Genomic DNA, 40,635 nt, shown 5'->3' on the forward strand with positions numbered 1-40,635 from the left:
AACGCTTGATGCATTGCCTACCATGCCAAACGGGAAGCTGAATAAGCCCGCACTTGCAAAGATCCCGCACAAGGAAGAGACTAGGCAAACATTTACGGCTCCGACTACAGATATTGAAAAAGAATTGGCTGCCATCTGGTGCGGGGTGCTCGGTGTGGACAAGATCGGAATTGATGAATCATTTTTTGAGCTTGGCGGAGATTCCATTAAGGCATTGCAAGTATCGGCGAGATTGCATCAATCAGGAAAACAACTGGCCGTAAAAGATATCTTCAGCCATCCGACCATTCAAGAACTGGCGCCCTATGTTCGTTTATCTCAACAACCGATCAGCCAAGCATCTGTAGAAGGCGAGGTCATGTGGTCACCGGTGCAAAAATGGTTCCTGTCTCAAGATATGAAAGATGCGCACCATTTTAATCAATCGGTTATGCTGCATCGGACAAATCCGTTAGATGAAGAAGCATTGAGAAAAACGTTAAAAGCGATAACCGTCCATCACGATGCACTGCGGCTGATATGCGCCAAAGATGAACAAGGGAACTTGCGCCTGTACAATCGTCCGGCGAACATCGGGGAGGACCAGCTTTACAACCTGCGAATCTTCAATCTGACCGGCGCATCAAAAGACAATGAACACATCATCAAACACCAGGTTCGTGAGCTGCAAAAAGCAATGGACTTGGAAAACGGACCGCTGGTGCAAGCTGGGCTTTTCCGCTCAAGCGAAGGGGATGACTTATTTCTTTCTATCCATCACCTGGCTGTCGACGGCATATCATGGAGGATTATCCTGGAAGACTTGGCATCCGGCTATGAGCAGGCGATTCGCGGAGATGACATAGTACTCCCGCCAAAAACCGCATCATTCCAAACATATACCGAACAATTAGCCAAATATGCTGAAAGCCGGCGACTATTACAGCAAGCAGACTATTGGCGCGCCATCGAACAACACGAAACAGTTGAACTGCCAAAAGAGCAGACACATATCGACAAATCCGTTTTGAAAAAACGGGACACCCTATCATTTACTTTAGCTCAACAAGAAACAGACGCTCTCCTAAAAGATGTGCACAAAGCTTATAATACGGATACCCAAGACCTGCTTTTGGCGTCAGCCGTACTCGCTATTCAGCAATGGGCGCCGCAGCCGGCGCTAAAAATCGCGCTCGAAGGGCACGGCCGTCAATCTGAGGCGGCACATCACGATATCAGCCGAACCGTAGGGTGGTTTACCGCCATATATCCAGTCTTGCTTCAACTTGAACCGAATACATGGGCTGAAAATCATGAAGAATATATGATCCGCACATTAAAAATAACAAAAGACACGTTAAGACGGATACCTGACAAAGGATTTGGATACGGCGTTCTTAAATATATGACATCTCCCGAAAAAGCAAAGATCGAATTCGGCAAAGCACCCGATATCTGCTTTAACTATCTTGGGCAATTTGACATCGCAGATCGGGCGCAAACCGAAACAGAACAGCTTGATGCGTTTACATTTTCGCCTTTGGGGGGCGGTGAGGATATCTCCAGCACCTGGAAGCGTGAACAGTCGCTGGACATCAGCGCACTCATAGCTGAAGGCAGGTTGACCGTAAACATGACATATGAAACAGATCGTTTTCAGAAAGAAACAATTGAACGGCTTTCCCAAGATTGCCAGTACTATCTCAGAAAGCTGATAAACCATTGCCTCAGCAAGACTGAATCAGAAAAAACCGTCAGCGACTTTGATGATCGCGAGCTGACCGAGGAAGCATTTAAAAGTATAACCGACTTACTCGGATTCCATTAAAAAAGCGGGGGGAAACAATGGATCATACACAAAAAATCCAAAACATCTATCCTTTAAGCCACATGCAGGAAGGAATGCTTTTTCATTCTTTCCTGCAAGACGAAGGGGCCGCATATATTGAGCAGTCCGTTTTCACAATAAGGGGTCAGCTCCATTTAGACTGGTTCCAACAAAGCGTCCAATCGATCATCGACCGCCACGACATTTTCAGAACCGTTTTTTTGCCTCATGTTGCTCAGCTGAAAGAGCCGCGCCAAGTCGTTTTACAAGAGCGAACCTTTCATTTGCATGCTGAAGATCTGACCGATATGCCGGAAGCTGATCAAACCGAATATATCAGCCAATTTAAAGCAAGCGACAGACGGAAAGGCTTTGATCTGCAAAAAGATATGCTGATGCGGGTTTCTCTGTTCAAAACGGCGCCGGAAAAACACGTGTGTGTGTGGAGCCATCATCATATCTTAATGGACGGCTGGTGTCTCGGGATCGTGTTGCAAGAATTTATGCAATTTTACGAGTCTATCTATTCAGGAGAATCCGTTTCTTTAGAACCTGTTCAGCCGTACAGCACATATATTTCCTGGTTGTCCGACCAGGACAAAGACGAAGCCAAGGAATACTGGGAGAACTACTTGACAGATTGCAATGCGCCCACCGGGCTTCCCAGAGTGTCTACAAAATCTGTGGAAAAGGGATATCGGCAGAAAGAGCTGATGTTTTCGCTAGACCGGGAGCTGACGGCGCGGCTCAACACAATCGCCAAACAGCACGGAGCCACTCTCGCCACTCTCATGCAAACCGTTTGGGGCTTGATGCTTCAGCGCTACAACCGGACAGATGATGTCGTCTTCGGCTCTGTCGTTTCAGGCCGTCCTTCTGTGATTCCGGGAGTCGAGAAGATCATCGGTTTATTTATCAATACTGTGCCGGTGCGAATCAAGACCGAGAGCGAAAGTGAAACCTTTTCAGAGCTGCTTCGCCGCTCCCAAAAAGAAAGGCTGGCTCAAGACATGTTCAGCTATTATCCATTGGCTGACATTCAGTCACATACCGCTTTCAAACAGAGTGTCATCGATCATATTTTCGTTTTTGAAAACTACCCTTTACAGCAACAAATGCAGGACTCGGCAGACCGCACCGAATCACCGCTTCAGATCGAAAATGTAAATGTGTCGGAGCAATCTGGCTACAACTTCAACATTGTGATGGCACCGGGTGATGAACTCGTCATCAAGTTCAGCTACAATGCAAACGTGTATGACGAATCATGGATCGACTGTGTGAAGGGCCATCTGTTAGAAGCCTTGCGAAGAACGGCGGAGGACACCGATATCCCCGCCTCCAGGCTGCCGATGCTCGCGCCTGACGAAAAAGTCCGGATCATCGAGGAATTCAACGATACAAAAACAGAATACGACACAAACAAAACAATCGTTGACTTGTTTTCCAGTCAAGTTGAGAAAACGCCGGAGCACATCGCGCTTCATGCCGGAGGCTTGACGATGACATACCGGGAGCTGGATCAAACATCAACTGCATGGGCCCGCATCTTCCAAGAACAAGGCTTAAAGAAAAACGGAATTGCCGGAATTTTAGCAGAGCATTCCCCTGAATTTATCATCGGTGTTCTCGCCGTTTTAAAAGCGGGCGGCGTCTATTTCCCGCTTGATGCCGAACTGCCGCCCGAGCGGATCAGCTATATGCTGAAAGAAAGCGGAGCAGCCGTTTTGGCCGTTCAGAAAGGACTCAAGACGGACATTGATTTTCCTAACAAAGTAGTGATGTCCAAGAAAGCCCTATTGGCATCCGTCCGGGATATAAACATAGATACCCGCCCGGATGATTTGGCCTATATCATGTATACATCAGGTTCGACAGGCAAGCCAAAGGGCGTGATGATCTCGCACCGCAATGTCGTATCTCTGATCTCGAACAGCAATTACACATCAGCCGATACAAATGACCGATTGATCCTAACCGGTTCACTCGGCTTTGACGCCATCACTTTTGAAATATTTGGAGCGCTGCTGAACGGAGCGTGCCTCCATGTGATTGACCGCTCGACGATGTTGACACCTGCCCGTTTTGGAGGCTATTTGCTTAAACATGATATCACAGTGCTGTTTTTAACAACGGCGCTCTTTCATCAGCTGGCACAGGTTCAGCCGGAGATGTTTTCAGGACTGTCCACTTTATATGTCGGAGGGGAAGCTTTAACGCCTGCATTGATGAATACGGTCAGACACCGGTGCCCGAACCTGAAGCTTTATAACATATATGGTCCGACAGAAAATACAACTTTCTCTACATTTTATGAAATCAAACAAGATTTTTTTCAATCGATTCCCATCGGGAAACCGATCAGCAATTCAACAGCCTTTATTGTTGACGAATGCGGACAGCTCGCGCCGATCGGTGTTCCCGGGGAACTTTGCGTGGGCGGCGATGGTATTGCAATAGGATATTTGGACAGACCTGAATTGACGAGTGAAGCATTTGTACAACATCCGTTTCAACCAGGGGAAAAAATGTACAAAACCGGCGATTTGGCACGCTGGCTGCCAGACGGTAACTTAGAATATCTCAGCCGGATGGACCGGCAAATCAAAATTCGCGGCAAACGAACAGAACCGGCTGAGATAGAAGCGCGGCTCATCGAGATTGAAGGCGTTCGAGAAGCAGCTGTCACCATTGAAGAAAAAAACGAAGAAGCGCTCCTTATCGCATATTATGTAAGCGATGACCAAACAGAGGAAAAAACGATCCGTTCATTACTATCAAGGGTGCTTCCCGATTATATGATACCCCATGATTGGGTTAAACTGGACCGCATGCCTCTCACGGCAAACGGCAAAATCGACCGCCGCGCGCTGCCCGCACCTGATCAAAAACCGGTTTTGAAACAGATTGTTCCGCCAAGAAACTGGGTCGAAAGGGAGTTGATTGACATCTGGAAGCCTATTCTCGGCGTGAAGGAGCTCGGTATTGAAGATGACTTTTTCGAACTTGGCGGTCATTCGCTGAAGGCTCTGAAACTCATTCACCAGCTGAAAAACAGCCAGGGGATAGATATTCCGATTGAATTATTATTCGAGAATCCGACAATTGAACAATTAGCTGAAAAGCTGTTTTCACATGAGCTAAGCGCATCGGCCTTGCAGCATGTCAGCAGGCTGAATCCGCCGGCCGGATTGAACCTTTTCTGTTTTCCCCCCATTTCAGGTTTCGGCATATTTTATAAAGATCTCGCTGTAAAGCTACACGGCAAAGCGACCGTGTACGGATTTAACTTTATTGAAGAAGACAGCCGAATGGAACAGTACGTGAACAACATCATTGAAATCCAGCCTCAAGGTCCTTATATCCTGCTGGGATATTCAGCAGGAGGCAACACAGCATTTGAGATTGTAAAAGAAATGGAAAAACGCGATTTAGAGGTCAGTGATCTTATTATTGTCGATTCGTATCAAAAGAAGCAAGCATTGCCGCCTCAGCCGAGCAGCGTCTCAGCAGAAAACGTTCCTGCTCACCTCAGGGAAGCAATCATCAAAAAAATGACAAACTATCAAAAATATTGGGCAAAATTAATCAATGACGGTCGTGTCGATGCAAACATTCACTTTATCGAAGCCGGCATTCAAACAGAACAAAGCGGAACCACCGCATTGCAAAAATGGTCTGATGCCACAACACGAAGCTATCAAGAGTATAAGGGAGCCGGGCCGCATAAGGATATGTTCGAAACTCCCTATCTATCAAAAAATGCCGGGATTATTCAAAAGATCGTCGCAATCAGCGGCAAACGGTTAGAGCTTCATTAACAGTGCTTTTGTAAAACGGCACTTGCAACCCTGTGAGTGCAACCTTTGTTCAGTTTTGCAGGCGGCCGGAATGAAATTGTCCGGCCGCTTTAAAATCGGCTCAACATTTTTAAAATCTGTCCGATATCATACATAGATTAAATATTGTACGGCACAGGGGGAATTCACATGCTTATCGTGACAACGGATACGATCGCGGGTCATAACATACAAGAGGTTAAGGGGATCGTCACAGCGAGCGTTGTTCAATCGAGAAACATCGGAAAAGATATTTTGTCAGGTTTGAAGTCCGTGATTGGCGGAGAACTGAAAAATTATACAGAAATGCTTGAAGAATCGAAGAGAATGGTGAAAGAACGCATGGTGAAGCAGGCGGAGGAATCGGGAGCAAATGCGATCGTCGGGTTAAGGTTTGAACTCTCTGCAGGACAGGGTACTTCTGAATTAATCGGGTATGGAACGGCTGTCATCATTGATTAACTTTCGGAATGTCAAGAGCAGGCAGCCCTTAAAACGCCTTATATCAAGGCGCTTTCTCCGACTGTTCCGATCTTTTATGGCCTGTGAAAAGCTGGGGATACTTTCGATATATGATGATCATGATGATCATCATATATACGCCGTAGATGCCGAAGGAAAGCAGCTTATGTTTGCCGAAATTGGCGCCGGCAATCGATACGATGAGAGCGTTTGGGATTTTTCCCAGCGTTGAAGCGGCAAAAAAGACCGCCCATTTGATGTTGCTCAATCCGCAGACCGCATTCATGACAATCGCAGGGATGACAGGGATCAGCCTGCCCGTAAGCACGGCTGTAAAGGCATTTTCGTTAAAATAGCCTTCATACTCACCGATTTTCGGAAATTTTAACGCCTTTTTCCTTGCCCAATCCCTGAATCCGTAACGGGCCAGAAAGAAAAGCAGCATCGTGCCGAGCATCGATCCTGATAACGTGATCATGAGGCCGTTTCCGATTCCGAAAACCGCACCGTTCATGCCGGCGATAATGGCAAACGGAACGACAGGGAAAAAGGCGCAGGCCGCCATAAGCAGGATGCTGAATGCGACCGAATAGATTCCGCCTGCTTTGATCATTTCAAGCCAGGCTTCTTTATGTAAAAAACCGATTATGATGACGGCAATCATCATAATGATGCTGAGTTGTTTTTTTATCATACCGATTGTTTCGCTGCCTCTCTTCACAATTTACGTTACATCTTTAACAAAGCGCTTTCCAGATAAGCCAAGATGTCATCGGCTTTTGACAGATTGCAATTGCTGAGCATGATGAGAACCTTCTTTTGATCCATGTAACGGTTGATCGAGCTGATAAAACCGTGGACTTCACCATCATGCCATATTTTATACTTATTTTGTTTATTAATGAACCACCCGTATCCGATCCAATTGTTTTGAGCGAGTGCGTGTAGGGGACCGTCGCTTACAAAAGCCGGTTTGTTGATACAGCTGTACAAGGCTTCTTTCAGCGCTTTTTTCGTCACCAACTTTTCAGTATACAGCGCCCGGTCCCACAAATACAAGTCTTCGACAGTTGAGTAAAGCCCGCTTTCCCCATGACCGTATATGATGGGGGCTTGTACCGTTCCCCGGTTGAGGGCTAAATAACCGACTGTCGGGAAAATATCTTCCGGAGACGTAAAAAACCCTGAGTTTTCCATGCCTAACGGATCAAATATCAATTGTTGAATGTTGTTTGCATAAGAATCGCCTGTGGCGGTTTCGATGATTTTAGCGAGCAGGATATAGCCGGAATTGCTGTAATTAAACCTTTGGCCCGGATTAAATTCGAGCGGTTCTTCTATAAAGCGGGATATGTATCGGTCGAGTGGCGAAAGCTCTAATTCGATATCGAGCAGTTCTTCCCCCAAAAAGTCAGGAATACCTGATGTATGGCTTAATAAATGTTTGATGGTGATCCTGTCGCCGTTCGGATAGTCGGGTAAATAGAATCGAATGGGGTCTGTTGTGTTCAGCAGCCCTTTTTCTTGCAGCTGCATGACTGCAAGAGCGGTAAACTGTTTTGTCAAAGAAGCGATTTGATAGCGTGATGCCGGCCCGTTTTTTATTTTATCCTTGTAATTGGAGTATCCGTAGCCTTTGGACAAAATCACGCCATTGCGGTCGGCCAGCAGGATGCTGCCATGGAAATGATTTTTGGATGCTTGTTCCATTAAATAGGCATCAAGATAATCTGCTGTATATTCCAATAAAACCAATCCTCTCATATTCTATAATTTATAAAGTAGAAAACGGTATGTTGAAAAGGAATGTAAATAGTTGGGCGCGCCAAACATAACATTATAAAAATTTTTGAGGATTTTCCATCTTTTACGGTATAATTTAAGCTAAATTTAAGTAAAATGAAACAAAATTATGACAAAATAGTGTCTGCACCGGGGAGACGGTTTGGCTGTTTCCCCGGTGCCTTTTTTTATCTAAAATGAAACAAATATAAGGCGGCAGTAACGGAATGAGGAAGAAAGTCGAAGTTGTGCCCGGAGATGAGTCTAAAGATCCTCCTTTTGTTTCTTAAGAAAAGGACTATATTAGTATTTTTTAATTTTACTTTAATTTTGAAGGGTTTTTCCTTTATTATCTATAATATCTTCATTACTATGTATTGGAAGAAGTTTTTCGATGCGGCGCTTCAGCTGCAGGCTTAAAACATTGCGGGAGGTAATAAAATGGAACAAAAACATATCGCCATCTTCAATATTCCGGCTCATGGACATATTAATCCGACACTGGCTTTGACGAAAAAACTTGTCGAGCGGGGATACCGGGTGACGTATCCAGTCACGGAAGAATTCACAACAGCTATTGAAGAAACGGGGGCAAAACCGCTTCAATACCGTTCAACCTTAAATATCGATCCGCGGCAAATTCGGGAAGTGATGAAAAATAAAGAAACGGCACAACAGATGCCGGAAATGTTTAAAAAAGAGGTTGACGAAGTTCTTCCTCAGCTTGAAGCGTTTTATGAAAATGACCGGCCGGACCTTGTCATTTTTGACTTTATGGCGATGACAGGGAAGATCATGGCGGAAAAATTCGGGGTGAAAGCAGTTCGGCTTTGCTCGACATACGCCCAGAACGACCATTTTCATTTCAGGGCGATGGCGGAAACGATTCAAATGGGAAAGGCAGAAGAGCAGCTTCCCGACTTGAATAATGACAATATTCCGTATTTTGAAGAAATATTTCAGCCGGCAAACCTTAACATTGTCTTTATGCCGCGCGCTTTTCAGCCATACGGCGATACGTTTGACGAACGCTTCCGATTTGTCGGTCCGTCTCTTGCCGAGCGTAAATTCCAGGAAAAAAACATACCGCTTGTCAAGGATGATGGCCGCCCTGTCATGCTGATTTCACTGGGGACAGCCTTCAATGCCTGGCCTGAGTTCTACGAGATGTGTATCGAAGCGTTCAGGGATACGAAGTGGCAGGTCATCATGTCAGTTGGAAGGACGATTGATCCCGAAAGCTTCAAAGACGTACCTGAAAACATATCGATTCATCAGCACGTACCGCAGCTTGAAATCCTTAAAAATGCAAAGCTGTTCATCAGCCACGGGGGAATGAACAGCACGATGGAAGCATTGAATGCAGGTGTTCCGCTCGTCGTCATTCCGCAAATGCCGGAACAGGAAATCACAGCCCGCCGCGTCGAAGAGCTCGGGCTTGGAAAGCACCTGCAGCCGGAAGAAACAACTGTCCGCTCCTTGCAGGAAGCCGTTTCCAAAGTTGACGATGACGCAGAATTGCTGAATCGGGTAAAGGACATGCAAAAGAACATCAGGGAAGCAGGAGGAGCGGAAAAAGCCGCCGATGAAATCGAAGCGTTTTTCAAACTGTTGACTGTAAAATAATTATGTAAACAATCATATTTCTGGGGGGACCTTTTGGGTTCCCCCTTGATTTTTTCTAATGCCTTCAGGTGGCTTTCATGGTCTTGAAAAAATGCTGATCAAAGCAGCAACCGCCGGATGGTTCAATAATTCGTAGAAACCGCTTTCGTCTCTTCCCGCCTGAGTGACCCGGCTGGTATCGATCAAAAGATACTTGACCGGTTTAAATAAATGAATCGTTTTGTCTTATGGTGCAGCAAATCCCTTTTAGCAAAACCTCCTTTTAGATCTCACTATCCGTCTTGGCCTCCCGGCAAACCCAGGGCTTTTGTCATCGCAAGAAGCATCTTAAAGACCGCCTGTTGTTTAACGATGTCAGAAAGAGGCTAAGAAGTATACAGTGCCACATTTTGAACATACTACATCTATTCATGTGTCACTTTTTAGAACGTACTGACTAGGAGGAAGCATTATGTCAAAACAGGGAAAATTCAAAAAAACGATGACATTGCTTGATCTTATATTGATCGGTATGGGAGCGATATTCGGTTCAGCCTGGCTGTTTGCCGTCAGCAATGTCGCGTCAAAAGCGGGTCCGGCAGGAAGCTTTTCCTGGATTATCGGCGGGGTGATCATCCTGTTGATCGGCCTCGTGTATGCTGAGCTAGGCGCCGCTTTGCCGCGTACGGGAGGGATTATCCGCTACCCGGTTTATACGCACGGCCACCTTGTCGGCTATTTAATTTCCTTCATTACGATCGTTGCGTATACGAGCCTGATTTCGATTGAAGTAACGGCTGTCCGCCAGTATGTGGCCTATTGGTTTCCCGGCTTGACGATAGAAGGATCTGAATCACCGACCATCATCGGCTGGCTTTTGCAATTTGCTTTATTATGCCTGTTCTTTTTGCTCAATTATTGGAGTGTAAAAGCATTTGCCAAATCCAATTTGATCATTTCTATTTTTAAATATATTGTTCCATTGACGATCATTGTCGTTCTTATGTTTCATTTTAAAGCGGCCAATTTTGCAACAGGGGATTTTTCCCCGTTTGGTTTTGCCGGCGTTCAGGCATCTATTTCGACAGGCGGCGTCATGTTTGCGTATCTCGGCCTTCATCCGATCGTTTCGGTTGCAAGCGAAGTGAAAAACCCGCAGCGGAATATTCCGGTCGCCTTGATCATATGCATTATCGTTTCAGCTTGTGTTTATACGATTTTGCAAGTGGTGTTTATCGGCGCCATTCCGACCGACATGCTTGATCATGGCTGGAAGGCGATTGGTAAGGAATTTTCTCTGCCGTTTAAAGATATCGCCGTTTTGCTTGGGCTGGGGTGGCTTGCGACCCTGGTCGTGCTTGACGCCATTTTGTCTCCTGGCGGAAACGGAAATATTTTTATGAATACGACTTCCCGTTTAGTGTATGCATGGGCGCGAAACGGCACGCTGTTTCGCGTGTTTAAGAAGGTGAATAAACCTACCGGAATTCCAAGGCCGTCTTTATGGCTGTCTTTTGGACTGGCCGTTTTCTGGACGCTGCCGTTTCCGTCTTGGGATGCGCTCGTCAACGTTTGTTCGGTTGCATTGATCCTTTCCTATGCGATTGCTCCCGTATCAGCGGCGGCTTTGACCGTCAATGCAAAGCATGTCGAAAAGCCCCTGAAAATTAAAGGAATGGCAGTCATTGCGCCGATTTCCTTCATCTTTGCTTCATACATCGTCTACTGGTCCGGATGGAATACGGTTTCGTGGCTGCTCGGTTCCCAGCTTGTGATGTTTGTCATTTATTGGGCGTGTAAAAAATTTGTACCGACAGATAAGGTGCCGTTCGCACAGCAGCTTGCCTCTGCGTGGTGGCTCGTCGGCTACTATATGATGCTCCTGATCTTTTCCTATTTGGGCAATTTCGGCCACGGCCTCGGCGTATTGAGGACACCGTATGATTTGATTCTGATTGCCGTCGGTTCAATCGCGGTATTTTACTGGGCAAAATATACGGCATTGCCTGAGGCTGTCATCGATTATGATGAGAAAAAAGAAGAACAGGTATAAGTTTCATGGACTAAAAAAGGAACCTGCCGGAAACTGCAGGTTCCTTTTATGCTACATTTGAGGCAAATCTTTTGCCGTTTCAGAAGATTTCATATCCATGTTAATTTGTGCCGATAAGTCGGCCGGATGGTAGTACCCTTTGGATATCATATAATTTGTGATTTGCTCGTGCGTATCAATCGCGTCGTTTAAATATTGCTGCAGCGTCGCTCTTACTTCAGGGGAGGTTGTTTCTGTAAGGGCGGTTGCAATGTTTCTAACCCCCGTTTTAGCCGTAAATAAAAAATCGGTTGCAATCACCTGTTCAGTCATTGCTCCCATCCCGGTCATGTTTTGGATGAATTCGTTCATAGGTTTTCCCCCCTTATTGACAGCAACCCTTGCAAATGCTCGATTTGATGTTTTGTTTGAGAAGCGTCCCGTTCGAGAATGTCTCGAAGTTCCTGATCTTTTACAAGTCCGGTCATCGTTGACGACTTTGTCAGGCAAAGGTTTTTGAACATCAGAAGTTCGTGGAGTTCCAGCGTTTCGTGAATCGCGTTGTTCAAAGAAAGCATTCCTTTCGTATTAAATTTGGTATTCGCAGTATATTTTGGGGCTATAACGTTAATTTATTCGGTTTTCCTGCTTGCAATTTTTTACTTATCGATAATGGTTAGACATATCGTGTTAAACCTTGCGAACGCGGAAAAATTTCGTTAATAGCCATGTCCCTTGCGGAAAATGAAGCGTCAGCTGCCATACGCCTCCTCCGTCAAGGTCATACTCCCGCATCAGGAGCATTTTTTTGCCGATGCTCCGCGAGTCTTCAAACCAAACAACATGTCTTTTGCCTTGTTCATCGGTATATTCGAAAAACGGGGATTCATATTCTTTCGCATATTGAATTGGAGCTTGATGCCGCATGGCAAGCTGAATCGCATCAAGATTTGAAATTCCCGGATAGGTGACGCCGGGCTGGTACGGAAGCGTCCAGTTATAGCCGTAAAGCGGAAACCCGAGAATGATTTTATGTTTTGGCACCCGGCTGAGAGAAAATTGGATGGTTTGCCTTACTTCATTGATCGGTGCAACAGGGCCGGGCTCACTTGCCCCGTGGTGCCAGTCGTAAGCCATGATAAACATCAGATCGGCCACCGAGCCGATTCCGCCGTAGTCATAGCCTCTTAACCAGGGGATATCCTCGCTTGTTTTCGGCGGCACGGCAATCGTCAATACGTATCCAGACGGCTGAAGCCGCTCTTTCAGCTCGCGCAAAAAACCTGTAAATGAATCCCTGTCTTCCGCTGCTACATTTTCAAAATCAATATTAACGCCCGCATACCCTTTTCTAGAAATGGTGCCTGCAATGTTTTCGATCAGGTTTCTTCTGGCTGCGGGGCGATTCAGCACTTGATGAACCAGCGCCGAGCTGAAGCCTGTTTCAGTTAAGTTGGTTACTGTTATGAGAGGGGGGACGCGGCGCCTCCAGGCCGTTTGAACAGCAGGCAAATCATTGATGTCATTTAAAGAACCGTCATTCGAAAAATGATATTCAAAAAACGCCAGGTATGTGGCATAAGGAGCGAAATCATTGATCAGCTGCTGATCTAATTGAGGGCTCCTCAGCTCGTAATATCCTAAAGCTGTGATCGGTTTTTTCGGCATCTCGGGGATTGTGATTCTCATGCCTGGGCGCATGGCGGCAGGCGCGATGTGCGGGTTTGTTCGCTGCAGGAGTGCCGCGGTGACAAATGCCCGGTCGGCAATTGAATAAAAATTGTCTCCATATTGAACGGTATATGTATAAAGCGGGATTAAAAGGGCCTGTCCCGGAACGATATTCGTTTCAGTCAGGCCGTTGGTCAATCGGATTTGATCAATCGGAATGCCGAATGCTGAACCGATGGAAAACAAAGAATCTCCAGGCCGAACGGTATAAATAAACAACTGCCACACTTCCCTTGATTTGATATATGCTATTTCTATGATGGCGGCGAACGGATCATGCCCGCCTCTCAGAATGGAAAAATTCTTGTTTGGTCTATAAAGATTATTTGTATATGATAGGGAGGTGATATCGGGTTGGGAAGGAGTAAAGAATTCGATACGGCCCTCGTCCTTCATAAAACAATGGAGGTATTTGGACAATACGGTTTTGAAGGAGCATCGCTTCAGGATTTACTCGGCCATTTGGGCATTGCGAGGCAAAGCCTTTACAATACGTTCGGCACGAAGCGCGGCCTTTTTTTGGCGGCCTTGAAGCGCTATCTCGAGGACAAAAATGCGCAAATCATCGACATGCTCGAAAGACCCGGATCAGTAAAACGCTCGATTCGGCAGATCTTTCAGGAAAGCTTGAACGTCCTGAAGGATCCTGAACGTTCAAAAGCCTGCTATATCATCAACAGTGCGATGGAACAGATGCCTCACGATGCGGAAGTTTCCGAGTACTTTCAAAAGCAGACAAAAGAGCTTGAGGCCGCATTTTACAAAGCGCTTGTCCGGGCGGAAGCGCAAGGTGAATTAAAGGATGGCCGCCATGATCTTCTCGCTGTGGCCCGCTTTTTAAATCAAACGCGGCTGTCGCTCACCTTTAATGCCAAATTAACGTCCGATTTTGACGTTCTTCAGGACATGATCGATGTCTGCTTATCCGTTCTCGATTGATAGCCGAACACGAGTGACCGCGGGTAAAGGGATGCTCCGCTTTACCCATGTTACCGTCATTTTTTTTATTTATTTTAGACTGATCAGTCTAAAAAACGAGAGGTGAATGACATGAGTGTTAAGGATATTATGGAACATTTTGTACAATCGATGCTTGAAAAGGATATGGATCGATGGATTGAGCTTTGGGATGACGAGGCTGTATTTGAATTTCCGTACGCACCGGCAGGCTTTCCTGCAAAAATTGAAGGGAAGTCCGCAATTTATGACTATATCAAGGATTTTCCCGAAAAAATCAACATTTCACATTTTACGCCGCCTGCCGTTTATCAAACGCCTGATCCGACGATCGCACTTGCGGAGTTTGCATGCGAGGGAACCGTCATCGCAACCGGCCTGCCGTACAACCAGACATACATCAGCTTCATTAAAATAAAGGATGGAAAAATTGTCCGCTACAAAGATTACTGGAATCCGCTGACTGTGATCGAAGCCTTTGGAGGACAGCCCGAGTCCTTTCTTCGCACAAATGATGACAAGGAGTGATGAAAATGGACGGAAAGCGTATTTTGATAACCGGGGGAACAGGCACGACGGGCGGCCGCATTGCGAAGCGCCTGATCGCTTCAGACACCGGAAACGTGCGGATCGCAAGCCGGAGAGAACCCCGGATCGCCGGAGCAGAGCATGTGTACTTTGACTGGAACGATGAAACGACTTACAGGGAAGCGCTGAAAAACGTTAATAAACTGTATCTTGTAGCGCCGGTCGGCGTCTATGATCCTTCCGGAGTGGTGCTGCCGTTTATCGAACTTGCCCTGGCAGCCGGCGTCAGGCGTATCGTCATGCTCAGCGCCTCCATCGTCGCCGATGATGGCCCCGTCTTCGGGAAGCTGCACCAGGCGGTCAAAGAGCATGCTCCAGAATGGGCGGTGCTCAAGCCTTCTTATTTCATGCAAAATTTTATCAATGTCCAGCATAGAGACTCCATTGTAAAAAGCGATGAGATCGTCACTGCTTCAGGCGGGGGAAAGGTGGGCTTCGTTGATGCAGATGACATTGCTGAAGTCGGTGTGCGCGCATTAATGGACGACATTCCGCATAATACAGACCATGTCATTACAGGCCCTGAAGCATTAAGCTATTCCGAAGCGGCAGAGGTAATCGGTAAAGCCGTCGGCCGTACGATTCGGCATGTCAATATTTCAGGCCAGACGCTCAGAGACCGATTGATGAAAGCCGGATTAACGCCGGATTATGCCGGATTTATGGCAGGCTTGGATGAGAACATTAAGAATGGCGCTGAGGACCGCATCACCGACACAGTCGAGCGCGTGACGGGAAGAAAGCCGCGTTCTCTTGCTGCGTTTGCCGAGAGCCACGCGAGCTTCTGGAAGACGATATGACAAGAGCTTCCTAAGAATGGAGGACTGAACGGTTTTTTGACCGTTCGGTCTTGAATTCGAAAAGGCGCTGCTCGTGTCAAGCAAATAAAAGGACATGACGGCAAAAGATCAGTAGACTGAAAGTATGATCAAAAAAGGAGGATGTTTCATATGGCAAAACATCATTTTTATTTGCAGGCAGACTGGCCGGGAAAAAGAAACGACGTGGGGAGGATTGAAAGCGGTAATTTAAAAACCGACATATCCATACCGAAGGAAATGGACGGTCCCGGAGCGGGAACGAATCCTGATGAGATGCTGCTTGGCGCGGCAGCGACGTGCTACATCATCACGCTCAGTGCCATGATGGAAAGAAGCGGCCTTGACAAAGAGGATTTGACGATGGAGTCAGAAGCTGTCGTCGATGTGACGGGAGGCGTTTTTACATATGAAAAGATCATTCACAGACCTGTGATTCGTTTGAAAAAAGGCGCTTCAGAAAAGGATGCGGAACTTGCCGGAACATTGGCCAAAAAAGCGGAAACGTCATGCATGATCTCCCGGGCCGTTCAAGGGAATGTAGAAATTGAACTTGAGCCGGAAATCATCGTACCGTAAAAGTTCAAGGCTTGATTAGCGGTCATCTGTCCGGCTGTTTGATCAAGCCTATTCTTCTATGGTAAGCCGGGCTCTTGTCTCCGCGTTGTCTTCCTTTTTTGAATGGTTTAACAAAAAGACGCCATATATGACGAGGACGAGTCCGATGACCGTTTTGGTGTTGAACGGTTCATTGAATAAGAAATATCCGATCCCGGCCGTCAGCGCTGTTCCTGTGCCTGCCCATGTGGCATATGCCGATGACAGGGCGAGCGTTTTTAGAGAAAAGCTGAGAAATGTAAAAGAAGAAGCGAACCCGATCACGACGCCGATTACAGGAACGGGGACGGTGAAACCTTCCGAAAGCTTCAGCATCGTGCTTCCGAATACTTCTGAAAGAATGGCCGCCGCTAAAAATAGAATGCCTTTCATCTAATCCCTCCTTACGACAAATTGATCAGCACAACACCCGCGACAAGGCAGAGGATGCCGAGCATCGCCCGGCGGTTTAATTTTTCTTGAAACCACAGGACGCCGATGATGGTCGTAAGCACTGTGCCCGCGCCGCTCCATGTCGCATATGAAAGGCTGAGCGGAATGGATGTTAATGTCAGCGACATCATGTAGAAGGCCAGCGCATATCCGATCACAACAAGCACCCCCGGCTGCCATCGCTTAAATCCGTCAGAGACTTTCAGCATTGCGGCGGCTGCCGTTTCGGACAATATTGCGACCAGAAGAAAAAGATAGCCTGTGATCATAAAAAATCCCCCCTTCACGAGATTCAACAGATGTGCTCACCTGAGAGTTTTTTTGAAAGCGTCAAACAATTTTAACAGCTTTCCCTCACCCGTCGAGCGAAAACGCTTGTCCATTGCGGTGGAAGGATTTTTAGACATAAAAAAATCCCCCCGCAATGATGTACGGTAGGCAAAGTTCATCATAAATGATCCGAAAGTTCTAAGTCAAGATAAAAAGGCCCCGTCCAGGGACCTTTTTTGATTACCAGTAGTAAGGGTACGGTCCGTAAGGATATCCATATCCGAAACCGGGACCGATGAGCGCTCCTGCTGTCAGGCCGCCTAAAAACCCTCCGAAAAACGGTCCCGGTCCGAAAAACGGCCTGCCGAAGAACGGTCTCCCAAAAAAGGGTCCTCCGAAAAATGGTCTGCCAAAAAACGGTCTCCCAAAAAACGGTCTGCCGATGATTCGCTCATCCTCCAAATGATCAAATCCGAATTGATTCATAAAAAAATCCCTCCAATAATAAAATGATATCTGACTACCATCAATGTATTCCGCCCGTTTGTTTTTGCTTGGGCAGGCGTTTATGCAATGTCCGATTGTTAATGAATAAGCCCGAAAAGGGGAGAAAGAAATGGGATTATATCAGTCAGACTGGTCGAAGGCCCCTGCGCATGCCCATGCATACAGGGCGAGAACGTCTGAAGCTGAAGGCCATATTCATTTGATTGAGGGGTTTTCACAGCCGGCAAACGGAAGCAATACAGATTGTCATGTCCATTTTTATTCAGGGATCACGTCCTTTGAGAGAGGACACTATCATAGATACTATGCGATTACGGGGCCCGCCATACCGAGAGCGGACGGGACGCACTACCATGAGATCGAAGGTACCACTTATTTAGCTTACACGTCCGCTCTCCCGATCAGATACGGAGGCGTCGTTTATGTCGGAGAAGGACGCCGCAGGGAGACGCACAGGCATACATATAAAGGGATGACGCGAGAAGTGGTCGGAAATGAGCCGCTCGGCTGGTAAGGAAATGTTTGCCAGGGGGCAAAAACGGGTAAAATGAAATAGGTGTTTTTGTGTGTTAAATGGTATAATGGGAGCAGCTTGCTTAAAGAGAGTGATCATTAGTGAATAATAGGAAATCGCCGGTCATCGTTTTGATCGGACCGACCGCTGTTGGCAAGACGCAATTAAGCGTCATGCTGGCCGCAAGTTTAAACGCGGAAATTATCAGCGGTGATTCGATGCAGATTTATAAAAGAATGGACATCGGCACAGCAAAAATCAAAGAAGCGGAAATGAATGGAATCCCGCACCATCTTCTTGATATCAAGGAACCGACCGAACCTTTTTCCGTCGCCGAATATCAGGAGTTGGTCAGGGAGAAAATGGCTGAAATCGAAAGCCGCGGGAAGCTGCCGATGATCGTAGGCGGAACCGGGCTGTACATTCAGTCTGTGCTTTATGACTATTCATTTACGGATGAAGCAAGCGATCCCGCATTCCGGGCGGAAATGGAGAATACCGCGTCACAAAAAGGATCAGATTATGTGCACGGCCTGCTGGAAGAGCGCGATCCGGAATCGGCGAAAGCGATTCACCCAAACAACACGCGAAGGGTCATCAGAGCGCTCGAAATTCTACATACCTCCGGAAAAACGATGACTGAACATATGGAAGGACAGAAAAGAGAACCTTTGTACAATGCGGCCCTCATCGGGTTAACGATGGACCGTGAAGCGCTTTACGACAGAATTAACAGGCGGGTCGACCAGATGATGGCCGAGGGACTTTTGGAAGAAGTGAGGCAGCTCTATGATGAAAAGGTCAGAGACTGTCAGTCTGTTCAGGCTATCGGCTACAAAGAGCTTTATGCGTATCTTGAGGGCAGGGAGCCGCTTGAGGCTGCAGTTGAGACTTTAAAGCGAAACTCAAGACGCTATGCCAAACGGCAGCTGACGTGGTTCAGGAACAAAATGGACGTCTCCTGGTTTGATATGACGCCCCCTGTCAAAATTGAGCAGAAAAAACAGGAAATTTTCGCTTATATAGCAGGAAAGCTCGAACTTTAATCGAAACAATATGTTATAGAGAAACAAGGAGGACCAGAATATGAAATCGATAAATATTCAAGATCAGTTTTTGAATCAGATCCGTAAAGAAAATACATTTGTCACGGTCTTTTTACTCAATGGATTTCAGTTGCGCGGACAAGTAAAAGGATTTGACAATTTCACAGTATTGCTTGAGACAGAAGGAAAGCAGCAGCTCATATACAAGCATGCCATTTCAACATTTGCACCGCAAAAAAACGTCCAGCTTGAACTTGAATAAGGATTCGCGGCTTCGAAAGACCATGCCCCCGGCATGGTCTTTTTTATGTCCGGGCGGCACGATGCATACAAATTTACAAAGCGGCCGCGAATCGATAAACTAAGTATTGTTTAACACATCAGTTTTTAAATGCAAAGGAATGAGCGTACAATGAAACCTAAAATTGTCATCAACCATTGGGAAGAAACGTGTGAAGACGAGTCCTGCTACGAATACGGCACAAGCATTCTTGTAAACGGAAAAGAGCTGATCCGCGAGGCATCCATCCTGACGGCCGTTAAATCCGTGCTTGAAGAACTCGGAATCGAAGCCGATATTAAAGAAGTATGCGAGAACAAGTGTTGCGACGCTTACAAAAAATAAGTGAAAAAGTCTAGTCTACTAACTCAATTTTTTTCGTGTTATGATAGATTTCGGTTTGATGAGTAGGGTGAGCGTCAGCTCTCATTCTACTCATATTTCTTTGGCCTGCGGCTCCTAAGCTTGGAGCAAATTGTGAACTTTCTCAACTTGCGTATCAATATATTGTGTTTTTCTGAATGATAGTATACTATATATTGTGTAAGGCGAGTTGAGAGACTCGGGAACAATTTTAATAGGTCGTGATAATGATGATTCAAATCGTATTTGATTCAAAGACGGGGAATGTTCAGCGCTTTGTAGATAAAACGCCGTTTCGGAATAAACGGAAAGTCAGCGCAGACGAGTATTTAGACGAGCCGTTTATTTTGATCACGTACACGACAGGGTTTGGAGAAGTTCCGAAAACAACTGAGATGTTTCTTGAAAAAAACGCCCATCTCTTACTCGGAGTTGCGGCGAGCGGAAACAGAAATTGGGGAGAGAACTTTGCGAGGAGCGCAGAAAAAATATCGAGACAGTATCAAGTTCCGATTCTCCACAAATTTGAACTCAGCGGGACGGCCAAAGACGTTGAACTGTTTACTCAGGAGGTAGAAAGAGTTGTCAGAAAATCAAGTGCCAAAATGGATCCAGTTAAACAATGAGATCATGATTCAAAAAGACGGGAAATTCCAGTTTGATAAAGATAAAGAAGCGGTACATAGCTATTTTGTTGATTATATCAACCAAAATACGGTGTTTTTCCACGATCTGAAAGAAAAAATCGACTACTTAATCAAAAATGATTATTATGAAGAAGAATTTTTAAGCCGGTACACGTTCGAAGAAATCAAAGAAGTGTTTAAAGAGGCATACGCAAAAAAATTCAGATTCCCGTCATTTATGAGCGCTTTTAAGTTTTACAACGATTATGCGCTGAAAACGAACGATAAGAAAAAAATTCTGGAGCGCTATGAAGACCGGATTTCCATCGTCGCCTTATTCTTCGCAAACGGCGATAAGGAGAAAGCGAAAGAGTTCGTCAGAATGATGATCAATCAGGAATATCAGCCAAGCACGCCGACGTTCTTAAATGCCGGCCGCAAACGCCGCGGCGAGCTTGTCAGCTGTTTTCTCCTTGAAGTCAACGATTCGTTAAACGACATTTCCAGAGCCGTGGATATTTCGATGCAGCTTTCCAAGCTTGGCGGAGGCGTGTCCCTCAACCTTTCAAAATTGCGCGCGAAAGGCGAAGCCATCAAAGACGTTGAAAATGCGACAAAAGGGGTTGTCGGCGTGATGAAGCTGCTCGACAACGCGTTCCGCTATGCCGATCAAATGGGACAGAGACAAGGTTCAGGAGCGGCATACTTAAACATTTTCCACCGCGACATCAACGATTTCCTTGATACGAAGAAAATTTCGGCAGACGAGGATGTCAGGGTGAAAACATTGTCTATCGGCGTCGTCATTCCCGATAAATTTATCGAGCTGGCGAGAGAGGATAAAGCAGCTTACGTCTTCTATCCACACACCGTCTATAAAGCATACGGCGAGCATTTGGACGAAATGGACATGAACGAGATGTACGAACGTTTAGTGGAAGACCCAAGGGTCAAAAAGGAAAAAATAAACCCGCGCAAAATGCTGGAGAAGCTGGCGATTTTAAGGTCGGAATCCGGGTATCCGTACATCATGTTCCAAGATAACGTCAACAAAGTTCACGCGAATAACCATCTGTCAAAGGTTAAATTTTCCAACCTTTGCTCAGAAGTGCTCCAGGCTTCCCAAGTATCGTCTTACACCGACTACGACCAAGAAGACGAAATCGGTCTGGATATCTCCTGCAACCTGGGATCGTTAAACATCCTGAATGTCATGAAAAACAAATCGCTTGAACAAACGGTCAAGCTTGCGACCGATTCATTGACGCACGTCTCAGAAACGACGCATATCACGAACGCGCCGGCTGTCCGCAAAGCGAACAAAGCGATGAAATCCATCGGCCTCGGTGCGATGAACCTTCACGGATATTTGGCACAGAACGGCATCGCCTATGAGAGCGAAGAAGCGAGAGATTTTGCGAACACCTTCTTTATGATGATGAACTTCTACTCTATTGAACGTTCGGCAGAGATCGCCAAACAAAAAAGGGAGACGTTCTATCAATATGAAGGTTCCGCATACGCGACAGGAGAATACTTCGAGAAGTATATCACGCAGGACTTCACGCCTAAATTCGAGAAAATTGCCAAGCTGTTTGAAGGCATGCACATCCCGACGAAAGAAGACTGGAAACGGCTGAAGGAGTTTGTTGCAGAGCACGGCTTGTACCACAGCTACAGACTGTGCATCGCGCCGACCGGCTCCATTTCATACGTGCAGTCAAGCACAGCGTCCGTGATGCCGATTATGGAGCGGATTGAAGAAAGGACGTACGGCAATTCGAAAACATACTATCCAATGCCTGGACTTGCGCCAAACAACTGGTTCTTCTACAAAGAAGCGTACGATATGGATATGTTTAAGGTTGTGGACATGATTGCGACGATCCAGCAGCACGTGGACCAAGGCATAAGCTTTACATTGTTCCTGAAAGATACGATGACGACACGCGATCTGAACCGGATCGATCTTTATGCCCATCACAAAGGAATCAAAACACTTTACTATGCAAGAACGAAGGATACAGGGCAAGAAAGCTGCCTTTCTTGTGTCGTTTGATTAAAGGAGAGTATGAGAAAGTGACGAAAATATATGACGCAGCAAACTGGTCGAAGCATGAAGACGATTTTACCCAGATGTTTTACAACCAAAATGTAAAACAGTTCTGGCTTCCGGAGGAAATCGCCCTAAACGGCGATCTCCTCACATGGAAGTACTTGGGCCAAAACGAGCAGGATACATACATGAAAGTGCTCGCGGGTCTGACGCTTCTGGATACGGAGCAGGGAAACACGGGAATGCCGCTTGTCGCAGAGCATATCGAAGGACACCAGCGCAAAGCGGTGCTGAACTTCATGGCTATGATGGAAAACGCAGTTCACGCCAAATCCTATTCGAACATTTTCATGACCCTTGCACCGACGGAGACAATCAATGAAGTTTTCGAATGGGTCAAACAAAATAAATACTTGCAGAAAAAAGCGCAGATCATCGTCGGGCTGTACGAAAAAATCAGACAAGGCGACAAAATATCGCTGTTTAAAGCGATGGTTGCCTCCGTCTACCTGGAAAGCTTCCTGTTTTACAGCGGCTTTTACTACCCGCTTTATTTTTACGGACAAGGCAAGCTTATGCAAAGCGGCGAAATCATCAACCTGATCCTGCGCGATGAAGCGATCCACGGCGTCTATGTCGGTTTGCTCGCCCAGGAAATTTACAATCAGCAGACGCCTGAAAAACAAAAAGAATTATATCAGTTTGCGATCGACCTATTAAACGAGCTTTATGAAAACGAGCTTGAGTATACCGAAGATTTGTACGATCAAGTCGGCCTTTCGCACGACGTGAAAAAATTCATCCGCTACAATGCAAACAAAGCGCTGATGAACCTCGGTTTTGACGCTTATTTTGAAGAGGAAGAGATCAACCCGATCGTATTGAACGGATTAAATACGAAAACAAAATCACACGACTTCTTCTCAATGAAAGGAAACGGCTACAAAAAAGCAACCGTTGAACCTTTGAAGGACGACGACTTTTATTTTGACGAAAAGTAAACTTAGTCTGGGCTGCAAGCGCCTAAGACGCCGGCTCCCCGCAGGAAGGGCCGGTGCGTAAATGAAGAGCAGAACAAGTTCTGCTCTTTTATCTTGATTGGAGGAACACGGTTACGATGGGAAAAATGGATGAAATGATTCTCGTGGCACCGCGGGAAGACGTATTTGCAAATGAAACGCTGACCTTCCAAGGCGTGAATAGCGACAAGGAATCAATCCGGCAAATCATGGCGCATATCGAACGGAATTTCAGCGAAATGAGAAGGGGAGACGCAGAAGAAAACCCTTCTTATAAACAGCCGATTCCGTATGTCGTTATTAAAAGGAAAGATGAAATTTTCGTATATGAACGGCTTGAAGGAGGCGGCGAAGCCCGGCTTCACAACAGGCTTTCGCTCGGTTTCGGCGGCCATATGAATGCTGCGGAAGGCCTCGGCTTTGCGGATATTTTGAAATTAAACACAGACCGGGAGCTTGATGAAGAGCTGTTGATCGATGAATCCGATAAAGGGAACATGATAACGCTCGGACTGATTAATGATGATGAAAACAGCGTCGGCAAAGTCCATATCGGCATTCTCTCCGCACTTGAGCTGAAACCCGGCGCCCGCGTTGAAGTAAAAGAAAAAGACCAGATTGCAGGACGGTGGATGAAAACCGCTGATCTGAAAGAAAAAAGCGTGTACGAGCGGCTTGAAACATGGTCACAGTTTGTTGTCGACATTTTAGTATAAATGAGAAAGAGGTTCGGCCTGAGGTGCCGAACCTTTTTTGATTGATCATAAAACCAAAATGCGATATATTGGTTTTATGATGAAACATAACATTAAACCGCTTAAACGAATGTCGTTTCGTGAAGAAGTATACCAAACGCTAAAGCGTGCAATCGTCCACCTTGAGCTGAAGCCGGGGGAACGCCTTCATGATCAAGAGCTTGCAGCGCAATTCGGAATCAGCCGCACGCCTGTCAGAGAAGCGCTTAAACGGCTTGAAGACGAAGGGCTTGTAGAAGCCGTTCCGGGATCGGCGACAAGAGTCGCGCCGCTAAAAGCCGAGGAAGCAAGGCATGCCTTTACTGTGACGGCCGCTCTGCACGCTTTGGCTGTCAAGCTTTCGGTCCCTTCCTTAACAGAGGCCGATCTGCAAGAATTGGAGGATTGCAACAACGGTCTGCAGCATGCGATCGAGAAAGAGGACATCGTTGCAGCCATTGAAGCGGACGAAGCTTTTCACCGGGTGTTTTTACATGCGTCGGAAAACCCTGAAATTACCCGTGCACTCGAAAAAATCGTCTCAAAAATTTACCGGCTTGAAATGTCACAGTTTTCTTCAGTCAGCAGTATGAAATCGGTAGAACAGCACAAGCGGATTATCGAGGCTTGCAAGCAGAAAGACACCGATGCAGCCGTCAGGCTTGCAGAAGAAAACTGGCTCAGCCTTGGAGAAAGACTGGCCGGACATCCGGAGGGAGAGTAGGAATTTGAAACCGATCGTGCTCGGCATTTTTGCCGCTTTCTTTTTTGCCTTTACATTTGTTCTCAACAGGGCGATGGAAATGGAAGGGGGGAGCTGGGTATGGAGCGCTTCTCTCCGTTTCATCATGATGGCGCCGCTTCTTTTCGTCATTGTTTGGGCAAGGGGAAATGTCAGTGGCGTTTTTCATGAAATCAAAAAAGCGCCGTTCGCCTGGCTTATTTGGAGTACTGTCGGATTCGGCTTGTTTTATGCGCCGCTGTGTTTTGCCGCAGCTTACGGCCCAGGCTGGCTGATCGCCGGAACATGGCAGATCACGATCATTTCGGGGTCCCTGATGGCGCCGCTTTTTTACGAAATCGTACAGACGCAGTCAGGACCTGTAAAGATCAGAGGAAAAATCCCCTATAAGGGGCTGCTGATGTCGCTTATTATTTTGGCCGGAGTTGCGCTCATGCAGCTGGAACATGCTGCACAGCTTTCGCTTCAAGAAATGCTTTTTTGCGTCGTTCCCGTCCTTTTGGCTTCCTTTGCATATCCGCTGGGAAACCGAAAAATGATGGAGGTTTGCGCCGGCCGTTTGGATGCCTATCAGCGTGTATTGGGCATGACGCTCGCCAGCCTTCCGTTTTGGCTCGTCCTTGCAATGTACGGCTTCGCAGCAGACGGACTGCCCGAGAGAGGTCAGGTCATTCAATCAGGCCTTGTGGCCGTTTTCTCCGGAATATGCGCGACCGTCCTTTTCTTCGCTGCAACCGATATGGTGAAGGGGAATATGAGAAAATTGGCGGCTGTTGAAGCGACACAGTCATTCGAAGTCGTGTTTGCCGCTGCAGGAGAAGTCTGGATTCTCTCAAGCCCGCTGCCGGGAGCCGTTTCAAGCGCCGCCATCGCTCTTGTCATTGTCGGAATGGTGCTGAACAGCTATGTTTCAAACAAAAAAGAAGCGATCAAAAGCGAAGCCGCAAACGCATGAAAAAAGCCTGCCGTTTCCTGTGAAGGAAGGCAGGCTTTCTCTTTTATTCCTGATAAATAAAGGCCTCAAATCCGGCACTTTTCGCTTGCTGAACAAGCGCTTCAGCGTTTTCCTTTGACGAAAAAGCGCCGATCTGAACTTTATAAAGGCTTTCCCTGTAAATCACGATGGCGTCAAACCCTTTCGCTTCTGCTTGAGTGGCGAGGTTATCCGCATTTGCATTTTCCTTAAAGGCCCCGATTTGGACTTTATAAAGAGCTGCAGCCTTTTTGGTAAGGTTAAACGCCCTTGCCAGTCCATTCGCATGCCCTCTGACAATCGATTGAATAAAAGCTGATGATTTTAACTTATCGGCGTCATCGGCATTGTCGACAAACCCGTTTTCTGTCAACAATGCCGGCATCACCGTTTCTCTTAAAACGTGGAAATCGGCCGTCTTTTTTCCGCGATCCCTGAAATCGACGGCTTTTATTATCTCTTCATGAATCCTATCCCTGTAAGTGGTCGTAGGTGCACCGACGCCCGGATAAATATACGATTCAAAACCAGTGCCCCCGCCGGCATTAATATGGATTGACAGATAAAAGTCCGCACCCCAATTGTTTGCGGCGTTCGTCCTCTGTGTCAGGCTGACAGTCTGGTCGCTTGTCCTGCTTAACTGAACAGAAACATTTTGATATTCATCAAGCAAAAGGTTTCTTAACGCAAGGGCGATTTGCAATGTTAAATTTTTCTCGATCAAGCCATTTCCGCTCGCTCCTGCATCAGAACCGCCGTGTCCCGGGTCGATGAAAATTTTAACCATATGACATCACCTCATCCATAGTGTATGAAAAACTTGTACAGAAGGGTTGTACAGCTGTCACATATTAACTGTATTTTAGTAATATTCAGCTTATTTGTATCTTTTTCCTTCCTGAAGACAACGGTTGATTTTGATGTGCAAATATCATATAATACAAATACGCTGCATTGTACGTAATGATAATTAAGTTTTAACCTTTAAGCTGTAATAGGGAGTTTTATATCGAATCTGGAATGCCAAGCCTTCTTTGAAAGGACGGCAGGAAAGTTTCTGCAGACACCCACTTTGAGGAGTGTGGTTTAAAACTTTCTTACTTGCATACGGCAATTGCAGCACCCTAAGTCATTTTGAATAAAATGGCTTTTTTTATTTGTCTGCAAAAGGTTTATGATAAAAATATTATGTTAACTAAAAGGTCTAAATGACGGAGAGAAAAAGGGCATATCCTTTTTATTTTTTTCTTAGCGAATTCCTTGGCCTGAGACGAATCTGCGGCAAGCAGAGCGCGGAAGACCTTGTCTGGACAAATCTTCAACAGAAAAAGTCCTAGGAAATGTAACGGCAGCCATTTCTGCATAGTCAGGCCATGAGGCGTTTGACCGTTCTTTTTTACATCTCTTCTATAACCCTGGGAGTTTATAGTTTAACTTTTTCAGCTTGTCGTCTGTCAGTATCCCTGTCTTTTCCTTTTATAATAAACTTCTTGACGCTGCTTCATCCATTTTCTTCGAAAAATCTTTTCACATCTGCGGTTATATTTAGTCTGCACTCCTTTTTAATTTTCCGCTATACAAATTGGCATCAACCAGAATTAGCTGTGATCGGCATCAAAAATGCTGAATAATCATAATTCCAGCGGTCATGCGTACAATTCTAAGAATACGCTGTACATTCAAACGTCGTTTAGAAATCCCGAACCATCCAAAATGATCGATGATGAGGGCGATGATCATTTGGCCGTTTAAAGCCAAAACAACAGTAAGAGATGCTCCGACAATCGGCAGAAGCAAAATATTGGACGTGATGAAGATGACTCCGAGTATTCCGCCTGTCCAGAGCCACCAAGGGTTGCCTGTGATAAAGTTTTTTGAATGCAATGTTCGATGATTGATGTAAGAAAAAGAAGAACGATCAATCCTGCTAAAAAGGAAACAAGGGAAGCGAAAAATGGAGAATGGAGTGCAACCCTCGGCTCTGATGGATGTTTGAATCGGCGACGATTATTCAGGATAATGCTTCTTGCAACATAAATACAACCGGCTAAAATCTTGCCGCTTGGTGGGGACACCTTGTATTTTGGCGAAAAAGAGCTGATGAAGCAAGTGCTGATTTATTAAAAGAAATGAACATTTGCGACTTTCTGACTCTTTATTTAATGCTTTTCTTCTGTGCACATATCGAATCCCAGAACCAATATACAATACCGGAAACTGCACCATAGAAATAAATCTCTGATCTATGATATAAAGGTGATTGGTATGGACCGCTTAATAAATAAAAAATCAAAAAGTTTGAAGCTAATGAAAAGAGCAAATAGAAAAGAAAATAAACCGGAGAGAATTTTTTTGGCTTTTTATTCAGAAAGTACTGTAAAGGAATCGCAAATATCAATAGAGGAATAAAAAAATAAACAGCAAATGCAACAATCAAATATGTATCTGAAAAAAGCCCGACACTATAATATTGAATAAAACCCAAGGTTAGACTTGAGAAGAAAATCGTTTTAGCTAAGTTTGTTTTTTTCATGACATCCCTTCCTTTTGGAGGATTTGCACTGAGAAAGATTATTTATTTTCATATCATTGAAATGGAGCTGCTACTGGCATGGAGAGGTGTCCTGAAGAAAACTTGGAAGAAGACGACGATAAAGAATAAGTGTTAAATGAGGACTCTGGTTGAGTCCTCTTCGTTTTTTCCGGATGTTTCATATCACCAGTCCGGCTCCTCATGTTCAAAGCCGTAAAAACCTTTAATTTTGACACCTTCACAGCCATCAGACACCTTAGTGATGTCCAAGTAATGGTTTCTGAACGGCGTTCCCGCTACTTTGTCCGTGGCGCTAAAATCAAAATGATTTCCAGTAAACTCTTTCTCGCTTAACGTATAATAATCATTCCCCAATGTAATCCTCTGCAGCTTAATGTTGAGAGTACAACCTTCGGCATTAAATATTGTAAACCTGTAATAAAGCCAAGCTGGATAATCATTTGAATTAGTATCGTCGGACATAAAAAAACCGTATTATTCTCAGTCATTGTAAAACTTACTTTTCTTTGATCCTTTGTAATCTTTGCCATTGAAATTCAAAGCCAATAATTTTTTCGTGATCATCCCTCCACATTATAAACAGATTTCAATAAAAAGGAAATATGGGGATACAGAGAATGATGAAGAAGCTTTAGATAATATCCGGTCGCCTCAATGGAATCGGCAAATAAAGCAGGGTGAAAGAAGCTTAAAATAGGGAAATGTTTAAGAAAAAAGCCCTTTATACTACAAATACGACGACGGCAAGCCATGGGTTAATCTGAATTTCTACGGCTACACCGGCGGTGCGGGGGCTGCATACGAAACTGACGGGTGGGGGCTTTATCCTCCTGTTATGACAGGGGTTATCCTTCCATCTATTGAAATGACTGAGGTACAATACCCGAGCCGTGTATTAAAGCATGAATATACCAGCGATTTTACAGGCACCGGCCGATGGAGAGGCACTCCAGGGCTTGATGTTCAAATCCAGCACTTAAAGGAAAGCTATACAAGCGTCATGATGGCAGGGGTACGAAATGCAACGAAAGGCTTCTGCGGTGCTGCCGATGCACCCAGCAATAAGGTTATCGTAGGTTATGGAACTGACGATGCCAGGGAAATCGCTGAAACGGCTTTTGAAGTCAAAATGCCTGCGGGCGGTATCATCCAGTTTTACCGTGCAGGCGGCGGCGGATGGGGGAATCCTCTGGAACGGGAACCGGAAAAGGTGCTGGACGACGTCTTAAACGAGTTTGTCAGCATGGAATCAGCATTGCACGACTATGGCGTCGTGATCGACCCTGAGACGCTTGCAATTAACGAGGCTGAAACAAAACGCGTGCGGACTTCCCGGATTTCATAAATAAAAAGCTGATCTAAAAGGGATTTAGAAACCTTTTAAGGTCAGCTTTTTTATTTTGCCAGTGCTGGATTTCTTCTATTTATATACAGCATAGCTTTTTATGGTATGGAAAAAAGAGGATAATAGAATTCAAGAGAGAATGTAAACATAACCGGTTTCTTCTTATTGGCCGGCGGGTACATAGAAGATAAGTACGTGAAGGAGGGTAAATATGAAAAACAGAAAGCAGTTTTGGGGGCCTTTCCTGTTCGGCGTCGGCATCATTGCCATGATCGACGGCATCATTTTTCATCAACTGCTTCAATGGCATAGCGTGTACATGGACACAGACCGTCCTCACCAAATCATGAGCGACGGACTGTTCCACCTGTTTTCTTTGATCATCCTCTTCATCGGGGGAATTATGCTGTGGAACAGGGGAGAGCTGAACGGCCGCCGTCCGCAGCATATATTTTGGGGCGCGTTTCTGCTAGGGGCGGGCTGGTTTAATTTTGTGGAGGGCATCGTCAACCATCACCTTCTCCAGATTCACCACGTCAACCCGGCAAGCCCGAACCGTCTCTTCTTTGACCTGGCCTATGATGCCTCAGGGCTTTTGATTATTGTAATCGGATGGCTGATCTATCGAAAAGGCAAAAAAATGTGAGGGGAAAATTGGTTTGTCCCCATGCTTTGCCTGAATACAATAAGAAATAAATATTTCTCGGGAAAGCGCAGATTTCAACAAAGCCGGCCTGAACGTGTCAAAATCCATCAGATTGTGTAAATACCTGGGCGGCTGTTACTTACAAAAACAAACCCCTAAAAAAGAATTTTCATTGAAATACTGTCACAACTTGGTGGAGCGGCTATTAACCAACATGTGAGGGATGCCTTTGGCTACTTTTATTGACAAAACTGTGAATGGGTTGAAGAGTCTTTTAGATCACAAGGGAACAATTAAACTATTTGGTTCGGAAGGGGATATTACCGAATCTCAAGTTACGTTTCCTAATTACGGAGCATCAGCTGATGATATTCGAAGTTTTGAATCGAAATACAGCATATCCTTCCCTGAAGATTACAGACTATTTTTGGAACAACATAATGGCGCCAGAATTTTTGACATTATTTCTGATGGCAAGAACATAGGTGGTGGGCTGCGCTTATCCAGCCTTGAAGAAGAAATGGGATATGTGGAATTGTTTGAAGGCGTAAACGGCATTCCAACAGGGCACCTCTTGGAAGAATGTCATCTAATGATTGACAAGGATAGACTTGATCGGGGTGATCCCAACTATCTCTATTTATTTGAGGACGGTCTGGAATACAAGCCATTAAATCTAAACTTTGAGATATTTCTAGACCGTTATATTATATGTCAAGGAGAAGCCTTTTGGGAATGGACCTATCGGACAGCAGAGAATTACTATAGATAAGATGTGAAGACAGTCAGTATTGGCTGTTTTTTGCTTTTATATTCATGGATGGACAGGATTTACTCCAATCCATTTCCGTGAAATGTTAAAATAACAACTGATCATGAGGATTTGATCAAGGAGCTCTATGATGTTTTTAATGAACATAAAAGGTTTATCATGTGAAATAGACTAATTCCAATGTAAAGAAACACCGCTATCAGGAGGACATAAAGTGTTTTTTTCAAAAACCATAGATCGTTTAGCCTTATATGATTTACACAGAAAAAGAAGCAAGGATAAACATTTTTCTGCTTTTTCAATGGATACAATTGCTGAAAACGAATTCTACAAATCAAGTATAGCTGATGTCTCAATTATTCTGAATGAATCCAGAAAAAAATATATGATTGGAACTTTCAGCTATGAATCCTTAATTCCTTCCGGGGATCTCGTCAATGATACTTTAACAGGGGAGGTCTTTTTAAATGAAAATGATATAGATAAACCCAATGTTATCTTTGTACACGGCTGGCGAATGGATTCATACGATCGTATCAAAAAAATCTTTCATCATCGCATAATGAAAGATTTAGGATGGAACATGTACTACTTTTCTCTTCCCTATCATTTAGAAAGAGAGCCAGAAAATTCACTTTATAGTGGAGAATTGATGATCAGTGCGGATATTGATCGTACAGTAGAATCAACGAGACAAGCCATTGTAGATTTACGAGCATTAATCCACTGGATAAAAGCAAATAAAAAAGGCCCTGTCATCATAGTGGGTGTAAGTTTAGGGGGATGGATTACCAATCTAACTGCTACCCTTGAACCTCAAATTGATGCAGTGGTCTCGATATTTTATGCCAATCGCCTTTCCTATTCGATATGGAATACGATTCCGGGTAAATTCATAAGAGAAGAATTGGAACAACATGGTGTGACTTACGAAGATTTAATCAGATATTGGGAAATCACAGATCCTAGCCAAGCCGTGCCGAAAGTTAACAAAGATAACATTCTCTTGATTTCTGCTAAGCATGATCAGTATATTCACTTAGAAGATGCTGATTATTTGTGGGAAAGATGGGGGAAACCCGAAAGAAATCTATACAATTGCGGCCATGCCGGGATTGTTCTTTGTCGCAAAAAACTAGCATCAGATACGCTTTCTTTCATCCGAAAAAAACTAAAAAGGTGAGATAAGAGAGTTGAAAACAAATATTTCGAAATCATTATCAACAACTGATGTTAAAAGTCCAAAATTCGAATGTGCTTGAATCCACCGGAAAACGTTTTGCTGCAATTGAAAGTATGCCGGAAACTGTTGAGGTGAGCATCCGAACAAAAAGGGATTCAATTAAACGCAGCGTTTGAAATAAGCTGCAAATTGTAAATCAGAAAATAGAAGATTTATCTGATGCGATGGATAAAAAGCCCCGTTTCGTCTCTTGATGATGCTGACGCTATACGCGCCCTTTATGAGGAATCCCACACTCCGTTCCTCCAATTTTACGAAGCATTTATCGATGAATATCAGTCAGCATTGAAGTGCTTCGTTGTTCGATCGGCCGGGTTTAATCCTTATTTCAGCTCGTGTTCAAGGAATGACCGTGAAAGATTGGTTTGAAGAAAACGGTGTATTTTTGATTTTCCCGGATACATCAGCTTTACCGCAAAGGCAAATAAAAGAAGTGAAAAAAACTGGTTTGTCCCCACACCTTGCCTGAATACAATAAGAAATAAAGTATTTCTCGGGAAAGCGCAGTTTTCAACAAAGCAGGCCCTAAAACGTGTCAAAATCCATCGGATTGTGTAAACACCTGGGCGGCTGTCACGGTGCAGCGCTTCATGAATAGGATATAAAGAGAGAATGGGTGAGGTGAGTGTGTTGGAGAGGGCTGTTACTTACAAAAACAACGGACAGATCAATATCATACTGAACGGCCAGAAGCAGGTTTTGGCCAATTCAGAGGCAGAAGCCGAATATCAGGCTGCACTGCAGAAAAATGAAACGAAACACAGCATCTTGAAAGAGATTGAAAAGGAAATGAACACGCTTGTCGGCATGGAAGAAATGAAGCGCAATATAAAGGAAATCTACGCCTGGATCTTTGTCAACAAAAAACGGGAAGAACAAGGGCTCAAAGCCGGAAAACAAGCGCTCCACATGATGTTTAAAGGAAATCCCGGAACGGGGAAAACGACCGTTGCCAGGCTCATCGGCAGGCTTTTTCACGAAATGAACGTACTCTCCAAAGGCCATTTAATCGAAGCCGAGCGGGCCGATCTCGTCGGAGAATACATCGGGCACACGGCGCAAAAGACGAGGGATTTAATCAAGAAAGCCATGGGCGGCATCCTGTTTATCGATGAAGCGTACTCCCTTGCAAGAGGCGGAGAGAAGGATTTCGGCAAGGAAGCGATCGATACATTAGTAAAGAACATGGTTTTAGTTTCTGTGCCACTTTTGAAGTAGATATCCCCAAGGCGGAACGTAGCCATAAATACGCATGGGAAGAGTATGAACGCAGCTTTGAAGAAATCAAAAAGATGCATTTTAAAGACCTGCTGACTGTAGGACAAATAAGTGAAAAATTAAACATCCCAGATTGGATCATACTGGATTTGTTTGAAGCCAAAAAAGTGGACAAGCTTAGCTACCCTGAATTATGCCGGAGACGAAGAGAACTTGATTTTGATAAGCTGTATGATTTGCATTTTAATCAAAGGTTAAGTCTTAACGAGATACATCGACAATTTGGACATTCGCCACTCTACACGAAAAAAGTATTTAAAGAAAAGGGCTTGTCTCATCTTGGTTTTATTAATCAGAACAGTAAAGAGTCATAACCCTTCAAAGCGAAGGGTTTTTCTTTTATAAATTTCGATAAAATCATTATTTTATTGAGAATCTAAAAGGGAGCACGATAACTCCTTCTCATCATTTTTCCATCTTGTTAACAAATGCCTTTGCTTGAGGGATGTCTGCTGTTTTTAAGAGGTGTTTACAAAGCTCTGCAAACCCCTGCAAACCCCTGTTTGTGAAGGCTATACAATAACTCCTCATCTGGGGTGAGCTATTCATGAACCTCTTTTCTTTGTTGTGTCAAGAAAAAATCCTCCTTTTTGTAAAAGTGACCAATTTAATTCAACAAATATTTCAGAGTCTCACTAGAGAAAACGAACCTGTTATTTGTAAATAAATGTTTAAAAATGAGAAAAAGGTGTTGCTGGGGTTCAAGGATAATGGTACTATCATATCTGGGAAAGGAGGGATTATCTGTAAGTCCAAAACTGAAAGCACCTAAGAACTTTCTTAAGATGTTACAAATTTTTATTTAAAGGGGATAGCCATTTTATGAAAAAGTTTTTACAAGGTCTTTTGATAAGTATGTTGGCATTGACAGTCCTATTTGGTTTTGATTTTAAAGGGGTACAAGCAGCATCCTTAGAAGCAGAAAATGAGGCTACAGAAACATTGCTCAAGGGTACTCTTAGGTTTGAAGTTGACGAAAACAAAACTGCTAAACTTAAGGAAGCTGATTTCGGGGATGAAAAAGAGCAAATTAAAAGAGCAGACCAGAAAGCAGCTAAACTTAAGCATGATTATTTAATCCATTCAAATCCAGGTGCTGTTAGTGAAGATGGTAAACGGGTCGATCTATACTCAGAAAAACAAAAAAACAATAATAAAATTAAAGGAAAAGTACCTGGATACGTCGAAATTCAAGTTGAAACTTTGCTCAATCCAAAAAATCACACCATCACCAATGTCATAAGAATCGGTAAAGTTATGGGGGAAAAACCACTATACATCAACGCCTCCCACGATCTACTTGCAAGTCGCTACTACAATGGTAAGTTTATAAAGGTTTTAAATCATACAAAAAAATTCTCGGTGCTTGAAATTAAACCCGGAACTAGTTCGTCAAAAAGCTTTAAGGTAGGGGCTTCTAGTTACTATAAGAGAGATTATGCAGCAACAGTAGTCTGGAAAGATTCACCCCCTATAGCTGATGCAAGTAAGAGTTCGCCTTTTCTAGCAAATAAAAAACCTGCTCTTTATCCACACGCTAAGGATAGTCACACTAAACAAGTAATGGGAGCTCCTGCAGATGCAAACATGAAAGTTGTTCCAAAAGATAAGAGGGAAGATAGAGATCCTAACTTAAGAAAAAAATTCAAAAAGTGGTATATTAAAAAATACGGAGAACCAAAATGGAACTGGGATAATTACGAAGTTCATCATGTTATTCCTCTAAAATATGGGGGGAGTAATGATATGAGCAACTTGTTTCCTCTTGAAAAAAAGTTTCATCAAAAGACTGTAACACCTTGGTGGAGTGCATATTAATCTATATGTGAGGCGATGTATTTGACTAATTTTGTTCACAACACTGTGAATGGCCTAAAGAGTCTTTTAGACTCAAACGGGGTTATTAAACTATTTGGTTCCGAAGGAGAAGTTACTGAAACACTTGTTACTTTCCCTGACTATGGTGCCTCTTATGAGGAAATTCAAAACTTTGAATCCAAACATCAACTATGCTTCCCAAAAGATTACACAAAATTTCTGACGCAGCACAATGGCGCTAGAATTTTTGATATTATTTCTGATGGCGAGAACATAGGTGGTGGACTCCATTTATTCAGCCTTGAAGAAATTGAAGAAGAAATGGGATATGTGGAATTGTTTGAAGGCATAAACGGCATTCCAATAGGGCACCTCTTGGAAGAATGTCATCTAATGATTGACAAGGATAGACTTAATCGGGGTGATCCCAACTATCTCTATTTATTTGAAGACGGTCTTGAGTATACGCCGTTAAACTTAAATTTTGAGATATTTCTAGATCGTTATATCATGTGCCAAGGGCAGCCATTTTGGGATTGGCGTTATCGAACAGCAAAAAATTATTATAGATAATGAGCATAAGACAGTCAGACATGGCTGTCTTTTTGTGTCTAAAACAAACAGGAATGATGAACTAGTCTATTCGATTCATTTTTGTGGATACACAGGATTTATTCGCCAATTCCCTTCTATAAAGTGGTAAAATATATACTGATTGTAACTTTTGTATTAGAGGAGAATGTCATGAAAACTTTAGACGTTCAGGCGTTGCACAAAGCAATTGACCATACGCTGGAACAGTTAAAAAAGCAATCAGATGAAATGGCTAAAGTCAAAAAAAGCGTTGAAGCCATCACATCCCTTGACGATGCTTTAAAAGGAAAAGGGGGAGATGCGATTCGTGCTTTCTACGAAGAATGCCACACTCCGTTTCTTCAGTTCTACGACACTTTCATTGACGAATATGAATCAGCACTGAAAAAAATTAAAAATGCATTGAATTCCTTGGAGCCGAATCACAACGGATATATTTCGCAATCATTTCTCGATCATGAATTGGAACAAGGTTTGAACGCGGCTGATCGAACAACGAAACATTTGGTATCCAAAGCCAACGCCGCGATTTCAAAAGTCAGCCATATTGTCGATCTGCCAGATTTAAATGACAACGAATTTCATGAGCAGAATAGAAAAGCATTGACTGACATCAATCAGACGATTGAAAAGCTGTATACGTTTGACAGGGAACAGACAAGCACGCTCAAAACGGCCGAATCAGACCTTGATACGATGCAAAAATACATCTCGAGGCTTGAAAAAATGTATACGGGGCCTAAAATTGAAATTGCCACCTATCAAAAAGGATCGATTTTAAAACCAGATGAGTTGGATGCTTTGAGCGGGAATCAAGAGACAGCGATGGGAGTCATGTTGGATAAGCTTGACAACAAATCAAAGCTTGAAAAAGAGATTAGCGAAGTTAGTGAACATGATATCAAAATTTCCAAGTTAAAGAAGAAGCTTGATGATTATGACTTTTCAACAGCTTCAGAGTTTTATGAGATTGCCAAGGAAATTGGATATGAAAATCTTTCCCCTTGGCAACAACGGTATTTCAATGGAATCGAAGGCTCTCGTAATTTTGGCAATGCCATTAAAGGAAGTGCTGAAGGAATCAAAAATGCAGTTGTCGATACTGCTGTAGGCATATGGGACATGATCGCTCACCCAGACGAAACGATTGAGGGCATTAATTATACGATTCATCATCCCGTAAAAGTATTTAATATTATGAAACAGGGAATTGAAGAGTCTTACGAGCGAGATGTAGTCAATGGCGATTCTTATACCCAAGCCAGATGGTTTAGCTATGCCGTTGGAATGGTCGGTACATCGATTGCTAGTTCAAAAGGCGTTGACAAAGTAGGGAAAGTGGCCAAAGCGGGGAAGGTTGGACAGGTCACAGCCAAAGCGAGTAAAGCTTCTAAAAAAGTAGCGAACAAAACGATTAAAGCTTCGAAAGAGGCTGTGGGAAAAAGCGTAGCGTCTTTCAAAAAATCGATGCAAAGGGTCGCTTCCAAAGTAAAAGGGATTCAAATATACAATCCTTTTGAGCCACAGGTTCAGTTGGCTGGCGGGGGTAAAGTACCTTATAATATTCTTGATGGAGAGAATATTAAGAAAGAGGCTATTCAATATATAAAAAAGGCCACAGATAATATTAAGAAGACGGCAATAAGCAGAAGAAGAAAGAGTGCTTCGAAACTAGTTGGGAAAGAAGTTAAACTTGATTGGTTGGGGCATAATTACAAAGCAGTTGACATTAAAGGTACTGTAAAAGTAGGGGGTAAGGAGAGGGATATATCAAGGCGTGTGTTTCAGAAAGTTGATATAGATTGGAACTATAGACCAAGGAACCCCAAAGCAAATGGGTTATCGAATAAAGAACTTATTCAGAAAGGTAGAGCACCATATGCAGTTGATAAAAATGGGGTGGAATCTCAAATTGAGCTTCATCACATACTCCAAAAGGAAGCTGGAAATATGGTTGAAATAATAGCGACTACACATGATGAATACAAAAAGATTTTGCATGGGCTGATAAAAAATGGAGATAGTTTTAGAAACAATGAGATATTAGATAAACAATTCAACAACTTTAGAAGAAATTATTGGGTTTGGAGATCACAAAATCTAGATTGAGGTGATAATAATTATGAATAAACAAATATCAAAGATGATAAATGAGTATATTGAAGAAGGCGATTTTGTCGGAGCAGTAACCGACGAAGATATCACAAATGCTGAAAACAAGTTAAGATGTAAATTTCCACAAGAATATAAAGAATTCATTAAATCTTATGGTTCTGGAGGTATATGTGGGGTTGAAGTTTTGGGTGTAGAAGGAAATGGCTATGCTTCAGTAGTTGATGCTACAGAAAGATTTAGAAACTTTGGTTTACCTGAGAAATACGTAGTTATTGAAAATGTAGATGAATTTGTTTATTGCCTAAATACAGAAGAAGATTATAGTGTCATAAGGTGGGATGACACAAGCAAAAATGAGGTTAAAAGATATTCAAGTTTTGATGAATATTTACAAGATAGCTTCCAAGAAGCAATAGACAACTGGGAGTAACACCAGGGATGAAATTTCCCTTAGCAGAGGATATGTAAAAATGGAATATTCTAAGGTGGAAAAATTCATAAAAGAAAATGCTGATGCCGACGACTTTACAGGTGGTATAAGTGAAGGGATCATTTCTGAACTGGAAGAGAAACTTCAATTGAATTTTCCGACGAGTTATAAATGGTTCTTGAAAAATTATGGTTCAGGTGGAGTATATGGAGTAGATATCCTTGGTTATGATTTTGGTGGAGCATCTGTAGTTGAATTGACAAATGAATATAGAGAACATTATAACCTTACAGATGGGCTAGTAGTTATTGAAGATATTGACTTCTTTGCTTATTGTTTAGATACAAACAAGATGGAGAATGGGGAATGTCCAGTATTTATATGGGATCGAGAAAATGGATATGAAAATGTTGTAGCCAGCAGTTTCATTGAATATTTTTATGATAAACTTAAACGAATGAAAGAAAACTGGGAAGAAGACGAAGATTGGGAAGATGAAGAGTGATCAAAACAGCCTCATCCTTATTAAGGGTGAGGTTTTTCTTAATGGGATTTGTTGCTTGAAATAAATTAGAAATCAATTGTTAAAATTATAAAAGTCCTATAAACTATAATAAAATAATGTTTTTTAGGAGATGGGGTTATGTTTACTGAAAGGGAAGCATTACGTTTAAGGCTTGAGCAACTTAATGATGCTGAGATTAATTTGCTGCGTCAACTTCGGGAAGAGCGCAATGAAATTTATTCTAAGCTGCGCGAATTAGATAATCAAAACAATCCAGTTGAAGTAACCGATGCAAACATGATCCACAAAAAATCATTATTAGAGTTGGCAAATGAAACGGCAAAGTCCTTTGAAAAAAACAAACAAGAGAAAGCAAATCCGTCAATTGTGTCATCCTTAAACCCTAGAAGAAAACCAAGGCTCGGGACGAAATCTCACAAACATCGTGAGGTAGCTTTAAAGATTTTAAGGGATCGCAAAGGTGAAATACGGGGATCTGAGCTTCAAAAAGAAATTGAAAAGGAAACAGGGATGTCGATTCGTAATATGACGACATTTATGCAAGGATTATTGAAGTATCATCCTGAAGTGGAAAAGACATACCGTGGACGTTATGTTCTCAGAAAAGAAAAAGACAATGCCATTAATGAAAGTCCTTCTGAATGAGGGCTTTTTTGTTTAGGAATTGTTTAAAAAATGTATAATAAAAGGGAACATACATTCTGTTTTAAGGTGTTGAGAGTATGAAACCTGTTATTTCTAAGGAACTTGAAAACGCAATACATGAAAAGATCATTATTGATCTGTGTATCCATGCAATGGAGACAAAGTTGACGAAAGCTGAATCAAATAAAGAACCAGAACTTGTTGAATATTATGAGGGGAAGTTGAAGAAGCTCTTTTCAATAAGAAAAGAGTTGAATGACTATTTAAAGAAGGAAAACACGAAGATTCAAGAGGTTGTTGTATGTGATGATATGTTTGTGGAGTATCCTTATTATATAAGAACTAAAGAAGGGGGGATTAAAGAGGGGGAGGCGAGGTATTGGAAAGCTGCATTGAAATTGCATATGAAGAATAAGCTGGAAGGATTGTGAGAAAAGGTTGATCCTTACGGTAGATGAAAGATCGGGGCTTGTAGCCAATTTTCTAGAAAACATGGGAATTCCTTTGCAAACTTTAGGTGCATTCTGTAAAATATTATCATAGGACTGGAGGAAGACTATTACAAGGAGGGCAAATAATGAAAGTTGTTGCCTCTGTTGATGTGGCAAACCTCATCAATACTTGGTATGTTCACATCAAAAAGAGAGAGGTTTCTCAAGCCATAGAGTTAAGAGACAGGATTGTAAAGCTTTTTGATGAGATGGAAGAGGATCAAGATGTTTTGCTTTATTTTAACCTGCTTGACTACAGATTTAGAGTTTTAATGGAAGATATTGCGGGGAAAGAACCTTCTTTACCTCCAAGCGCTGAGGATAAAGCTAAAACTGATGGAATGTTAAGGTATTATTACTATTTAGCCCCCTAATGA

The 40,635-nt window shown here is 43.7% G+C and carries 42 protein-coding genes, 1 other RNA gene and 4 pseudogenes (1 of these 47 running past the window's edge); 35 read left to right on the forward strand and 12 right to left on the reverse strand.

All coding sequences use genetic code 11. From position 1 onward, the window contains the following. The 3 genes from AB447_RS11020 to AB447_RS11030 all read left to right on the forward strand — a co-directional run. A protein-coding gene (locus AB447_RS11020) for a non-ribosomal peptide synthetase (protein ID WP_057957563.1) crosses the window boundary here: on the forward strand, positions 1–1,807 show its end. It extends 8,993 nt beyond the left edge of the window; the window shows 1,807 of its 10,800 coding nt (coding positions 8,994–10,800); its start codon lies beyond the left edge, outside the window; its stop codon occupies positions 1,805–1,807. Between the two features lie 17 nt (positions 1,808–1,824). Continuing rightward, positions 1,825–5,628 carry a non-ribosomal peptide synthetase gene (locus tag AB447_RS11025; RefSeq protein ID WP_048354557.1) on the forward strand — a complete coding sequence of 1,268 codons (3,804 nt, stop codon included), beginning with the start codon at positions 1,825–1,827 and terminating at the stop codon, positions 5,626–5,628. Between the two features lie 168 nt (positions 5,629–5,796). Continuing rightward, entirely contained in the window at positions 5,797–6,108 is a 312-nt protein-coding gene (locus AB447_RS11030; RefSeq protein ID WP_048354558.1) for a YbjQ family protein, read from the forward strand. Between the two features lie 43 nt (positions 6,109–6,151). On the opposite strand, the gene AB447_RS11035 is transcribed toward AB447_RS11030, so the two are convergent. Together AB447_RS11035 and AB447_RS11040 are read right to left on the reverse strand one after the other, a co-directional pair. After that, a complete protein-coding gene (locus tag AB447_RS11035) occupies positions 6,152–6,802 on the reverse strand; it encodes a TVP38/TMEM64 family protein (RefSeq protein ID WP_057957569.1) in 651 nt (216 codons plus the stop codon). A 35-nt stretch (positions 6,803–6,837) separates the two neighbouring features. Beyond that, positions 6,838–7,854: a serine hydrolase domain-containing protein gene (locus tag AB447_RS11040; protein WP_048354559.1), complete on the reverse strand. Its 1,017-nt coding sequence runs from the start codon at positions 7,852–7,854 to the stop codon at positions 6,838–6,840. A gap of 477 nt (positions 7,855–8,331) precedes the next feature. Here AB447_RS11040 and AB447_RS11045 point away from each other — a divergent pair, with 477 nt between their 5' ends. Further along, a complete protein-coding gene (locus tag AB447_RS11045) occupies positions 8,332–9,516 on the forward strand; it encodes a macrolide family glycosyltransferase (protein WP_048354560.1) in 1,185 nt (394 codons plus the stop codon). A gap of 451 nt (positions 9,517–9,967) precedes the next feature. Further along, a complete protein-coding gene (locus AB447_RS11050; protein WP_057957564.1) occupies positions 9,968–11,548 on the forward strand; it encodes an APC family permease in 1,581 nt (526 codons plus the stop codon). Between the two features lie 51 nt (positions 11,549–11,599). Here AB447_RS11050 and AB447_RS11055 read toward each other — a convergent pair whose 3' ends face one another. From AB447_RS11055 to AB447_RS11065, 3 genes are all read right to left on the reverse strand, one after another. After that, positions 11,600–11,899, reverse strand: a complete 300-nt coding sequence (locus AB447_RS11055) for a spore coat protein (protein WP_048354561.1) — start codon at positions 11,897–11,899, stop codon at positions 11,600–11,602. Next, positions 11,896–12,096 carry a hypothetical protein gene (locus AB447_RS11060; protein ID WP_082142498.1) on the reverse strand — a complete coding sequence of 67 codons (201 nt, stop codon included), beginning with the start codon at positions 12,094–12,096 and terminating at the stop codon, positions 11,896–11,898. The genes AB447_RS11055 and AB447_RS11060 overlap by 4 nt, the downstream gene beginning before the upstream one ends. A gap of 121 nt (positions 12,097–12,217) precedes the next feature. Continuing rightward, entirely contained in the window at positions 12,218–13,477 is a 1,260-nt protein-coding gene (locus tag AB447_RS11065) for a glycosyl hydrolase family 18 protein (protein WP_048354563.1), read from the reverse strand. Between the two features lie 135 nt (positions 13,478–13,612). Here AB447_RS11065 and AB447_RS11070 point away from each other — a divergent pair, with 135 nt between their 5' ends. The 4 genes from AB447_RS11070 to AB447_RS11085 all read left to right on the forward strand — a co-directional run bounded on the left by AB447_RS11070 (position 13,613) and on the right by AB447_RS11085 (position 16,200). Next, a complete protein-coding gene (locus tag AB447_RS11070; RefSeq protein ID WP_048354564.1) occupies positions 13,613–14,197 on the forward strand; it encodes a TetR/AcrR family transcriptional regulator in 585 nt (194 codons plus the stop codon). Between the two features lie 111 nt (positions 14,198–14,308). Then, positions 14,309–14,743: a nuclear transport factor 2 family protein gene (locus AB447_RS11075; protein WP_048354565.1), complete on the forward strand. Its 435-nt coding sequence runs from the start codon at positions 14,309–14,311 to the stop codon at positions 14,741–14,743. Between the two features lie 5 nt (positions 14,744–14,748). Beyond that, a complete protein-coding gene (locus tag AB447_RS11080) occupies positions 14,749–15,603 on the forward strand; it encodes an NmrA family NAD(P)-binding protein (RefSeq protein ID WP_411801419.1) in 855 nt (284 codons plus the stop codon). Positions 15,604–15,753: 150 nt separating this feature from the next. Further along, entirely contained in the window at positions 15,754–16,200 is a 447-nt protein-coding gene (locus AB447_RS11085) for an OsmC family protein (protein WP_048354567.1), read from the forward strand. A gap of 48 nt (positions 16,201–16,248) precedes the next feature. Here the strand turns inward: AB447_RS11085 and erbB are convergent, their stop codons facing one another. The 3 genes from erbB to AB447_RS26790 form a co-directional block, all read right to left on the reverse strand. Continuing rightward, entirely contained in the window at positions 16,249–16,611 is a 363-nt protein-coding gene (gene erbB, locus AB447_RS11090; protein WP_048354568.1) for an SMR family multidrug efflux transporter EbrB, read from the reverse strand. Positions 16,612–16,622: 11 nt separating this feature from the next. Next, positions 16,623–16,940: an SMR family multidrug efflux transporter EbrA gene (gene erbA / locus AB447_RS11095; RefSeq protein ID WP_048354569.1), complete on the reverse strand. Its 318-nt coding sequence runs from the start codon at positions 16,938–16,940 to the stop codon at positions 16,623–16,625. A 241-nt stretch (positions 16,941–17,181) separates the two neighbouring features. Further along, entirely contained in the window at positions 17,182–17,427 is a 246-nt protein-coding gene (locus AB447_RS26790) for a hypothetical protein (RefSeq protein ID WP_048354570.1), read from the reverse strand. 130 nt (positions 17,428–17,557) lie between these two features. On the opposite strand from AB447_RS26790, the gene AB447_RS11105 reads away from it, so the two are divergent. The 10 genes from AB447_RS11105 (at position 17,558) to AB447_RS11150 (ending at position 25,783) form a co-directional block, all read left to right on the forward strand. Next, on the forward strand, positions 17,558–17,962 hold the full coding sequence (locus AB447_RS11105; protein WP_048354571.1) for a YmaF family protein: 405 nt from the start codon (positions 17,558–17,560) through the stop codon (positions 17,960–17,962). A 101-nt stretch (positions 17,963–18,063) separates the two neighbouring features. Then, on the forward strand, positions 18,064–19,008 hold the full coding sequence (gene miaA / locus AB447_RS11110; RefSeq protein WP_048354572.1) for a tRNA (adenosine(37)-N6)-dimethylallyltransferase MiaA: 945 nt from the start codon (positions 18,064–18,066) through the stop codon (positions 19,006–19,008). A 40-nt stretch (positions 19,009–19,048) separates the two neighbouring features. Further along, a complete protein-coding gene (hfq, locus tag AB447_RS11115) occupies positions 19,049–19,270 on the forward strand; it encodes an RNA chaperone Hfq (RefSeq protein ID WP_006640257.1) in 222 nt (73 codons plus the stop codon). A gap of 150 nt (positions 19,271–19,420) precedes the next feature. After that, positions 19,421–19,633, forward strand: a complete 213-nt coding sequence (locus AB447_RS11120) for a hypothetical protein (protein ID WP_046132492.1) — start codon at positions 19,421–19,423, stop codon at positions 19,631–19,633. 248 nt (positions 19,634–19,881) lie between these two features. Then, positions 19,882–20,277, forward strand: a complete 396-nt coding sequence (nrdI, locus tag AB447_RS11125; protein ID WP_048406617.1) for a class Ib ribonucleoside-diphosphate reductase assembly flavoprotein NrdI — start codon at positions 19,882–19,884, stop codon at positions 20,275–20,277. Beyond that, complete coding sequence (gene nrdE, locus AB447_RS11130) at positions 20,234–22,336, forward strand: class 1b ribonucleoside-diphosphate reductase subunit alpha (protein ID WP_048354573.1); 2,103 nt, start codon at positions 20,234–20,236, stop codon at positions 22,334–22,336. Before nrdI ends, nrdE begins: the two co-directional genes overlap by 44 nt. A gap of 20 nt (positions 22,337–22,356) precedes the next feature. Next, the gene (gene nrdF, locus AB447_RS11135) at positions 22,357–23,334 is read left to right on the forward strand and encodes a class 1b ribonucleoside-diphosphate reductase subunit beta (protein WP_048354574.1); all 978 of its coding nucleotides are present in this window, start codon (positions 22,357–22,359) and stop codon (positions 23,332–23,334) included. Between the two features lie 116 nt (positions 23,335–23,450). Beyond that, entirely contained in the window at positions 23,451–24,068 is a 618-nt protein-coding gene (locus AB447_RS11140; protein WP_048354575.1) for a hypothetical protein, read from the forward strand. A gap of 76 nt (positions 24,069–24,144) precedes the next feature. After that, positions 24,145–24,810 (forward strand): GntR family transcriptional regulator, encoded by a 666-nt coding sequence (locus tag AB447_RS11145; protein ID WP_048354579.1) that lies wholly within the window; start codon positions 24,145–24,147, stop codon positions 24,808–24,810. Positions 24,811–24,814: 4 nt separating this feature from the next. Continuing rightward, positions 24,815–25,783, forward strand: coding sequence for a DMT family transporter (locus AB447_RS11150; RefSeq protein ID WP_048354576.1), 969 nt, complete (start codon positions 24,815–24,817; stop codon positions 25,781–25,783). A gap of 43 nt (positions 25,784–25,826) precedes the next feature. On the opposite strand, the gene AB447_RS11155 is transcribed toward AB447_RS11150, so the two are convergent. Continuing rightward, the gene (locus tag AB447_RS11155; protein ID WP_048354577.1) at positions 25,827–26,588 is read right to left on the reverse strand and encodes an N-acetylmuramoyl-L-alanine amidase; all 762 of its coding nucleotides are present in this window, start codon (positions 26,586–26,588) and stop codon (positions 25,827–25,829) included. A gap of 156 nt (positions 26,589–26,744) precedes the next feature. On the opposite strand from AB447_RS11155, the gene ssrS reads away from it, so the two are divergent. After that, a non-coding RNA gene (ssrS, locus tag AB447_RS25210) (6S RNA) lies at positions 26,745–26,928 on the forward strand. Between the two features lie 487 nt (positions 26,929–27,415). Here ssrS and AB447_RS26795 read toward each other — a convergent pair. From AB447_RS26795 to AB447_RS11170, 3 genes and pseudogenes are all read right to left on the reverse strand, one after another. Further along, positions 27,416–27,685: a DMT family transporter gene (locus AB447_RS26795; RefSeq protein WP_232517668.1), complete on the reverse strand. Its 270-nt coding sequence runs from the start codon at positions 27,683–27,685 to the stop codon at positions 27,416–27,418. A 271-nt stretch (positions 27,686–27,956) separates the two neighbouring features. After that, the gene (locus AB447_RS11165) at positions 27,957–28,334 is read right to left on the reverse strand and encodes a UPF0715 family protein (protein WP_048354578.1); all 378 of its coding nucleotides are present in this window, start codon (positions 28,332–28,334) and stop codon (positions 27,957–27,959) included. A 183-nt stretch (positions 28,335–28,517) separates the two neighbouring features. Beyond that, positions 28,518–28,885 (reverse strand): annotated as a pseudogene (locus tag AB447_RS11170) (hypothetical protein). Between the two features lie 224 nt (positions 28,886–29,109). Here AB447_RS11170 and AB447_RS11175 point away from each other — a divergent pair. From AB447_RS11175 to AB447_RS11240, 15 genes and pseudogenes are all read left to right on the forward strand, one after another. Then, positions 29,110–29,700 (forward strand): annotated as a pseudogene (locus tag AB447_RS11175) (hydantoinase B/oxoprolinase family protein); the annotation flags it as partial. Positions 29,701–29,911: 211 nt separating this feature from the next. Then, positions 29,912–30,346: a DUF2243 domain-containing protein gene (locus AB447_RS11180; RefSeq protein ID WP_046132764.1), complete on the forward strand. Its 435-nt coding sequence runs from the start codon at positions 29,912–29,914 to the stop codon at positions 30,344–30,346. 223 nt (positions 30,347–30,569) lie between these two features. Then, positions 30,570–31,118: an SMI1/KNR4 family protein gene (locus AB447_RS11185; RefSeq protein WP_048355658.1), complete on the forward strand. Its 549-nt coding sequence runs from the start codon at positions 30,570–30,572 to the stop codon at positions 31,116–31,118. Between the two features lie 214 nt (positions 31,119–31,332). Beyond that, entirely contained in the window at positions 31,333–32,301 is a 969-nt protein-coding gene (locus AB447_RS11190; RefSeq protein ID WP_048355659.1) for an alpha/beta hydrolase family protein, read from the forward strand. A gap of 219 nt (positions 32,302–32,520) precedes the next feature. After that, the gene (locus AB447_RS27630; RefSeq protein WP_269769334.1) at positions 32,521–32,730 is read left to right on the forward strand and encodes a T7SS effector LXG polymorphic toxin; all 210 of its coding nucleotides are present in this window, start codon (positions 32,521–32,523) and stop codon (positions 32,728–32,730) included. A 258-nt stretch (positions 32,731–32,988) separates the two neighbouring features. Next, a pseudogene (locus tag AB447_RS11195) lies at positions 32,989–33,549 on the forward strand (AAA family ATPase); the annotation flags it as partial. A 104-nt stretch (positions 33,550–33,653) separates the two neighbouring features. Beyond that, a complete protein-coding gene (locus tag AB447_RS11200) occupies positions 33,654–33,953 on the forward strand; it encodes a hypothetical protein (protein WP_048355661.1) in 300 nt (99 codons plus the stop codon). A gap of 508 nt (positions 33,954–34,461) precedes the next feature. Further along, positions 34,462–35,457 carry an HNH endonuclease signature motif containing protein gene (locus AB447_RS11205; RefSeq protein ID WP_048355662.1) on the forward strand — a complete coding sequence of 332 codons (996 nt, stop codon included), beginning with the start codon at positions 34,462–34,464 and terminating at the stop codon, positions 35,455–35,457. Between the two features lie 21 nt (positions 35,458–35,478). Next, positions 35,479–36,030 (forward strand): SMI1/KNR4 family protein, encoded by a 552-nt coding sequence (locus AB447_RS11210; RefSeq protein ID WP_048355663.1) that lies wholly within the window; start codon positions 35,479–35,481, stop codon positions 36,028–36,030. A 171-nt stretch (positions 36,031–36,201) separates the two neighbouring features. Next, positions 36,202–38,160: a T7SS effector LXG polymorphic toxin gene (locus tag AB447_RS11215; RefSeq protein WP_048355664.1), complete on the forward strand. Its 1,959-nt coding sequence runs from the start codon at positions 36,202–36,204 to the stop codon at positions 38,158–38,160. A gap of 13 nt (positions 38,161–38,173) precedes the next feature. Then, positions 38,174–38,596 carry an SMI1/KNR4 family protein gene (locus AB447_RS11220; RefSeq protein ID WP_046132719.1) on the forward strand — a complete coding sequence of 141 codons (423 nt, stop codon included), beginning with the start codon at positions 38,174–38,176 and terminating at the stop codon, positions 38,594–38,596. Between the two features lie 40 nt (positions 38,597–38,636). Then, positions 38,637–39,101 carry an SMI1/KNR4 family protein gene (locus AB447_RS11225; protein ID WP_048355665.1) on the forward strand — a complete coding sequence of 155 codons (465 nt, stop codon included), beginning with the start codon at positions 38,637–38,639 and terminating at the stop codon, positions 39,099–39,101. Between the two features lie 138 nt (positions 39,102–39,239). Continuing rightward, on the forward strand, positions 39,240–39,767 hold the full coding sequence (locus AB447_RS11230; RefSeq protein ID WP_057957565.1) for a Rok-like winged helix domain-containing protein: 528 nt from the start codon (positions 39,240–39,242) through the stop codon (positions 39,765–39,767). A 77-nt stretch (positions 39,768–39,844) separates the two neighbouring features. Continuing rightward, the gene (locus AB447_RS11235; protein WP_048356320.1) at positions 39,845–40,198 is read left to right on the forward strand and encodes a hypothetical protein; all 354 of its coding nucleotides are present in this window, start codon (positions 39,845–39,847) and stop codon (positions 40,196–40,198) included. 146 nt (positions 40,199–40,344) lie between these two features. Next, positions 40,345–40,623, forward strand: a pseudogene (locus AB447_RS11240) (response regulator aspartate phosphatase); the annotation flags it as partial. Positions 40,624–40,635: the final 12 nt, after the last annotated feature.

The organism is Bacillus glycinifermentans (assembly GCF_001042475.2).
GTDB lineage: Bacteria > Bacillota > Bacilli > Bacillales > Bacillaceae > Bacillus > Bacillus glycinifermentans.

What these genes read in the sequence shown, in the direction of transcription:
- AB447_RS11025 (WP_048354557.1), top strand. Translation starts at nt 1,825, where the DNA reads ATGGATCATACACAAAAAATCCAAAACATCTATCCTTTAAGCCACATG.
- AB447_RS11030 (WP_048354558.1), top strand. Translation starts at nt 5,797, where the DNA reads ATGCTTATCGTGACAACGGATACGATCGCGGGTCATAACATACAAGAG.
- AB447_RS11035 (WP_057957569.1), bottom strand. Translation starts at nt 6,802, where the DNA reads ATGATAAAAAAACAACTCAGCATCATTATGATGATTGCCGTCATCATA.
- AB447_RS11045 (WP_048354560.1), top strand. Translation starts at nt 8,332, where the DNA reads ATGGAACAAAAACATATCGCCATCTTCAATATTCCGGCTCATGGACAT.
- AB447_RS11050 (WP_057957564.1), top strand. Translation starts at nt 9,968, where the DNA reads ATGTCAAAACAGGGAAAATTCAAAAAAACGATGACATTGCTTGATCTT.
- AB447_RS11055 (WP_048354561.1), bottom strand. Translation starts at nt 11,899, where the DNA reads ATGAACGAATTCATCCAAAACATGACCGGGATGGGAGCAATGACTGAA.
- AB447_RS11075 (WP_048354565.1), top strand. Translation starts at nt 14,309, where the DNA reads ATGAGTGTTAAGGATATTATGGAACATTTTGTACAATCGATGCTTGAA.
- AB447_RS11080 (WP_411801419.1), top strand. Translation starts at nt 14,749, where the DNA reads ATGGACGGAAAGCGTATTTTGATAACCGGGGGAACAGGCACGACGGGC.
- AB447_RS11085 (WP_048354567.1), top strand. Translation starts at nt 15,754, where the DNA reads ATGGCAAAACATCATTTTTATTTGCAGGCAGACTGGCCGGGAAAAAGA.
- erbB (WP_048354568.1), bottom strand. Translation starts at nt 16,611, where the DNA reads ATGAAAGGCATTCTATTTTTAGCGGCGGCCATTCTTTCAGAAGTATTC.
- erbA (WP_048354569.1), bottom strand. Translation starts at nt 16,940, where the DNA reads ATGATCACAGGCTATCTTTTTCTTCTGGTCGCAATATTGTCCGAAACG.
- AB447_RS26790 (WP_048354570.1), bottom strand. Translation starts at nt 17,427, where the DNA reads ATGAATCAATTCGGATTTGATCATTTGGAGGATGAGCGAATCATCGGC.
- AB447_RS11105 (WP_048354571.1), top strand. Translation starts at nt 17,558, where the DNA reads ATGGGATTATATCAGTCAGACTGGTCGAAGGCCCCTGCGCATGCCCAT.
- hfq (WP_006640257.1), top strand. Translation starts at nt 19,049, where the DNA reads ATGAAATCGATAAATATTCAAGATCAGTTTTTGAATCAGATCCGTAAA.
- AB447_RS11120 (WP_046132492.1), top strand. Translation starts at nt 19,421, where the DNA reads ATGAAACCTAAAATTGTCATCAACCATTGGGAAGAAACGTGTGAAGAC.
- nrdI (WP_048406617.1), top strand. Translation starts at nt 19,882, where the DNA reads ATGATTCAAATCGTATTTGATTCAAAGACGGGGAATGTTCAGCGCTTT.
- AB447_RS11140 (WP_048354575.1), top strand. Translation starts at nt 23,451, where the DNA reads ATGGGAAAAATGGATGAAATGATTCTCGTGGCACCGCGGGAAGACGTA.
- AB447_RS11145 (WP_048354579.1), top strand. Translation starts at nt 24,145, where the DNA reads ATGATGAAACATAACATTAAACCGCTTAAACGAATGTCGTTTCGTGAA.
- AB447_RS11155 (WP_048354577.1), bottom strand. Translation starts at nt 26,588, where the DNA reads ATGGTTAAAATTTTCATCGACCCGGGACACGGCGGTTCTGATGCAGGA.
- AB447_RS11165 (WP_048354578.1), bottom strand. Translation starts at nt 28,334, where the DNA reads ATGAAAAAAACAAACTTAGCTAAAACGATTTTCTTCTCAAGTCTAACC.
- AB447_RS11180 (WP_046132764.1), top strand. Translation starts at nt 29,912, where the DNA reads ATGAAAAACAGAAAGCAGTTTTGGGGGCCTTTCCTGTTCGGCGTCGGC.
- AB447_RS11185 (WP_048355658.1), top strand. Translation starts at nt 30,570, where the DNA reads ATGCCTTTGGCTACTTTTATTGACAAAACTGTGAATGGGTTGAAGAGT.
- AB447_RS27630 (WP_269769334.1), top strand. Translation starts at nt 32,521, where the DNA reads ATGCGATGGATAAAAAGCCCCGTTTCGTCTCTTGATGATGCTGACGCT.
- AB447_RS11200 (WP_048355661.1), top strand. Translation starts at nt 33,654, where the DNA reads ATGCATTTTAAAGACCTGCTGACTGTAGGACAAATAAGTGAAAAATTA.
- AB447_RS11205 (WP_048355662.1), top strand. Translation starts at nt 34,462, where the DNA reads ATGAAAAAGTTTTTACAAGGTCTTTTGATAAGTATGTTGGCATTGACA.
- AB447_RS11215 (WP_048355664.1), top strand. Translation starts at nt 36,202, where the DNA reads ATGAAAACTTTAGACGTTCAGGCGTTGCACAAAGCAATTGACCATACG.
- AB447_RS11220 (WP_046132719.1), top strand. Translation starts at nt 38,174, where the DNA reads ATGAATAAACAAATATCAAAGATGATAAATGAGTATATTGAAGAAGGC.
- AB447_RS11225 (WP_048355665.1), top strand. Translation starts at nt 38,637, where the DNA reads ATGGAATATTCTAAGGTGGAAAAATTCATAAAAGAAAATGCTGATGCC.
- AB447_RS11230 (WP_057957565.1), top strand. Translation starts at nt 39,240, where the DNA reads ATGTTTACTGAAAGGGAAGCATTACGTTTAAGGCTTGAGCAACTTAAT.
- AB447_RS11235 (WP_048356320.1), top strand. Translation starts at nt 39,845, where the DNA reads ATGAAACCTGTTATTTCTAAGGAACTTGAAAACGCAATACATGAAAAG.